The sequence below is a fragment of the Collinsella aerofaciens genome, from assembly GCF_015557435.1.
GTDB classification, from domain to species: domain Bacteria; phylum Actinomycetota; class Coriobacteriia; order Coriobacteriales; family Coriobacteriaceae; genus Collinsella; species Collinsella aerofaciens_Z.
Map to the genome: position 1 here is coordinate 57,672 of NZ_JADNOH010000070.1, position 43,945 is coordinate 101,616.

The 43,945-nt window shown below is 60.4% G+C and carries 36 protein-coding genes (1 of these 36 running past the window's edge); 19 read left to right on the forward strand and 17 right to left on the reverse strand.

All coding sequences use genetic code 11. The features are described 5' to 3' along the window. From I2G43_RS06630 to I2G43_RS06640, 3 genes are all read right to left on the reverse strand, one after another. On the reverse strand, positions 1 to 227 hold the beginning of the coding sequence (locus I2G43_RS06630; RefSeq protein ID WP_195535548.1) for a PIN domain-containing protein. 268 nt of this gene lie to the left of the window's left edge; only the first 227 of its 495 coding nucleotides appear in the window; the start codon lies at positions 225 to 227; its stop codon lies off the left edge, out of view. Continuing rightward, the gene (locus I2G43_RS06635; RefSeq protein WP_117584152.1) at positions 220 to 600 is read right to left on the reverse strand and encodes a translation repressor RelB; all 381 of its coding nucleotides are present in this window, start codon (positions 598 to 600) and stop codon (positions 220 to 222) included. Before I2G43_RS06635 ends, I2G43_RS06630 begins: the two co-directional genes overlap by 8 nt. Before the next feature lie 214 nt (positions 601 to 814). After that, the gene (locus tag I2G43_RS06640; RefSeq protein WP_195535549.1) at positions 815 to 2,200 is read right to left on the reverse strand and encodes a M18 family aminopeptidase; all 1,386 of its coding nucleotides are present in this window, start codon (positions 2,198 to 2,200) and stop codon (positions 815 to 817) included. A gap of 324 nt (positions 2,201 to 2,524) precedes the next feature. On the opposite strand from I2G43_RS06640, the gene I2G43_RS06645 reads away from it, so the two are divergent. From I2G43_RS06645 to I2G43_RS06705, 13 genes are all read left to right on the forward strand, one after another. Beyond that, on the forward strand, positions 2,525 to 6,364 hold the full coding sequence (locus I2G43_RS06645; RefSeq protein WP_229071651.1) for a penicillin-binding Tp47 domain C-containing protein: 3,840 nt from the start codon (positions 2,525 to 2,527) through the stop codon (positions 6,362 to 6,364). A 100-nt stretch (positions 6,365 to 6,464) separates the two neighbouring features. Next, the gene (locus I2G43_RS06650) at positions 6,465 to 7,958 is read left to right on the forward strand and encodes an FMN-binding protein (RefSeq protein ID WP_195535550.1); all 1,494 of its coding nucleotides are present in this window, start codon (positions 6,465 to 6,467) and stop codon (positions 7,956 to 7,958) included. Further along, positions 7,951 to 8,424 carry an FMN-binding protein gene (locus tag I2G43_RS06655; RefSeq protein WP_195535551.1) on the forward strand — a complete coding sequence of 158 codons (474 nt, stop codon included), beginning with the start codon at positions 7,951 to 7,953 and terminating at the stop codon, positions 8,422 to 8,424. Before I2G43_RS06650 ends, I2G43_RS06655 begins: the two co-directional genes overlap by 8 nt. Further along, the gene (locus tag I2G43_RS06660) at positions 8,424 to 9,461 is read left to right on the forward strand and encodes a 4Fe-4S binding protein (protein WP_195535552.1); all 1,038 of its coding nucleotides are present in this window, start codon (positions 8,424 to 8,426) and stop codon (positions 9,459 to 9,461) included. The genes I2G43_RS06655 and I2G43_RS06660 overlap by 1 nt, the downstream gene beginning before the upstream one ends. 89 nt (positions 9,462 to 9,550) lie before the next feature. Continuing rightward, on the forward strand, positions 9,551 to 10,624 hold the full coding sequence (locus I2G43_RS06665) for an FAD:protein FMN transferase (RefSeq protein ID WP_195535553.1): 1,074 nt from the start codon (positions 9,551 to 9,553) through the stop codon (positions 10,622 to 10,624). Between the two features lie 8 nt (positions 10,625 to 10,632). Beyond that, on the forward strand, positions 10,633 to 11,046 hold the full coding sequence (locus I2G43_RS06670; protein ID WP_195535554.1) for a NusG domain II-containing protein: 414 nt from the start codon (positions 10,633 to 10,635) through the stop codon (positions 11,044 to 11,046). 9 nt (positions 11,047 to 11,055) lie between these two features. Beyond that, complete coding sequence (locus tag I2G43_RS06675; protein ID WP_195535555.1) at positions 11,056 to 12,207, forward strand: Gx transporter family protein; 1,152 nt, start codon at positions 11,056 to 11,058, stop codon at positions 12,205 to 12,207. Further along, positions 12,180 to 13,736, forward strand: a complete 1,557-nt coding sequence (locus tag I2G43_RS06680; RefSeq protein ID WP_229071653.1) for a CbiQ family ECF transporter T component — start codon at positions 12,180 to 12,182, stop codon at positions 13,734 to 13,736. The genes I2G43_RS06675 and I2G43_RS06680 overlap by 28 nt, the downstream gene beginning before the upstream one ends. A gap of 93 nt (positions 13,737 to 13,829) precedes the next feature. After that, positions 13,830 to 14,915 (forward strand): carcinine hydrolase/isopenicillin-N N-acyltransferase family protein, encoded by a 1,086-nt coding sequence (locus I2G43_RS06685; RefSeq protein WP_195535557.1) that lies wholly within the window; start codon positions 13,830 to 13,832, stop codon positions 14,913 to 14,915. A gap of 140 nt (positions 14,916 to 15,055) precedes the next feature. Continuing rightward, positions 15,056 to 16,135: a 6-phosphofructokinase gene (locus I2G43_RS06690; protein ID WP_195535558.1), complete on the forward strand. Its 1,080-nt coding sequence runs from the start codon at positions 15,056 to 15,058 to the stop codon at positions 16,133 to 16,135. A 434-nt stretch (positions 16,136 to 16,569) separates the two neighbouring features. After that, the gene (locus I2G43_RS06695) at positions 16,570 to 17,472 is read left to right on the forward strand and encodes a helix-turn-helix domain-containing protein (RefSeq protein WP_195535559.1); all 903 of its coding nucleotides are present in this window, start codon (positions 16,570 to 16,572) and stop codon (positions 17,470 to 17,472) included. Between the two features lie 137 nt (positions 17,473 to 17,609). Then, positions 17,610 to 17,987, forward strand: a complete 378-nt coding sequence (locus I2G43_RS06700) for a MerR family transcriptional regulator (protein WP_195535560.1) — start codon at positions 17,610 to 17,612, stop codon at positions 17,985 to 17,987. Positions 17,988 to 18,155: 168 nt separating this feature from the next. Then, positions 18,156 to 18,407, forward strand: coding sequence for a hypothetical protein (locus tag I2G43_RS06705; RefSeq protein ID WP_229071654.1), 252 nt, complete (start codon positions 18,156 to 18,158; stop codon positions 18,405 to 18,407). Between the two features lie 122 nt (positions 18,408 to 18,529). Here I2G43_RS06705 and I2G43_RS06710 read toward each other — a convergent pair whose 3' ends face one another. Both I2G43_RS06710 and I2G43_RS06715 read right to left on the reverse strand, forming a co-directional pair. After that, on the reverse strand, positions 18,530 to 21,295 hold the full coding sequence (locus I2G43_RS06710) for an FtsX-like permease family protein (RefSeq protein ID WP_229071656.1): 2,766 nt from the start codon (positions 21,293 to 21,295) through the stop codon (positions 18,530 to 18,532). Between the two features lie 5 nt (positions 21,296 to 21,300). Continuing rightward, entirely contained in the window at positions 21,301 to 22,002 is a 702-nt protein-coding gene (locus I2G43_RS06715; protein ID WP_117746427.1) for an ABC transporter ATP-binding protein, read from the reverse strand. Positions 22,003 to 22,271: 269 nt separating this feature from the next. Here I2G43_RS06715 and I2G43_RS06720 point away from each other — a divergent pair, with 269 nt between their 5' ends. Then, positions 22,272 to 22,910 carry a GyrI-like domain-containing protein gene (locus I2G43_RS06720; RefSeq protein WP_195535562.1) on the forward strand — a complete coding sequence of 213 codons (639 nt, stop codon included), beginning with the start codon at positions 22,272 to 22,274 and terminating at the stop codon, positions 22,908 to 22,910. Positions 22,911 to 23,275: 365 nt separating this feature from the next. On the opposite strand, the gene I2G43_RS06725 is transcribed toward I2G43_RS06720, so the two are convergent. The 3 genes from I2G43_RS06725 to I2G43_RS06735 all read right to left on the reverse strand — a co-directional run bounded on the left by I2G43_RS06725 (position 23,276) and on the right by I2G43_RS06735 (position 26,898). Then, the gene (locus tag I2G43_RS06725) at positions 23,276 to 23,854 is read right to left on the reverse strand and encodes a methylated-DNA--[protein]-cysteine S-methyltransferase (protein WP_324249514.1); all 579 of its coding nucleotides are present in this window, start codon (positions 23,852 to 23,854) and stop codon (positions 23,276 to 23,278) included. Between the two features lie 455 nt (positions 23,855 to 24,309). Further along, entirely contained in the window at positions 24,310 to 25,335 is a 1,026-nt protein-coding gene (locus tag I2G43_RS06730; RefSeq protein WP_195535563.1) for an aspartate-semialdehyde dehydrogenase, read from the reverse strand. 174 nt (positions 25,336 to 25,509) lie between these two features. Beyond that, entirely contained in the window at positions 25,510 to 26,898 is a 1,389-nt protein-coding gene (locus tag I2G43_RS06735; RefSeq protein ID WP_195535564.1) for an aspartate kinase, read from the reverse strand. Between the two features lie 104 nt (positions 26,899 to 27,002). On the opposite strand from I2G43_RS06735, the gene thrC reads away from it, so the two are divergent. Further along, entirely contained in the window at positions 27,003 to 28,520 is a 1,518-nt protein-coding gene (gene thrC, locus I2G43_RS06740) for a threonine synthase (RefSeq protein WP_195535565.1), read from the forward strand. A gap of 201 nt (positions 28,521 to 28,721) precedes the next feature. After that, positions 28,722 to 29,603, forward strand: a complete 882-nt coding sequence (thrB, locus tag I2G43_RS06745; protein WP_055252598.1) for a homoserine kinase — start codon at positions 28,722 to 28,724, stop codon at positions 29,601 to 29,603. A 258-nt stretch (positions 29,604 to 29,861) separates the two neighbouring features. Here the strand turns inward: thrB and yihA are convergent, their stop codons facing one another. From yihA to I2G43_RS06785, 9 genes are all read right to left on the reverse strand, one after another. Next, positions 29,862 to 30,452, reverse strand: a complete 591-nt coding sequence (yihA, locus tag I2G43_RS06750) for a ribosome biogenesis GTP-binding protein YihA/YsxC (protein ID WP_055252447.1) — start codon at positions 30,450 to 30,452, stop codon at positions 29,862 to 29,864. Between the two features lie 38 nt (positions 30,453 to 30,490). Then, complete coding sequence (gene mtnN, locus I2G43_RS06755) at positions 30,491 to 31,231, reverse strand: 5'-methylthioadenosine/S-adenosylhomocysteine nucleosidase (protein WP_195535566.1); 741 nt, start codon at positions 31,229 to 31,231, stop codon at positions 30,491 to 30,493. A gap of 78 nt (positions 31,232 to 31,309) precedes the next feature. Next, positions 31,310 to 31,444, reverse strand: a complete 135-nt coding sequence (locus tag I2G43_RS10620; RefSeq protein WP_255413422.1) for a hypothetical protein — start codon at positions 31,442 to 31,444, stop codon at positions 31,310 to 31,312. 240 nt (positions 31,445 to 31,684) lie between these two features. Then, positions 31,685 to 32,503, reverse strand: a complete 819-nt coding sequence (pflA, locus tag I2G43_RS06760) for a pyruvate formate-lyase-activating protein (RefSeq protein ID WP_195535567.1) — start codon at positions 32,501 to 32,503, stop codon at positions 31,685 to 31,687. A 183-nt stretch (positions 32,504 to 32,686) separates the two neighbouring features. Then, positions 32,687 to 33,541, reverse strand: a complete 855-nt coding sequence (locus I2G43_RS06765) for a DegV family protein (RefSeq protein WP_195535568.1) — start codon at positions 33,539 to 33,541, stop codon at positions 32,687 to 32,689. A gap of 438 nt (positions 33,542 to 33,979) precedes the next feature. Continuing rightward, the gene (gene grcA3 / locus I2G43_RS06770) at positions 33,980 to 34,231 is read right to left on the reverse strand and encodes an autonomous glycyl radical cofactor GrcA3 (protein WP_055252439.1); all 252 of its coding nucleotides are present in this window, start codon (positions 34,229 to 34,231) and stop codon (positions 33,980 to 33,982) included. 85 nt (positions 34,232 to 34,316) lie between these two features. Then, positions 34,317 to 36,368, reverse strand: coding sequence for a formate C-acetyltransferase (pflB, locus tag I2G43_RS06775; protein ID WP_195535569.1), 2,052 nt, complete (start codon positions 36,366 to 36,368; stop codon positions 34,317 to 34,319). Between the two features lie 473 nt (positions 36,369 to 36,841). Further along, positions 36,842 to 37,864, reverse strand: a complete 1,023-nt coding sequence (locus tag I2G43_RS06780) for a 2-keto-3-deoxygluconate permease (protein WP_229071658.1) — start codon at positions 37,862 to 37,864, stop codon at positions 36,842 to 36,844. A 108-nt stretch (positions 37,865 to 37,972) separates the two neighbouring features. After that, positions 37,973 to 38,722, reverse strand: coding sequence for an SDR family NAD(P)-dependent oxidoreductase (locus I2G43_RS06785; RefSeq protein ID WP_006234857.1), 750 nt, complete (start codon positions 38,720 to 38,722; stop codon positions 37,973 to 37,975). Positions 38,723 to 38,974: 252 nt separating this feature from the next. Here I2G43_RS06785 and I2G43_RS06790 point away from each other — a divergent pair, with 252 nt between their 5' ends. Genes I2G43_RS06790 through I2G43_RS06800 form a run of 3 tightly spaced genes read left to right on the forward strand, consistent with a single transcriptional unit; the run spans position 38,975 to position 43,646 of the window. Beyond that, positions 38,975 to 39,424, forward strand: coding sequence for a MarR family winged helix-turn-helix transcriptional regulator (locus I2G43_RS06790; RefSeq protein WP_195535571.1), 450 nt, complete (start codon positions 38,975 to 38,977; stop codon positions 39,422 to 39,424). Then, on the forward strand, positions 39,421 to 41,790 hold the full coding sequence (locus I2G43_RS06795; RefSeq protein WP_195535572.1) for an ABC transporter ATP-binding protein: 2,370 nt from the start codon (positions 39,421 to 39,423) through the stop codon (positions 41,788 to 41,790). Before I2G43_RS06790 ends, I2G43_RS06795 begins: the two co-directional genes overlap by 4 nt. Further along, a complete protein-coding gene (locus tag I2G43_RS06800; RefSeq protein ID WP_195535573.1) occupies positions 41,790 to 43,646 on the forward strand; it encodes an ABC transporter ATP-binding protein in 1,857 nt (618 codons plus the stop codon). Before I2G43_RS06795 ends, I2G43_RS06800 begins: the two co-directional genes overlap by 1 nt. Positions 43,647 to 43,945 lie beyond the last annotated feature (299 nt).

Genomic DNA, 43,945 nt, shown 5'->3' on the forward strand with positions numbered 1-43,945 from the left:
GCATACTGGGAAAGCGAACCATGCTCGCGCCGATACCATGCCTTATGTTCGCTTGAAATCAAATAAAACAGGTCTTTGGACGATGTCGCCGCGTACAGCAAATCAACCTGCGCCGTGCATGCATCGCGTAAAAACTCAATCGCCACCGAACGACCACGTCGTGAGGGAATGAAGTAATCGAGCCACACGTTGGTGTCAACCAAGATGCGCTCTGGAGTCTCACTCATAGAGCCAGCTCATCTCCTCGCCATAGCGATCCGCATAGGCATTCCGTTTGAGCTCTTCGTCGTCCGATGGCTGAGCCTTGACCATATCGATTCCCGACTCACAGCAAGCGGCAGCGAACAGCTTCGACCCCTGATCCATGAGCTCGAGCTTACGTTTGGCGGCCTTTTCGCGCTCGCGCTGTTCCGCCCGGGCACGACTGGGCAGCAGGATATCCTCGAGCGCACCGGGGCGATCGGCCAGCGACGCTGCAAGCTGCCAGAGCGCTCGCACCGCTTGGCTCGGCGTCATACCGGCCTTGGAGAGAGCGGCGTCCCCACTCCTTTTAAGATCGGCATCGAGACGTACGTTGATCTGAGCGGCTGTTGTGGTCATAACCCCTCCTTAATACTTCAAAACTATCATAAAACTCTATGGTAGATACGTAAAGCATGTATAGCATTTATAAGCATTAGCCGTACTCTGTACACAAAAAGCCGCCGAGGCACACTGCACCTCGGCGGCTACGCATCACCAATCCAGTTCGGTTTCACCCTTTGCATTCGCCCAGATAAAACCTGCCAAAATTAACATCCCTTTTTGGCAGGTTTTAGAGCTCCACACTTTCGGCGCCGTTGATGGTTAGGTTGCGCTCGTAGAAGGCGGTGAGGGCGCGGATAGCGTACATCACGTCGCGCACGCCGCCGGTCTCGTAGCTCGAGTGCATGGCAAGCTGCGGCAGGCCCACGTCCACGGCATGCATGCTCGCCTGCATATTGGACAGATTGCCCAGGGTAGAACCGCCGGCCATATCGCTTTTGTTGGCAAAGGCCTGCGTGGGCACGTCGGCGTCATCGCAAATGGCCTGGAACACCGCGCGGCTAAAGGCGTCGGTGCAGTAGTGCTGGTTGGCGGCCTCCTTGATGACGATGCCGCCGTTGAGTACCACCTGATTGCGGGCATCGCACTTCTCGGCATGGTTGGGGTGCACGGCATGTGCATTGTCGCAGCTTACAAGCATCGAGGCGGCAAGTGCGCGGTGGTACGACTCGTCGTCAAAGCCCAACGATCCGTTGATGCGGCGCAGCGCGTCGGCCAAGAACGTCGACATGGCGCCCTGCTTGGTCTCGGAGCCAACCTCCTCATTATCAAAGCAGCAGAAGACCGAAACGTCGTGCGCGTTCTCGGCACCCAAAAATGCCTGCAGTGAGGTGTAGGCGCAGGCCAGGTCGTCGAGCTTGGGCGTCGAGATGAACTCGTCGGCCCAGCCCCAAATGCGCGCATCCTGACGATTGACCAGGAACAGATCGCGGCCCAGGATCTGCTCGGGCTCAACGTCCAGTTCGTCAGCGATCAGGGCGTCAAAATCTCCCTGCTTAAGGTCACCGGCGCTGATGAGCGGGCACAGATCAATGGCTCGGTTGGGAGCAAAGTCCTCGTTAACGCCGCGGTTCATGTGGATGGCAAGGCTCGGGATAATAGCGACCTCGCGCTCGGTGGCAAGCAGGCGGCTCTCAATACGGTCGCCCTCGCGCACCAGCACGCGTCCGGCCAGCGCGAGCGGACGATCAAACCAGGTGTAGTCGATCATACCGCCGTAAGCCTCGGTGTTCAGGCGCAGCGTTTCGCCCGCGCCGTCAAGCTCGGGCACGGCCTTGACCTTAAACGTCGGCGAATCGCTGTGCGACGCCGTGAGCTGAAAATGATAGTCACCGGCAACGCCGTCCTCGCCCCACGTCGCGGCCAGGTCCTCGCCCACCTTAAAGGCAACAACGCTCGAGGTGTTGCGCTGCGTGTAATAGCGCCCGCCCGGCTCGATATCCCACGCCGCATTCTCGGGCAGGTAGGTAAAGCCCGCCTCGTCGAGTTCGGCCATAATGGTCGCTGCCGTATGGAACATGCTGGGGCACGCCTCGATAAAGTCGATAAGGTCGTTGGCGGCCTCGATATCGTCGGCCGTCACATGCGCGCGCTCGGGCGTTTCCTGATCCGTCATGCTCTCCCCTTTCGCTGGGCTGATGGTCCCCTCCAGCATACCCCCAACTGACCGGCCTGTCCGACAAATCGAATGCCAAACAAAGCCAGACGCTCCAAACAGAAAAGTCGATGCTCTTGCGTTACAGGCAAACGACAATTGAATTGACAAGTTAACCAGTGGTAATTTCTGGTATTTTTGTTTACTGCCTTTAACTTTTTGCGGTAAGCAACATGAGTTCTATGGCAGTTACCTATCATGTGCGACGCACATGACCACTGTCCATCCGGGTGCAACAGGAAAGGAGAGCAGCACCCAACGACCGATCGATAGAAAAGAGGTTCTATGCACAACGATAACGCTGTGCTGCGCAAGCTCAACACTGTGGGCAGCAATGCCTGCCGAGGCGCACTCATCGCCGCGATGACCGTCTCGATGATGCCTACCAGCGCTTTTGCCGCAGCAGCAACAACGGAGACCGGCTCCGAAGCTACCAACAACGCGCCGATCTCCGCCACCAGTGAGGAAACGAAGTCCCTCAGCTCCGAGTATAGCCTGAGTGCCGTCTCTGACGACGCCGCATCCTCCTCGACCAGCTACGATTTGACTAAAATCGCAGATGGTACGTATGAGGGCACGGCCACGGCCGACTCGAAGGACCCGCTCAATAAAGCTGGCGACGAATGGAACGCAGCTGATGGAAAGTATGACGTCAACGTCAGCGTAACCGTCAAGTCTGGCAAAATTGCCAAGGTCGAAGTCGCCGACTACAGTAGTTTGGGCGACGATGACTGGGACCGCATGGACAAGGCCGTTAACGGTTTTAGCAAAAAAGGCACGTCCTATAAGGGCATCGTCGAGCAAATCGAGACTGCCGGCAACACTACCTCAATCGATGCTGTTTCGACCGCCACGATCTCGTCCAACGCCATCAAGGCTGCCGTCGATAATGCCCTGCAAGCTGCCTATGACGAGCAGAATCCGTCGACCCCTGCGACCGACGAGTACACCTACGGTTACGCTGGCCTGACGTGGGCCGAGTATTGGGCTGGTGAAAACGTGCAGGCGGCAGGGTCCTCCGCTTCGTCGAGCGAGCTCGATTCCCGCAACGAGGCCGACAAGGGCGCTTTTGACGTGGTGACCCGTGCAACCTTTAACCACGGCCTGCATCGCGGCAGCTATCAGTGCACCGACGTGATCAAAACTGCCGAGGGCGTAAAAATTTACCCTTCGTATTATCCCGACAGCAAGTCCTTTGTTGATGTCGATGGCAACGTCTTTTCTATTGACAGCAAGGCTAAGACCGTGACGGCGGCCGACGGCACGGTGTACACCATGACGGGTCACGAGGTCACGGGACTCAAGTACGTTCCCGTCAAAATCAAGACCAGCGACCTGGAGGCTTTTAAGGCGAGTCACAGCTTTGTCGCCAATGGCGAGACGCTCGCCGGCGGCTACGGCGAAAATAACCTCCAGGCCTACTCCGGCCTGGTTGCGTCCGTCGACGCCGACACCAACGGCCTTAAGACCGTGACCAACAACAACGGAACCTTCAGCTTCTCGGCCGCCGCCACCGGCACCGACTCGGGCATCAAGGGTCAGGAGCTCAAGACCGCCACGGGTATTGAACCCACGGTTAAGGACGCGAGCGGCTCCTACGGCGAGTTCCTGCGCGTAGACCTCAACGGCACCTATGGCGACCTGGGCGCCAATATGCAAAGCGTCACCTGGACCTATTACGGCGACGACGCGACCTGCACCAACGCCCTTGCCACCTACGGCACCAAGTTCGCGGCCGACAACTGGATGCACAAGTCCATGGGCATTCAGCTGGGCCTCACTAAATCCGAGCGCTGCCAGCTGCCCAAGGGCACCAACGGCACCGGCTACTGGAAGCTTACCGTCCATGCCTTGGGCTACAACGATTACACCTACACCTTCCAGGCGACCGATGACAACATCGTGGGCGCCAAGGAGCCGGTGACCGACGCCACCAAGGCCCAGCTGCAGGAGCTCTACGATAAGGCGACGTCCCTCGATAAGTCCAAGTACACCGAGGACTCCTGGACCGCCTCGTCCATCGAGGCCGAAACTGTCGAGACCAAGGACCTGCTCGCCAAGAAAAACCTGGGCGAAGCCGAGGCCGCCGAGCAGATCAAACACCTGCAGGGCGCGCTCGACGCGCTCGTGAGCCTGTATCCCCAGGCCGGCGACTACGTGCTCATGAACATCCCCTACAGCGATTTCTATGCCTCCGAGAGCAATAACAAGGGCACTGATGTCGTAACTTCGGCAACTAAGCAGAAGACGCGTTCGACGCTCGCCGCCGGCAGCTATCATGTCAACGCCGACGGATCCGATATTTCGGGCGTGACGTTTGCCGTCAAGGTAGGTGAAGGCGATATCGACTGGTCCAAGTTCACCCGCGTGACCGACGACAGCTTGGTAACCGTCACCACCTCGATCAAAGGCAAGGAGTCCACGACGACCTACACGGGCAAGGACGCCCTGTTTGAGTCTGCGAACTACTCTTACTACGTGCTGCCTGCCGGCGAGGTTCCGACCAATTACAAGGAGCTCACCGCCGATTCCAAGGGCAACCTAAGCTTTGGCGCTGTCAAGGGCAAGGAAGCCACCGAACTTGCAAACGTCACCGCCGACTTTAAGACCTCCAGCAAGTACGGCGACTACGAGATCGACTTTAAGAACCTGCGCGAGCAGATGGTCGACGCCGACGGCAACCAGGCGACCGTATACGGTGCCGTGGTCAATGCCGCCGATGCGGACGGCACCACCGAGGGCTATGGCATGCGCACCGTCGAGAACATCTGGAAGGGCAAGGAGATTGCCTGGAGCTGCGGCCTGGTCAACGAGTCTCACGGCAGCCCGTTGAGCTCGCGGCACTACAAGTCCATGATGGGCAAGACCATCAAGAGTGTGACGTTCTACACCTCTACGGGCACCTACACCGTTGCCATGAACCAGTACGTCCCCGTCAAGGCCTCCAAGTCCGAGATCGACGTCGAGGCGAACGCCAAGGCCGATGCCGAGACCGCCGAAGTCAAGGCGACGCTGCCGGCAGACTTCAAGGTCGAGTACAAGCTCGACGACGCCGATGTCACGGTCGACAACGGCACGTTCTCCATCAAGGACCTCAAGCCCGGCAAGCACACCCTCGTGGCGCGCGACGCCTCGGGCAAGTATGCCGATGTGACGAGCGAGTTCACCGTCACGACCGACAAGACCGTCGCCAAGTTTGACGAGGGCACCTCGAAGATCACCGCCGCCAACGAGGGCGACGATGTCGAGAACTTTATCGGCAACATCACCACGGTCAACGTCAACGGCACCGACTACGCCGCTTCCGGCCGCGGTTCCGTCAAAATCATCAACGCCGACGGCTCCATCAACCTCGACGCCGTCGCCGGCGGTCAGCAGAGCGCCAAGCCTAAGGCCACAGGCCAGCAGCAGGGCACCAAGGTGTTTGCCAACTACGGCACCTACACCATCAAGGTGACCTCCACCGGCTACAACACCCCGCTCGAGTTCACCTTTACCCACAAGGCCGACCGCACCGACCTCGATAAGGCCATCGATGCAGCCGAAAAGCTCGACAAGAGCGCCTTCACCGCCGTCTCCTGGAACGCCATGAGCGACGCCCTCAGCGCCGCCAAGACCGTCCAGGCCAACGATGCCGCCACCGATGACGCCATCGCCCAGGCCCTGAACGCGCTCAACAGCGCCGTGGCCAACCTCGCCGCCAAGGCGACTGATGAGGCCAAGTCCGCGCTCGCCGACCTGATCGAGAGCGCCGGCACCGTCAAGAACGACGGCTACACCGACGCCTCCTGGAACGACTTCCAGACAGCACTCGATGAGGCTAAGCAGGTTGCCGCCTCTGAGGACCCCTCCGCCAGCGAGGTGGCTTCTGCCGTTGACAAGCTGAAGGCCACCCAGGACGCACTTACCAAGAAGGGCACGGAGGGAAAGCCCGCCGGTGGCTCCACCTCTACGACGACCACGACGACGACCACCGATACCAAGAAGGCCAATGCATCCAAGAAGGACGCAAGCGGCCTCCCCGGCACCGGTGATACCCAGATCGCCACGGTCGGCATCTTCGCCGGTATCGGCGCCGCCATTGCGGCCGCCGGCGTCGCCATCCGCCGCCGCATGCAGCACTAGCGCCTAAAACGCGCGCCACGCGCTCGCAACGCAAGCGCCCGCAGCCCCAACCAGGGCTGCGGGCCTTTTCTCATACTCGACCACGGGAGACCACCCACAAATGGACAACTACCAACCCAAGCACTCAAAAGCCAAGGCGCTCGGCCACGGCCTCGCCACGGCAGGCTTCATCGTGCCCTCGATCGCCGTGGGCGCAACCGTGGCCCTCGTGGTGTCCCAGTACACCCCGCTCGTGGCCAAGACGGTCGCCGCCACGCCCGCGCAAGAGGCCGCAGGCGCCGACCTCAAGACCGTCGACACCTCCAACGTCCAGAAGGAGACGGCAACGCCGGCAACCGAATCGCTCGACCCCTCGGCCTATGGTATGGACGCCGCAAACCTCAAGGACGGCACCTATGAAGGCACAGGTACCGGCTTTAGGGGCAGTATCACCGTGCGCGTGACCATCGCGGGCGGCAAGATCGTGGCAATCGACATAGTGTCGTCTGCAGACGACCCAGCCTACTTTGGGCGTGCCCGGGCGATCACCCAGTCGGTGATTAGCGCTCAGTCGACGTCGGTCGACACTATCTCGGGTGCCACGTATTCATCAAAAGGCCTGCTCATGGCCATCAAAAACGCACTGGTCAAGGCATCGGGCGGGCTTGCCGAGGCTGTTGCCCCCGCCCCTGCGGCCGGCGGCTCCTCCAATAAGCCCCACCACACCATCGACCCCTTCACGCCCGCCGGCGGCTACGCAGACGGCGTCTACACCGACTCCGCCTGGGGATACAGCGAGGACACGCCCGTCAGCGTGCGCGTGACCATCGCGAACGGCAAGATCGCCAACATAGAACTCGTGAACACGGGCGACACGCCCGAGTATTGGAGCCGCGCCTGGAACGCACTCCCCGGGCTCGTCATGCAAAAGCAAAGCGTCAATGTCGACACTGTGACAGGAGCCACGTATTCGAGCGAGGGCATCCTGGGCGCCATCCAGGGCTGCCTTAAGCAGGCCGCAGCCGGCACAAAGGACCCCGAGCCCGCGCCCGGCCCCGACCCCGCGCCCAACCCGGACCCCTCGCCCGACACGCCAGACGAGGTCCACTACGCCGACGGCGACTTTACAGGCTACGCCCTCTGCAAAAACGAGGAGGACGACGAAGCCTTCAGCCCCTACTACGTCAAGCTCACCGTCACCGTTAAGGACGGCAAGGTTACCGGTATCCACGATATCGAGGGTGTAGGCGGCAAGCCTGACGAGAGCCTCTCCGACGCGCTTGATCCCTTTGACGAGGATAACGAGCCCTACCTCGATAACGCCATCGACGGCCGCACCTTCCGCGGTACCGTCTACACCGGCATCCCCGAGCAGCTGCTCGCGGGCACCGAGGCTGGCAAGATCGACGTGGTGGCGCGCGCCACCTACTCCAGCCGCGCCATCGCCAACGCCTACACCGACGCCCTCGCGCGCTCGGCCGCGGCTTATAAGAACGCGAACGACAGCAAAGGCGACAAGGCAGACGCTTCTGACAAGACAAACGCCCCCGATGAGCCTACGGCCAACCCGACCGCCGCAAACGGGGCCACCGAGGAGGCTGGCGCCCATGCGTAACCCGTTTGCCCTCCTTGGGCGCCACCTCTGGCGCAACCGCAATTTCTATCTCAAAGCCGTCAACGCCGCGGCCGTCGTCGCCATCGTAGCGGGCTACAGCAGCTGGGCCGCCCAGGCGGCAGAGGCCGACGCCCGCACCCAGGCGGAGGCTGTCCAGGCCGAGCGCTCGCAGACGCGCGGCGCCTACGACACCGACGGCACCTTCGAGGGCAGCGCCCAGGGCTACGGCGGCACTGTCACCTGCCGCGTGACCATCGAGAACGGATACATCGAAAGCGTCGAGGTCACGGACCACGCCGGCGAGACCCCCGCCTACTTTGCGCAGGCCGAGGGCCTCACGCAGACCATCTGCGATGCCCAGGGAACCAACGTCGACACCGTCTCGGGTGCCACGTTCTCGAGTGCCGGCATCCTAAACGCCGTCAACGCGGCGCTTGAGCAGAGCAACGCCGGAGGTACGCAGTAATGGCCAGGACTGCATCCACCAAGACCCGCGGCGCAAAGCGCCCCGCGGGAACCCTTGAAAGCCTGCGCAACGGCGCAAACGTCATCGCGCACCCCAAGAACAAGATGCAGGAGCGCCTGCGCCGACAGTACCTCCATCGCGGTGTGCGCTGGTGCGTACAGTTCGGCTTTCTCATCTGCTTCCCGGCCGCCTGGAACGCCGCCTTCAACGGCGTCAAGTACATCTTCACGCAGCTCGGGAGCCATGCACCCATCGAGCTCACCGGCTTTTTATCCCTGCTTTTGGCCCTCTTGGCCTTCACCTGCGTGTTCGGCCGTTTCTTCTGCGGCTTTGCCTGCGCCTTCGGTACGCTCGGCGATATCGTCTACGCGCTTGCAACCCCGCTGCGCCGGACACTCCGCCTTGAGGGCAAGGGCGCGCACCGGCTCCCCGCGGGCGTGCAGCACGCGCTCCAGCTCGTCAAGTACGCCGTCCTCGTGGGCATCTGCGCCCTCTGCGTGATGGGTATCTGGCCCCAGGTCTCGGGCGCGAGCCCCTGGGTCGCCTTCGCCGGCATCACTGCGCGCTCGCTCGAGGGCATCGCGCCCACGGCCTTTGCCGCGCTTGGCGCGGTCATGGTTGGGATGGCCTTTGTCGAGCGTTTCTTCTGCCAGTTCCTCTGCCCCTTCGGCGCCATATTCTCGCTGCTGCCGGTGTTGCCGATCTCGCTTTTCAACCGCCGCCGCGAAAGCTGTGCGCGCGGTTGCAACCGCTGCCAGGACAGCTGCCCGGTACGCATCCACCCCGAGCGCGCCGACCTGCAATCGGGCGAGTGCATCGCCTGCGGGCGCTGCGCCGATGGCTGCCCCATGGCCAACGTGACGCTCGCCCGGCTCGACGGCTTTAAGCGCGATCAAGCAACCGACGATGCCAGCGAGCTCGCGCAGAGCAACACCCGCAAGCGCCCGCCCGCAGGGCCCGCCATTCGCGGGACCGAGGTTGCGCTCACGCTCGTCAAGGCTGCCATCCTCGCCGCGCTCTGCTACCTGCTCATGTAGGGCACGCGCACCCGCGGCCCGGCACCCCGTCAACACCGAGTCGTGCAGGCGCAGGCTCATCCGTAACGCCACCGACCAGAAAGCTCACCATGATCCAGACCCCCCACACCATCGACCGCCGCACGTTTATCGCCCTCGCAGGCGGGGCCCTCGTCTCTTGCGCCGGTGCACTTACCGGCTGCTCGGGCACGCAGGGCGACTCGGGCTCTGTAACCGCGTCCAAAGCGGGCTCCGCGGGCTCCGACAGCTCGCCCAAGGTGCAGAGCACGACGCTCTTTGTCTTCGACACTGTCGTGAATATCAGCGCCCAATGCAGCAAAAAGGTCATGGACGAGGTCGCCGACCGCTGCACCTACTTTGAGAACAAGTTCTCGCGCACCGTGGAGGGCTCGGATATCTGGAACATCAACAATGCAGGCGGCAAGCCCGTGGAAGTCGCGCACGAGACCGCCGAGGTCATCGAAGCAGCCATCCGCTACGCCGAGGAGTCCGACGGGCTCTTTGACATCACCATCGGCGCCGTCTCGAGCCTCTGGGATTTTGACAACGAGGTCAAGCCCGCAGATGAGGACATCCAGGCGGCACTGCCCCATGTCGACTATCGCACCATCACGGTCGACGGTACCACCGTCACCCTCTCCGACCCCGAGGCCAAGCTCGACTTGGGTGGTATCGCCAAGGGCTACATCACCGACGACCTCGTGGCGCTCTTTAAGAAGAGCGGCGTCAGAGATGCTTCCATCAGCCTGGGCGGCAACGTCTACGTGATGGGCAAAAGCTTTGACGGCGACGCCTGGAACGTGGGCGTGCAAGACCCCAACGGCGCGCAGGACGACGTGCTCGCCACGGTCAAGACGCGCAACCGCTCCCTTGTGACGAGCGGCCTCTATGAGCGCGGCTTTGAGCAGGACGGCACGTTCTACTACCACATCCTCGACCCCAAAACGGGCTACCCCGCCGCCACCGACCTCAAGAGCGCCTCGATTATGACCAAGAAATCCGTGCTTGGGGACGCCTACTCTACCATCCTGTTTTTGCTCGGCCACGACCGCGCCATGGAGCTCATCGAAAGCGATGAGCGCTTTGAAGACGGCGTTTTAGTCGATATGGACGATCGCGCCACCAAGAGCGACGGCTCGACGTTCAAGATCTTGCAGGACTAGGAGCCATGATGGTCAAGCGCAAAGGTGCGCGCGATGGGCGCGACAACAAAAGACTCAACCTCATCCTGGTTTTGGCGATAGCGGCCATCGCCTGCGTCGGCTTGGTCGCCACGCGTCTGATGGGAGCAAACACGAACGCCGACACGGCCACAGTCGTTATCCGCGATGGAGAGCAAAACGTCTACGAGCTTCCTCTGAGCCAGAACACGACCAAGAGCGTTACGACCGACTTGGGAACCAACCTCATCGAAATCAAAGACGGCCGCGTGCACGTCGAGGAAGCAGACTGTCCCAACCAGGACTGCGTGCACCAGGGCTGGATTGACGCTGCCGGGGAGCAAATTGTCTGCCTTCCGCACAAGCTTACCGTCGATATCGTCGACGCGAGCGCCGAGACCACCTACGACGTAGTGGGGCGCTAATCCGTGGAGATGGTCGATATCGAACACACTCGCCGCCTGGCGCGCGTTTCGCTGTTGTGCGCTTGCGCATTGGTGCTGTCCTATCTGGAGACCATGATTCCGCTGCCCGTCGCGGTGCCCGGCATTAAACTGGGCCTTGCCAACGTGGCCGTAGTCGTCGCACTCTATACGCTCGATGCCAAAAGCGCCGGTGCCGTTGCGCTCGTTAAGGTCTTTGCATCGGGCTTTTTGTTTGGTTCGCCCATGATGCTCGTCTATAGCCTAGGCGGCACGGTCCTCGCCTTTATCGGCATGGTCGCCCTTGCTGCCGTGCCGGGTGTTGGCTTGGTGCCCGTGAGCATGCTTGCCGCCGTGCTGCACAATGTAGGCCAGCTGGGCGTTGCCGCCATGGCGCTGCAGACCCCGGCAGTCTTTATCAATCTGGGCGTTCTGGGCGTCGCCGCCTGCGTCACCGGCGGCATTACGGGCGCGGTGGCAGAAGGTGCGCTCGCCGGTATTGAGCAAGCCGATGACACACGTCCCTCCGTCGATTGCGCTGCACTTGCCGCCAATATCGTGGCAGGAGAGCGCATCGCCTTTGTCGGCACCAACGGCAGTGGCAAAAGCACCTGTGCACTCGAGCTTGCGGGGCTGCTCAAAGACGTGAACGGGCACGCTATGTGCGTGCAGGGCACCGTAGGCCTTGCTTTTCAGGATCCCGATAACCAGATCGTCGCTCCAGTCGTGCGAGACGACATCGCCTTTGGACTCGAAAACCGCGGTGTCCCCCGCGACGAAATGCGTTCAGAAGTCTTGCAGGCACTCAACGAGCTTGGCATTGTCGAGCTTGAGCAACGCGATGTCGCCACGCTCTCGGGCGGCCAAAAACAACGCGTGGCGGCGTCGGGATTGGTTGCGCTCACCCCTTCGCTCATGATTTTTGACGAGACGACCGCCATGCTCGACGAGACCGCCCGCGAGGCCGTCAATGATCTCATCGATCATCTTTGCCAGCGCGATGTTGCCGTGATCCAGATCACGCAGTTGCTCGACGAGGTCGCGCGCGCCGACCGAGTCGCCGTCTTCGAGGCGGGCGCCATCGCATACCTGGGTACCGTGCAAGATCTTGCCGACCAGCGCGATCTGCTCATTCGATGCGGCCTGGAGGAACTGTGTCGTTAACCTGCTCAAACATAACCGTCCGCTATCCCGAAGCAGACGCCTGTACCCTATCTCGTGTTTCGTTGGAAATTAGGCCCGGCAGCGTGATCGGTATCGCAGGCACCTCTGGCTCCGGCAAGTCAACGCTGCTGCGTGCCCTTGCCGGAGCGCTTGCCGTGCAGGCGGGGTCTGTCGTGGCGGACGGCACCGCGCTTGGCACACACCCCACGGCGGATGAACTTCGTACGTACCGCAAAACCGTGGCACTCGTGCAGCAACGCCCCGAGCAGCAGTTTTTTGCCGCCACGGTCTTTGACGAGGTGGCGTTTGGCCCCCGCAATCTTGGACTGGACGAAGCCGAGGTCAAGCGACGCGTTGGCACATCGCTCGCCAGCGTCGGGTTTGATCTCGCCGCTATCGGCGACACAAGCCCCTTTGCCCATTCTGGCGGAGAGCAGCGCCGTATCGCCGTTGCCGATATGCTTGCACTCGAGACACCGTATTTGCTGCTCGACGAGCCCAGCGCTGGACTCGATCCCCGCGCCCACCGGCTGCTGCTCGAGCGCTTGGCTCAACTCGCACGCCAAGGCCGCGGCATTGTAATCGCCACGCACGATTCGCGTGTGGCGAGCATCTGCGACAAGGCCTTTCGGCTGCAGGACGGCATGCTGCTGCCGCAAAGTTCCGAGGGCATCCAGGTGACATCCGTTGGCGTGACGGCCGCACGTCCCGTGGAAACCGGACATACTCCGCCAGCGTCCAAGGCGGTCTCGTTTGGCATCTTTCGTCCGGGGTCAAGCCTCGTTCACCTGCTGCACCCCGCCACCAAGCTTGTATTCTGCATGCTCTTTATGATTGCCGGCTTTATCGCCCAGCAGCCCGGCGCCCTTGCCGCCGTCGCGCTCACCGCATTCGCCTCGCTCGCCGCAAGCGGCAGCTCGATGCGTCAGGCACTTCGTGCCCCCAGGCCATTTCGCTGGCTTATGGGGTTTGTCCTGGTCTTCAACGCACTCTTTACGGCATCGGGGACTCTGCTGCTGCAGGCGGGACCCGTGCAGATCACCTCGGGAGGTCTGCTCTTTGGCGCGCTCTGCGTGCTGCGTTTTGCCCTCATTATGCTGGGAACGTCGACGCTCATGGCGACCACCTCCCCCACCGCACTCGCCGATGGCGCCGCGGCGCTTCTGAGGCCCCTCGCCCGTTTTGGCCTGCGCACCGACGATGCCACCGTCGCCATACAGCTCACGCTTCGTTTTGTCCCCGTGCTTATCGAAGAGTTCAATCGTATCAAGGCCGCTCAGGAAGCGCGCTTGGCGCGCTTTGACAGTCCCTCGCCCCTGCAGCGTGCACGTGCTTTTATTCCCGTCATCACGCCCTTGTTTAGCAACGCGCTGCGGCGCTCTGACACGCTCGCGCTCGCCATGGTCAACCGCGAATACGGAGCGCACCCGGCTGTCAGCAGAACCTGCCTGCGCAGCTATCGCTTTGACCGGGCAGACCTTGCTGTTCTGGCGCTCGGATGCTGCATCGTTGCGATTGCGCTGCTCTAGGGCTCGGTATGCCATGCCACTCGCCGGAATGCGGCATATGGTCTGTATGACATTTGCGATAATGCCTATAGCATCGCTTTGAGAGGAGTCCTCATGAAGCCACGTATCATTGCCATCACCTGCGGTGTTGCAGGAACCGCCGTCGGCCTTGCCGCTGCCGCCGGCATCGTTTACCGCAAGCAAATCAAGTCCGCCGCGTCGCTCAAACGCTTGACCGGCTACGCGGATGGCTATGACCTGTACGCAATCGACATTGCCTACGACTACGATCTTGATCGCATCATCGCCGCTGGCGTGCGCGACGACCAGGCCTACATCGATGCCGTGGTGGCGCAGGTGCTGCCCGGTGTGCCGGCACATGTCCAGGCGCCCCAGTTTGCCTGCAGCGCTTTTGTCGCCGTAGATGCCGAAGGCCGCGTGCGCACCGGTCGCAATTACGACTTTAAGGACGACACCTCGGCGCTGCTGGTGCGCAATCACCCGCGCGACGGCTATGCCTCCATCGGGTTTGCCGCCCTTAACAACCTGGGCGATAACACTCCGCTTGACTCCGTCGCCGGACGCGCCGCCGCACTCATGGGCCCGTTTGCCCAGCTCGATGGTGTTAACGAATGCGGCGTGTCCGTTGCCGTACTCACCCTGGATTCCAAGCCCTGTGACCAGGACACGCAACGCCCCGTCATCAATACCTCGCTCGCCATCCGTCTGGTGCTCGACCGCGCGGCCACCACGCAGGAGGCTGTCGACCTGCTTTCCGCCTACGACATGCACGCCATGGCAGGACGCGATTACCACTTCTTTATCAACGACGCCGCCGGTGACGCGCGGGTGGTGGAGTGGGATCCGCGCGATCCCGACCGTGCATGCAAGGCGACGCCCGTACGCCAGGTTACGAACTTCTACGCCTGCTATGGCGACGAAGTGCTGCCCAACCAAAAGAATGGCGAGCTGGGCCATGGTAAGGAGCGCGCCGTCGCAATCGCCGATGTCCTTGACGCCCATGTCGGTGCCCAAGACGAGGCAGTCGCTTGGAAGGCCCTACGCGCTGCGGCGCAAGAGCCCAATCCGGAAGACATCACCAGCAACACGCAGTGGTCGGTCGTCTTCGACAACACCGAGCCCGCTGCCGCCATCACGCTGCGCCGCCACTGGGGCGACATCGACGCCTTTGCGCTGTAAGGAGCCAGGCCCGTCGACCTTACGCTCGCCTGACGTTGTTTACATTTCTATACGCTTGAGCTAACACGTTTTACCCCCGTATCAACAGTGTACGGGGGTAAACTTATGCGCATGTTATAACTTGCCCGGAAGGATTCATCATGCTCAGGATCGGTCTTCTTACCAGTGGCGGCGACTGCCAGGCGCTCAACGCCACCATGCGCGGCATCGTCAAAACGCTCATGACCAATAGCGAAGAGCCTATCGAGATCTATGGTTTTGAGGACGGCTACCAGGGCCTTATCTACAGCAGGTTCCGCGTCATGACGCCCGCCGATTTTAGCGGCATCCTCACCCGCGGCGGCACTATCCTGGGCACGAGCCGCACGCCGTTCAAGCGCCTAGACATTCCCGAGGCCGACGGTGTCGAGAAAGTGCCCGCGATGGTCCACACCTATCACAAGCTACAGCTCGACTGCCTGTTTATGCTGGGCGGCAACGGCTCCACCAAGACCGCCAACCGTCTGCGCGAAGAGGGCCTCAACGTTATCGCCCTGCCCAAGACCATCGATAACGACACCTGGGGCACCGAGTTGACGTTTGGCTTTACGAGCGCCATCGACGTCGCCACCAAGTGCATCGACGACATCCACACCACTGCCTCGAGCCACGGGCGCGTGTTCGTCATCGAAATCATGGGACACAAGGTCGGATGGATTCCGCTGTACGCCGGCGTCGCGGGCGGCGCGGACGTCATCCTGATCCCCGAGATCCCCTACGACATGGATAACGTCATCAAGACCATCGAGCATCGCATGGAAACCGGCAGCCGCTTTACGATCGTAGCCGTCGCCGAGGGCGCCATCTCCAAGGATGACGCGGCACTGTCCAAGAAGGAGTACAAGAAGAAGCTCGCCGAACGCACGAGCCCGTCAATCGTGTACGACATCGCCAAGGAGATCGAGGCCAAGACCGGCCGCGAGACCCGCGTCGCCATCCCCGGTCACACGCAGCGCGGCGGTCAGCCCGATGCCCAGGACCGCATCTTTGCGACCCAGTGCGGTGTCGAGGCAGCGCTCGGCTGCCTACGCGGCGAGTTTGGCTACATGATTGCCCTGCGCGATGGCAAGATGTGCCACATGCCGCTCGAGGATGTCGCCGGCAAGCTCAAGTACGTCGATCCCCAAAGCGACCTGGTGCGCGAGGCCAAAGCGTTGGGCATCAGCTTCGGCGACGAATAGCCTCGGCTGGAATCCACCCCATCGGGCCCTCCGACCCCGCCCGACGTATTTCGATTTGGCTCCTCCCTTGACTCCGTCAAAGGTCGCCAATCGAAATCGTCGGGCGGGGTCGGAGGGCCCTGCGTTTACATACTCGCCGGGGCTATTCGTCTTCTTGCTGCGGGTGCCTGGTCTGAAATTCAGTTGCGGTGAAATAGTTCCTGCTTAGTCCGCAAATGGCTGAATCCAAAAACTATTCCACCGCAACTTACTGAGTGGGGGCTCTTGGCTGCTACTTGCACTAACATTTGTCCTGAAATGGCTGGTCGTTAGGGATTGCTACCGGTAGTTGCGGTAGGGTTGGGGCAGATTCTAACTAGAAATGGTGGTCGCTACCGGTTGTTCTCGACATACTCGAGCCATTCGATTACGGTCACCTCACGAAAGGAACTGCCATGGATCTTGCAATGGCGCAGCGGCTCGTCGATCGACGCAAAGCTGCCGGGCTTTCTCAGGAGGCGCTTGCCGCCCAACTGGGTGTGAGCCGCCAGGCTGTCAGCAAATGGGAACGCAGCGAATCCTCGCCCGATACCGATAACCTCATTGCGCTCGCCGCACTGTATGGCGTGTCGCTGGATGAGCTGTTGTACGGGGAGACAGTTGGAGACGGCGACGGCGGCACCGAGGCTTCGGATGAGACCGAAGAGACTGAGAACTCCGCTGACAATGCTCGCTGTGGTGACAAGCCACTCGTCGACATTTCCCTTGAGCACGGCATCCACGTTATCGATCCCGATAAGGGCGAAGAGGTTCACGTTGGCTGGAATGGCATCCACGTAACCAACGATCGCAAGGGCGAAGAAGTCCATGTGGGACCGGGCGGCGTGCACGTCGATACGCTCGAGGATGATGGGCATAGCGTGCATACCAATGCCGACGGCACCGTCACTATCGACGGCGATACGTTTTCAAGCTGGAAGGAGGCACACAACAAGCTCGACCATCATGGCAAGCACTTCCACACCAAGCTCGGTCGTGCGTGGAACAAGTTTCCCTTCCCCGCAGTGGTCGCCCTCGCCTATCTGGCGCTCGGCGTTGTCTGCGGCGTATGGGCCACGGGACTTTTCCTCGTCTTTTTGATTCCCGTCTACTACGCAATTGGCGACTTTATCGATCGACGCCGCCTGTCTAAGCTCGTCGGCAGCGTCTATCCGGCAGCTGCCATTGCCTGGTTCCTCTACATGTGGCTCTGCCTGGGACAGCCCCATCCCGCCTGGGTAATCCTCATCACCATCCCCGTCGTAGGAGCACTCATGCACTGGTGCCGAAAACAATGGAAGCACCGCAAGCAAGCCTAGTTTGCCCCGTCCCGCCGGCAAGCCCCAGCCGACGACCCTCCCCCTAAGTTGCGGTGATATAGTTCCTATTTAAGGCCCAAATGACCGAATCTAGGAACTATTCCACCGCAACTTAGCAAGACATCCAAGGAGCTGGCATGAGGATCGCCGAGGTTTCAAAGGAGTATGGCATTTCCGCCGATACGCTGCGCTATTACGAGCGCATCGGCTTGCTGCCTCGTGTGCATCGCAACGAGAATGGCATTCGCGACTACGATGAGCAGGACTGCGCACGTATCAAGTTCGTAAAGTGCATGCGCGGCGCCAACGTTTCAATCGAAGCACTCATCGAGTACATGCAGCTTCTAGAGCAAGGCGACGGCACCATGGCGGCACGCAAAGCCATTCTCGAAGAACAGCGCGACCAGGTCACCGAGCGTATTGCCGAAATGCAGGCCGGTCTCGATCGTCTCAACTACAAAATCGCCCACTACGACGACCTCATCCACGCCTGCGAGCAGAAGATAGCAAAGTAGCAAACGCCAGACCGCCCATAGGCTGCCCGGCGTTTGCCCAGATAAAACCTGCCAAAATAAACCTGTCCCTTTTTGACAGGTTTGACGAGCGGAGGAAATATGCGAGACGTAGCCGAAAGCGACTGGAAACTGTTTAAGAAGCTACTCCCTGAATGGCAAGAGCGCCATATGGAGGAGCTCATCGACCAGTACGTCGAGATACTGAACGGCAGCGGCGAAGCGTCCAGTAGATTTTGGGCACTAGAAGAACGTATCAATAGGGACAAGCTGTCCTCAGGCGTAATAGCAACCGACATTCGCCGCAGCACAATGCACCGCGAGATAGCCAACTTACTTATCGACAACGTGATCACTCTTGACGACCTTGACGGTTTTACCGAGGAAATTAAGAGCTATGCGCAGCACTGGATTGATCAGTAAAGGTGCCAAACAACACACGCGCCCATAGTCAAACAAAGTAACAAACGCCGGGCCACCTAATTGTTGCCCGGCGTTTGCCCAGATAAAACCTACCAAAAATGAACCTGTCCCTTTTTGGTAGGCTACTCGGCGCTTTTGAGGGCGCCGACCATGTCGATCTTGTTGAGCGTTCGATTGGTGGCGAGGTTGACGATGATTGTGAACGCAAAGGCCAGCACCACGGCAAGCACGTAGCTCAACGGTTCGACCTCAACGTCAAAGTAGAGCGACGGCATCTGCAGGATGTACGTAAAGCTCTCGGCCAGCAAGCCGCCCAGCGGAACGCCCAGCGCGGCACCGATTGCCGTCAAAATCAACGTCTCCTTGTTGACGTAATGGTGCACCTCGCCGCGGCGGAAGCCCAGCACCTTAATAGTCGCCAGCTCGCGCTCGCGCTCCGAGATGTTGGTGTTGGACAGCGTAAACACCACCACAAACGACAGGCACGCCGCCATAAAGGTCACGAGCACCACGACCGAGTTGATGATGGTGAAGTTGGCCTCGTAGTTTTCCCAATGCTCGGCCGTGCTCGAAAGCGTCAGCCATCCGTCGCTTTTAAGTTGCTTGCTAAACGCAATCTGATCGGCCGACGAACCCTTGAGCAGCGCAAAGATGCCGTTGAGACGGACGCTTCGACCAAACGCACGTTCATAGGTACTCTGCGTCATATAGAGCGTGTTGCCCAGGTAGTTGAGCGAAATACCGCTCACCTCGACATCGGCGACGTTGAGCGACGAATCCTGAACCTGCGCCGTATCGCCCGGCTGAATCCCCAGCACCAACTGTGAGCTCTTGCTCAGATACACGTCTCCGTCGCGCAAAGCGAGCGGCTCTTTGGACTCGTCCTCCAAACACACGTAGTCGTCCAAGTCGCTCGTACGGTCATCGGGCACCACGACCAGCTGCACGGTCTCGCTCTTGCCGCCAAACGTAAAGGTGACGTTGTCGGTCATGATCGGCAGCGTCGAGGTCACGGTCACGTCGGAGTCCTTGGCCGCGCTGCGCTCGTCCAGAGCTGCGCACGTCTGCGTAAAGTCATCGGGGTTGGCGACCGCCAGCAGGTCATAGCGCGTAATGTGCCCGTACTGCTTGGGCGAAAGCGCCACCGACGTGTCACGAATACCCATGCCGCAGATTACGAGCGCCGTGCAGCCCGCGATACCGAAGATAGTCATAAAGGCACGCTTTTTGTAGCGGAACAGATTGCGCGCGGCCACCTTGTTCAAAAAGCCCATGCGGCGCCAAATAAAGCCAATGCGCTCGAGGAAAATGCGCGAGCCGGCGCGCGGGGCCTTGGGGCGCATGAGCGAAGCCGGGGTCTCGGCCATCTCGTGGCGGCAGGCGATAATCGTGGCGCCTACCACGCCCACGGCAAACAGCGCCACCGAAACAATCGAGGACACGATGTCGTATGAAAGCAGCATCTGGGGCAGCGAGTACATGTCATCGAACACCGTAAACAGGAACAGCGGCAGGCCGACAAAACCGATGATGTTGCCGAGCACGCCACCGATCAAACAGGCCCACAGCGAGTAGTCCACATATTTGGACAGAATGCGCCCGCGCGAATAGCCGAGTGCCTTGTACAGGCCGATCAGCGTGCGTTCCTCCTCGACCATGCGCGTGGCGGTGGTGAGGCTGATGAGCACGGCGACGATAAAGAAGATGAACGGGAATACGGTGGCGATGGCCTCGATCGAGGAACTATCGCTCTCCACGCTCGAATAGCTTGCGATGTTGCCGCGATCCTGGATATACCAGGTGCATTCGCCCAGGTCAGAGAGCTCGGCGCGGGCATCGGCAAACTGCTGGTCGGCGGCGGCGCGGCGCTGGTCTAGGTCGGCTTGCGCCTGCGCGCGCTCCTCGCTGCCCTCGGCCATGCGATTGATGTTGTCCTGCTCGATTCCAAAGACCATATTCGCCTGACGCTCAGACGCGTCCAAGTTCGCCGGCGTGTCGACCGTCAGCTCCTTGGCACGCACCTTCTCGCGCTCTTCGCGAATCTTATCGATATTGGCTTTGACCTCGTCAATCTTTGCCGTATAGGCATCGGAATAGGAATTGAGGTCCTTTGCTCCCTCGACGACCACGTGAATCGCGGAATAGGATGACGACGTCGCGGCGTCCTCGCTCACGTAGAACTTGTAGTCCGCGGCCGAGGCAGCACGGAAAGCGTTGACCGTCGAGTCCGAGCTCACGTCGGTGGGATCGAGAACCTCAGCCGTGATGGTGTAATCTCCCGCAGCGAACTGATCCTTGGCGCTCTGGTTCGACGAGTTCGCGTCGTTGGCGGCAAAGCTCACCGTATCGCCGAGCTTTTTGCCCGATGCCTTCAAAAAGCGCGAAGTTACCGCCACTTCGCCCGACGTCTCGGGCAAGTCACCGCGCACCAACACCGGCTGATCAATATTCTCTTTAGAGAGGCTCTGCACGACGACACGCTCGCGCGCCGTGCCCACGGCGGTGTAGGCGGTCTCGGTATAGATGCCCTCGGCCGTCTTGACGCCGTCGACCTCTTGGATGGCGGCAAGGTCATCATCGGTCAGGCCATAGGTCGACTGCACGTTGATATCGTAGACATTCTGCTGGTCAAAGTAGGCGTCGACCGAATCGCACAGGTCCTCGCAACCCGCCTGGAGACCGCACATCACGCTCACGCCAAGCGCGGTAATGACCACAATGGACAGGAAGCGCTTAAGACTTCCGCGAATCGTGCGGTAAATGCCGCGGCGAAACACCGTCGGCACCATGTCGTTTGAGCTTTGGGCAGTGCGATAGGTCGTAAAATCCTGCTCACGCTCCGCATGCGCCTCGTTGCCGCCTTGGCTGTTTTGACGATCTTGGTCCATGGGCGCTACCACTCGATCGTCTCGATAGGCACGGGATTTTGCTGGACCGTCTCACTTTCCACGCGACCACTCTTAAAGCGGATCAGGCGATCGGCCATGGGCGCGAGCGCGGAGTTATGCGTGATGATAATGACCGTGATGCCCTGCTTTCGGCAGGTATCCTGCAGCAGCTGCAAAATCTGCTTGCCGGTTTTGTAGTCGAGCGCGCCCGTGGGCTCGTCGCACAGGAGCAGCTTGGGGTTCTTGGCCAGCGCGCGGGCAATGGACACGCGCTGCTGCTCGCCGCCCGAAAGCTGTGCCGGAAAGTTGCCCAGGCGCTCGCCCAGGCCAACCTGGCGAAGCGTTTGCTCGGCATCGAGCGAATCGGGGCAGATCTGCGCCGCGAGCTCGACGTTCTCGAGAGCCGTCAGGTTGGGAACCAGATTGTAGAACTGAAAGACAAAGCCCACGTCGGCGCGGCGGTACTCCACAAGCTGCGCCTCGTTGGCGGCACTCACGTCGCGCCCGTCCACCGTCACAGTGCCGGAGGTCGCCGTGTCCATGCCGCCCAAGATGTTGAGCGCCGTGGTTTTACCGGCGCCCGAAGCGCCCAGGATAATGGCAAGCTCGCCACGCTCAACGGTAAAACTCGCGCCGTCGAGCGCGTGAATGCGGGCATCACCCTCGCCATAGGCTTTAATGACGTCTCTGAATTCGATATAGGCCATCGATTGATTCCCATCTGGTCGGATAACTCTTTAGTATTACCCATTTCGCACCGACCAAAAAGGGACAGGTTTATTTTGGCAGGTTTTATATGGGGGAATGGCGGGTGTTGGTAGAGCGACAGGCGGCAGAAGGGTCATCAACGGAGTCAGGCCACCCGTCAAACGCAAAGGATTTATGTCAGCCGTCAGGCAAATCAGTCGAACGGGTGTTCGTTTCTATGATATGATGCTGACAGTTACACGGGTCCCTACGCAGAAAGGCGGCCGCCATGGCGTTCGACTTTAAAAAGGAAAGCAAAGAGCTCTATAGACCTGCCAGCAAGCCGAGCATCGTAACCGTCCCGCCCATGAGCTATGTCGCGGCGCGCGGAAAGGGCGATCCAAACGCCGAAAGCGGCGAGTATCAAAACGCCCTGCCATTGCTTTACGGTATCGCCTACACCATCAAGATGTCGAAGAAAGGCTCGAGGAGTATCGAAGGCTATTTCGACTTTGTGGTGCCGCCGCTCGAGGGCTTCTGGTGGCAAGACTCTCCCGGCAGCGACATCGATTATGTGCGCAAGGACGACTTCAACTTCATCTCGTGCATCCGCCTGCCCGATTTTGTCACCCAGGCCGACTTTGACTGGGCCGTCGCGGAAGCTACCGCCAAAAAGAAGCTGGACTTTTCCGCAGTCGAGCTGCTTAAGGTTGACGAGGGTTTGTGCGTGCAGTGCATGCATACCGGACCCTACGACAGCGAGCCGGCAACCGTAGACAACATGCATGGATTTGCGGCAGAGCAGGGCTATGCCCTCGACTTTTCCAATACCCGCCTGCATCACGAGATCTACCTCTCCGACCCACGCAAATGCGCACCGGAAAAGCTCAAGACCGTGATTCGTCATCCCATCAAGCGCACCGAATAGCGTGGGACACCACCCGGCGGATCAGATTGAGGCTAGTCGGTCGACAACCTCTAGGACATCCGGCGGCTTCCTTGACGCGATTCGTCGCATCCTATAAGTTTGTTTTGCTAAAGCTGGAAAGCCTCTCAACGATGCGCAACTCCAGCTCTTTTTTTCATTCTGCATAATCAAAATGGGACGCCGTTTCCGTAGACGATGCCATCCGGAAACTGCATCCCACTCTGAGGCGATATTCTGGGTCGCGGTTTCCGCTTGAAGCATCATCCGGAAAGTAATTGAGGCGTCTTATCGTCAGACAAGAGGTGCCGTGAAAGGACAGCGACTCGTCCTTTCGCGGCGCCTCATTCATGCAAAGCGCTCGAGCGTTATTCCTCGTACGCGCCCTCAAGCCGAAGCAGCCGCTCTTTGCGATCAAGCCCGCCGGCATATCCGTTGAGCGATCCATCGGCCGCGACCACGCGATGACAGGGCACGATGATCGAAATGGGATTGCGCGCAACCGCAGCCCCCACAGCACGGGGAGACACAACGGGGTCCTCGTTTCCCGGAACACGATGCTTGGCCGCGACACGCTGGGCGATCTCGCCATACGTAGCGACCTCGCCACGCGGGATAGAAAGCAGCTCGAACCAAACCTCACGCTGAAACGCCGTGCCGATCATATGCAACGGCGGCGTAAACCGAGGCTCCTGACCAGCAAAATAAGCATTCAACCAAGCCCAAGAACGCTCAAGCACCGCTGAGGCTGCGCCATTCGCCGGATTCACCGAAGACATCCCGCCTGCACCGGAAACCGCGTCGGCACCTTCGACGTGCTCGGCATTTTCTTTGAGGAGCGTAGAGCCAAAGTGCTCCTGTCCCTCAAACCAAAGCCCCGTCAAACCGCGGCCATCAGCGGCAAGCAGGATTTCGCCCAAAGGCGAAGCAAACGTCGTCGTGACCACCAGCGGCTCCTTTCAAAACTCCGCAACATAATACCGCGAATTGTGCAGACAACCCTACTCGGCCCCAAAGTCACCTCAGGCAGCAGGCGCGAAGCGCCGCCGCTGCCGCACGATCCCAAAGTCCCCGCAGGCAGCAGGCGCAACGCGCCGCAGCTGCCGGCCGCGCCCCACAGTCCCCCAAGGTGGCAGGCGCGAAGCGCCGTGGCCGCCGCCGGGACCAGGGCCCGCAACAGCCACGTGCCCCCACATCAGCCCAGCGGCCCCAACCAACAACGGCCCCATCGCAGGCCGCTCGCAGCAGCGTCACCGCAGGCGGGGGCCGGGCTTAGTTTTCAGAACACTCCGCAGACCAGTGTGGCGCCTTGTCCGCAGCTCCGAAGGAGCAGGACAAGGCGCCACACATGGTCGAGGACGTTCTGAAAACTAAGCCCGGCCCCCGCCGGACAGGTCCACCGCTACTCGCAGAGCAGCTTAGCAATCTGGACGGCGTTGGTTGCCGCGCCCTTACGGATTTGGTCGCCGCAGCACCAGAAGGTGATGCCGCGCGCGGCCTCGGGGTTCGAGATGTCGCGACGCACGCGGCCGACCCAAATCAGATCCTGGTCGGACGTGTCCATCGGCATGGGGAAGCGATCGTGCGCATCCTCGGCAGCCATATCGTCAACTAGCTTGACGCCAGGAGCGGCAGCCAGCGCAGCGCGGGCCTCCTCGACCGTAATATCGCGCTCAAACTCAAGCGTAATGCTCTCGGAGTGCGAACGCAGCACGGGCACGCGCACGCAGGTGCAGTTCACGCGCAGCTCGGGCAGGTGCATGATCTTGCGGCCCTCGTTCTGCAGCTTCATCTCCTCGGAGGTGAAGCCTTCCTCCTTGACGCCGCCGATCTGCGGAATCAGGTTGCTCGCCAGCTGGGCGGCAAAGGCGCGCGGCTCGGGAATCTCCTCGCCACGGCCCAGAGCGGCCAGCTGGGCCTCGAGTTCGGCCATGCCGGGAGCGCCTGCGCCCGAAGCCGCCTGATACGTCGAGACGATCATGCGCTTGACGCCGGCCAGCTGGTGCAGCGGCCAGGTGGGGACCAGGCCGATGATGGTCGCGCAGTTGGGGTTGGCAATGAGGCCGTGGTGCCACTTGATGTCGTCGGCGTTAATCTCGGGAACAACCAGCGGCACCTCGGGATCTAGGCGGAAGGCATGGCTGTTGTCGACCACGACGGCGCCACGCTTGACGGCCTCGGGCAGCAGCTCCTTGGCGATATCATCGCCAGCAGCACCGAGCACGATGTCGCAGCCCTCAAAGGCCTCGGGGCAAGCCTCCTCAATCACAACCTGCTCGCCGCGGAACTCGACGGTCTTGCCCGCCGAGCGTGCGCTCGCCAGCAGCTTGAGCTTACCGACCGGAAACTCCTGCTCGTTCAGGCACTCGAGCATCTGGGTGCCCACGGCTCCCGTCGCGCCCAAAATAGCAACCGTGTACTGTTTCATGCTTCCCCCTTTAAAGGTTCTGGCTTTTGCCCGCACGCTTAGCGGACTCAATAGTGTGCCCCAGTTTATACAAGAACGGGGCGGACACAAAACCCGCCCCGCCGAAACGAAACCGAAACGAAACGCCCCGCAGTAGATTTTCAGGCATGTCCCAGAAATCTACCGGAGTGGCCCCTACTTGTGCAGCGCGGCCAGGGCGGGCTCAAGCGGCTCGGAAGGCTCCAAATCGGAGACCTTGACGATGCCGTTCTCGTCCGAGAAGGCGCGGTAGATGGTCTGGATCGCCAGATCGAAGTCCTTCTCCTCCACGCCGATGATGATGTTGATCTCGTCACAGCTCTGCGAAATCATACGCACGCTCACACCGGCCTGGCCGAGCATGCCAAACAGGTGGCCGGAAATGCCGGCACGACCGCGCAGGTTGCGGCCGACGGTAGCGATAAGCGCCAGACCCTCGACGACCTCGATCTCGAGCGGCTCGACTTCCTTCTGAATGTCGCCCACGAGCGAGTACAGCGAATCGTGCACATCCTCTTCCTGCACCACGGCGCCAAAGCGGTCGACACCGGTGGGCATGTGCTCGACGGAGACGTCATAGCGCTCGAACACCGAAAGCGCGCGGCGCATAAAGCCGACGCGGGGCTTGGTACGGTCGCGGGCGACGTTAATGGCGACAAAGCCGCGCTTGCCGGTCACGCCGGTAATGATGGGCTCGGCCTCGCCCTCGTCGGCCGTCTCGCTAATGATGGTGCCGGGGTCCTGCGGCGCGTTGGTGTTCTTGATGACCAGCGGAATACCGGCCTCGCGCACGGGGAACACGGCCTCCTCGTGCAGGACGCTCGCGCCCATGTACGAAAGCTCGCGCAGTTCCTCGTAGGTAACGCGCGCAATGGGCTGAGCCTCGGGCACAATACGCGGGTCGGCAGAATAGAAGCCCGAAACGTCGGTCCAGTTCTCGTACAAGTCGGCGCCCAGGCACTTGGCCAGAATGGCACCGGAAATGTCGCCGCCGCCACGGTCGAGCAGTTTGATCTGGCCCTCGCGCGTCGCGCCGTAGAAGCCGGGCATGACAAAGCCGCCCTGCTGGCCGTACTCCTGAACCAGCTCGGAGGTGCGATTCATGCTGAGCGAACCGTCATGATGGAACGCCACGACCGTCGCGGCATCCAGGAACGGCAGGTCCAAGTACTCGGCCATGAGGCGGGCGGTGAAGTACTCGCCGCGGCTCACGAGCTCCTCGGTAGAGTAACCGCCCGAGCGGGCGCGCTCGGCAAAGGCCGCAAACTCCTCGCGGATGGGATAGGTGAGCCCAAGCTCGTCAGCGATATCAAAGTAGCGCTGACCGATGTCCTCGAGCAGCTCTTCGCACGACACGTGATACTTGACGTGCGCGTTGACCAAGTAGAGCAGATCGGTCACCTTGGTGTCGCCCTTAAAGCGGCGACCGCAGGCAGAAACCACCACAAAACGGCGGGCAGGGTCGGCGTCGACAATGGCCTTGATCTTCTTAAAGTGTTCGGCGTCGGCGACCGACGAGCCGCCGAACTTGGCAATCTTAATCATGGGCTTGAGGTTACCTTTCTAAAAAGCCTCTGCGAACCTACTTTGCGTGCTCTGATACCATGGTTTCACCGATTGGGACCAAGGCATCCGAGGAGCAGTGTTATATGGGAACTTATCATAGTACACGAGGACGCACTTTATCGTGCTCAAGTAAGGTGGCAATCCGTACCGGCATCGCTCCCGACGGGGGTTTGTTTGTATCGGACGAGCTGGGAACCCAGCAGCTCGATATCAGCTCCCTTGCAGATAAATCGTACTTTGAAATCGCTCAAGATGTGTTGGGAATGTTACTGAATGATTACACGGCCGAAGAAATTTCGGCGTGTGTCGACGAGGCATACCGCGGCACGTTTGCGAGCGAAGAGGTCACGCCACTCGTCAAGCTTGACGCGGCACCGGGCTCCGACGCCCCGCAGACCTATGTGATGGAGCTCTTTGGCGGCCCCACGAGCGCCTTTAAGGACGTCGCCCTGCAGATGCTCCCCCGCCTGATGGCCCGCACCTCCGCCAAGGACGGCGGCGCCGAGCGCATCATGATCGTCACCGCCACGTCGGGCGACACCGGCAAGGCAGCACTCGCCGGCTTTGCCGACGCCCCGGGCACGGGCATCACTGTCTTTTATCCCGAGGGCAAGGTCAGCCGCGTCCAGAACCTGCAGATGTCCACGCAGGAGGGCGACAACGTCGCTGTCTGCGGCATCCGCGGCAACTTTGACGACGCCCAGAGCGCCGTCAAGCGCATCTTTGCCAATAAGGAGCTTGCCGAGCGCCTGGAGGCCGCTGGCACCGTGCTTTCGAGTGCCAACTCCATCAATGTCGGCCGCCTGGTGCCGCAGGTCGTCTACTACTTTGCCGCCTATGCGCAGCTGCTGCGCGCCGGCGCCATCGAGGCTGGCGACGCCGTAGAGTTCTGCGTGCCCACCGGCAACTTTGGCGATATCTTGGCCGGCTACTATGCCAAGCGCATGGGTCTGCCCGTCGCCAAGCTCGTCGTGGCGAGCGACAAGAACAATGTACTCACCGACTTTTTGACCACCGGCGTCTACGACCGCAACCGTCCGTTCTTCACGACCATCTCGCCGTCGATGGACATCCTCATTAGCTCCAACCTCGAGCGCATGCTGTACTTCCTGTCCGACGGCGACTGCGAGCTCGTTGCCGGCCTTATGGAGCAGCTCGCCCAGACCGGTCGCTACGAGGTGCCCGCCGAGCTGCTGGCCAAGATTCAGAGCGTGTTTGGCTGCGGCTGGGCCAGCGAGGACGAGGTCCGCGCCGCCATCAAGAGCTGCTGGGACGCCAACAACTACGTGATCGATCCGCACACCGCCTGTGGCTATCACGTCTTTGAGCAGGTAGCTCCTGCCGAGGGCGCCAAGGCCCGCGTGCTGCTTTCGACCGCCAGCCCCTACAAGTTCCCGCGTGCCTGCTGCGACGCCCTGGGCCTCGACGTTCCCGAGGATGACTTTGAGGCCATGCGCGTGCTCGAGCAGGCAACCAACACGGTCGCCCCGACCCAGCTCGCCGAACTCGAGTCCAAACCCGTCCGCTTCGAAGACGTCTGCGACGTCGATGAGATGGCAAGCTACGTCGAGTCTGCAGCAAAACGAATGAGCACCAACTAAACCCCTTATTAAGCGCCGGCGAAAGCCGGCGCACCTTCTTTTATCAGAAACCCACCGGGATGATGACGAACTGACATGCGGGTCTGCCTGTTTAGTTCGTCGCGAGTTCCGCACGAGCCGGAAAGCACTTAATGTGCTTTCCGAGCGAGCCAGGACTGCCCGAGCAGCGAACTAAACAGGCAGACCGCCCAGGAGATTCCCATGATCAAGATCACCGTCCCCGCCACCAGCGCCAACCTAGGCATTGGCTACGACACCCTCGGCATGGCCGTCAGCCTCTACTCGCACTTCACCTTCGAGCGCGCCGACAAGCTCACCATCACGGGCTGCCCCGAGGAGTTCCAAAACGAGAACAACCTGGTCTACGTGAGCTTTGTCGATGCCTTGGCCGCCTGGGGCGAGCCGGCCTTCCCTGTCGCCATCGACATTCAGACTGACGTGCCCGTCGCCCGCGGCCTGGGCTCCAGCTCCACCTGTGTCGTCGCTGGCATCATGGCAGCCGCCGCGCTGACGGGCCACACCGTCGACCGCGCCGAGCTCGTTCGCATCGCCACCGAGGTTGAGGGCCATCCCGATAACGTCGCCCCCGCCATCCTGGGCGGCGCCGTCTGCTCCTTTACGCCGACGGACTCGCTTCCCCAGTGCCTTCGCTACGAAGTGAGCGACAAACTGCGTTTTATTACCGTAATCCCGCCCTACGAGGTGCATACGAGTGAGGCGCGCAAGGTCGTGCCGCAGGAGATTCCACTCTCCACCGCCGTATGGCAAATGGGCCGCATCGCCGGCATGACGCGCGGCCTGGAGACCGGCGACCTTGACCTGATTGCCGCCGCCAACGACGACCGCATCCAGGAGCCCTATCGCCGCCGCCTGATTCCCGATTACAACGCCGTGCGCGACACCTGCCTTAATGGCGGCGCCAAGACCATCTGGATCAGTGGCTCCGGCTCGACCCTTATGGCTGTAACCGATGACACTATCGTAGCCAAGTTCCTGCAGGTCAAGCTGCGTGAGCAGTTCCCCAAATGTGACACGCATATTCTGACGTGCGACACGGAAGGCGCTCAAATCGAGTACCTGTAGACATCCTCCTCATATACCTGTCCGGGACGGTCGGGATGTTCCCTCAAAATCGTCCTCGCGCATGAAGGCCCCTTGTCCTGCTCCTACGGAGCGACGGACAAGGGGCCTTCGCGCTGCGGAATGATTTTGAGGGAACATCCCGACCGTCCCTGCGCCTACCTTGCTGAGGATGTCTACAGGGACCCACGCTTTGAAGGGGCGCCGGGCTGATGGTTTGGCTTTTTATTGGTGGGGGCCCTTACTGGGATGGGACCCTTACTAGAGGCAGGCCTCGGCGATGCGGCGCTTGAGTTCATCGATACCGGTGCCAGTCTGGGAGCTTGTGATGATTACGTTTTCGGCCGGGACGTTGAGCTGCTTTTTGATGGCTGCTGCCTGGCGGGCCTGCTGGGTGCGGCTGAGCTTGTCGGCTTTGGTGAGGCAGACGATAAAGTTGAACTCGTTGCCCTGCAGGTAGTCGATCATGTCATGATCGAGCTTGCTGGGGTCGTGACGAATGTCAACCAGCGATACGACCAGGTTAAAGCTGCGCTCGGAGTCAAAGAAGTCGCCAATAAGCTCGGCCCAGCGGTCGCGCTCGGCCTTGGAGCGACGGGCGAAACCGTAACCCGGCAGGTCCACGAAATGCACGTCGTCGGCCTCAAAGAAGTTGATGTTGCTCGTCTTGCCCGGCGTACTGGAAACCTTGACCAGGTTCTTGCGGCCAAAGAGCTTGTTCATAATCGACGACTTGCCCACGTTGGAGCGGCCGACAAAGCTCACCTCGGGGCAGGTGGACTCGGGAATCTGCGAAACCTTGCCGTAGCTGGCGACGAACTTGGCAAGCTGGTAGTTAATGGAATCGGCCATGGACACTCCTTGGTCGTAGGTTCTTACAAAAGAGCGCGCTATTGCGCAGCAGCAATGCGGCGGACGATATCGAGCGTGATGTCACTTGCGACACGCGCGTACTCGAACAGATCGAACTCTCGGTCGCAAATTGCATCGTACGCCTCGTCACAATTATCGCTGATAGCGCGCAACACCAGGCAATCGACACCATTTTTGGTTGCGACATGGGCAATTGCCGCGCCCTCCATGCCGACACAATCGGCATGCGTCGCCTCGATAGCGTCGTTGCGCATGGCGGCGCCCGTCACAAAGCGGTTACCCGTGGCAATCGTGCCGACCAGGAATTGTTTGGCTCCCTCGTTCGAAGCGGCTGCATTTGTCGAAGCATCAACAAACCCACGCTCAGCAAGCACGTCGACGGCAATATCGACCAGCGCGGGTGTCGAGCCAAACTCCTCGAGCCCCGGTGCGGACTCGGCGATAAGCGCGGTATCGGTATCCAGATAGCGTAGGCGTTTGCCAATGACCACGTCGTCGATATGGAGTCTGGGGTTCAAACCGCCCGCAATGCCCGAAAACACAACAGCCTGCGGAGCATACTTGCTAATGAGGTGCTGTGTTGCAGCGGCGGCGTTCACCGTGCCCATGCCCGCCGTTGTGGCGACAACTGTCAGGCCGTCGAGCTCGCCGCTCACAACGGTCAAGCCTGCCTCCCGCGCCTCGCAAACGTCGCTCAGCTCTTCCTTAATCTGCATGATCTCTTTTTCGAGCGCACCGATAATCGCGATGGTAGCCATACCATTCCCCAAACCTATACGAAATTCTCAACCACGGTATGGTACCAGCATTTTGTTTGACCTCGCCAAACGAACACGCTAAGCCAGTGCAGCTCGCGTATCAAACAGCGCCTTTGCAATCGCGGCCGTAACCTCGCTCGAGCGGTCGCTCCACGGCATCGATGTCATGACGCTCATGACATAGGTACAGCCATCGATGTCGATAGCAGGCATTTCTTTCCAAAGATATTCAGTCGCGTTTAAGGTGTCTCTAAACAATAAACAGGCGTTTCTATGCAAAAACACCGATTCCGTTGCGCATCTTTGCCCAAAACGCAGTTGCGGTGAAATAGTTCCTGTTTGGGCGGCATAAGCCGAAAAACAAGAACTATTCCACCGCAACTTGACGGGGCTCTTTAGCAATCAACTAGGTGCCCGGGAGCACTCATTTAAGTCTGTCCCCAATGAGTGCCGCTAGCCGATGGCGTTTTTGAGTTCGGCGCGGCGCTTTTTCATGCCAGTCATGACGGCGTTGCGCAGCTCGGGCATGCGCGCGGTATCCATCTGCGGCACGCCCTCGAGCTTATAGGGAATCCCCAGCTGCTCATACTTGACAACACCCATCGTGTGATACGGCAGCATCTCCAGGCCCACCACGTTGTGCCACGGCGCGATGAGGCGGCCAAGCTTCTCGCACTCCTCCACCGTATCGGTAATGCCCGGCACCACCACGTGGCGGATAACGACCTTAATCTTGCGGCGCGCTAACTCATCACCAAAGGCCAGAATGCGCGCAGGATCGCACCCGGTCAGCTTTTTATGCTCGACCGGATCGGCATGCTTAATGTCGAGCAGTACCATATCGGTCTCGTTGAGCACGGCATCGAACTTCTCGGAATGCTGCGGGTCAAACGCGTAACCGCAGCTGTCCAGGCAGGTATGCACGCGCCCATCGGGGTTGTTGTGCATAGTGTGGAACAGGTCAGCCAAAAACGCGGGCTGCAGAAGCGGCTCGCCACCGGACACCGTAATACCGCCGCTGCGGTAAAACTCATGGTTGCTCTGGAACTCGTCCATCAGATGCTCGACGGTCACCATGGTGCCACCGTTGACTGACCAGGTATCGGGATTATGGCAATACGCGCAGCGCATGGGACAGCCCTGGACGAACACCACGAAACGAATGCCAGGCCCGTCGACCGTGCCCATCGTCTCGATCGAATGCACGCGACCCAAGGCAAATGCAGAGTCCTCGGGACGAGCATCCACACCCTCGAGCGTCATCTCAGCCATATCCGCTACCTTGCCTTCCCTACTTCTAGCTAAATTAATGCCAGAGCCATTCTAGCCCATGCGTTTAGTGCTGAAGCGTTTTAGCGGCAATTGGGCAGCGTCATTTTGATGTCAAACGACAACGGCGGGCAGGTTGTCGCTACCCTGCCCGCCGAAGCAGTAGATATTGATTGTCGCTACCGTCTACGCCTTGAGCGTGAGCACCGCACCGAACGCCGTCGGACCGCAGTGGCTCGAAATGACGCCGCCAACCTGAGTCCAGGTAACGTCCTTAAAGCCAAGCTCGTGCGCATACGTCTCCATGTCATCGCGCAGCTCTTCGGAAAGGCCCACCGAATACGCCAGGCCAATGTGCGCGTAGTCGATATCGCCCTTGGCAATCATATGGTCGATAAAGGCGCGAGCGCATTTGAGCATGGAACCGCGGAACTTTTTGGTTGCCACAAACTTGCCGCCCGTCACCTCGATGCACGGTTTGATCTTGAGCAGATGGGCACCAAGGAACGCCACGTTGGACAGACGCCCGCCGGCCTTGAGAAAGGCGAGGTCGGTAGGGACAAAGCCCAGCAGAACGCGATCCATGACGGAGTTGGTAAAGGCGAAAATCTCGTCAACGGTGGCGTCCGGATGAGCCTCGATATACTTAGCGGTCTCAACGGCGACAAGCGACTGGCCCACCGACACAAAGCGCGTATCCATGGAGAAGACGTAATCGCGGCCCTTTGCCGCAATCTTCGACGACTGATGCGAGCAGGTCGTAACCTCGGAATACGCAAGATGCAAAATGGTCGCATCGGGCCGCTCGGCGTGGATGCGGTCGTACACATGCGCAAAATCCGCCGGCGAGCAACCGCTGGTCTTGGGCATCACACCAAACTCGTTGCAGCGCGAGTAAATCTCAAGCGGGTCGATCGATCCGTCTTCGACGGTCTCGTCACCAATCGTGACATGCATGGGCACGCGCACGATGCCATAGCGCTCGCAGAGCTCCGGCGTCACATCCGAACCAGACTCAACCACGATTACGTACTTGCCCATTATCATCACAACCCATCTCGACGTTGGCTTTTGAATATGTGACGCACGTCCGCCGTCCTGCTGCAGAACGGCCTCCAAGCGCCAAAGAGACGCCGCCCCTTGCACACAACAAAGGACAGCGTCTCCCTGGAAAACTCCGTGCTTATCTGAGATTCTACACGGTTTATTAAGGAGTGTTACTTATTCCGCAAACGGTAGCTATACGCGATAAACGGTAGCAAGCAAGAATCCAGAACGCTCAACCCATTAGGAGAGTTCCGCCTAAAGGGTAACTACACAGGACCCCGCCGGGGCTGTTTGGGCTACCTCCCAAAATATTCCGCAGGACGCAAGAAGCCCTCGCCGCACGAAGTGCGCAGCGAGGGCTTCTTGCATGTCCGAGGACGTTTTGGGAGGTAGCCCAAACAGCCCCGGCGATCCTGCGGGAGTTAAACCCCTTTAGAACTTGTTGTGGAAGGTACGCGAAATGACCTCGTCCTGCTGCTCCTTGGTGAGCGTGTGGAAGTTCACGGCGTAGCCGGAAACGCGAATGGTCAGCTGCGGGTACTTCTCGGGGTGAGCCTGAGCGTCGAGCAGCGTCTCACGGTTGAAGACGTTGATGTTCAGGTGGTGGCCACCCTTCTCGGCGTAAGCGTCGAGCATGTGGACCAGGTTATCGGCCTGAGTCTCGGAAACTTCAGAAACCTTCATAATGTGTCTCCTTCGATCGATAGGCGCCGGCCGAAACCGGCGCACTAATCAGTAATCGTTATTGTTAGTATAGCACTAACAATAGTTACTCGCCCAGCTGATCAAGGTCGATATCGCCAAAGAACACCTGGTCCTCCTTGCCGAGCGCACCCGGGATGATGGAGAAGGTGTTGGAGATGCCGTCCTGAGCATCGCGGAACGGGAGCTTGGAAACCGAAGACAGCGAAGCGATGGCGCCGTGGCTATCGCGCTTGTGCATGGGGTTAGCACCCGGGGCGAAGGGCTGGCCAGCCTTGCGGCCATCAGGCGTAGAACCGGTCTTCTTGCCGTACACGACGTTGGAGGTGATGGTCAGAACCGAGGTCGTGGGCACGGAGTTGCGGTACGTGTCGTTCATGCGGATGTACTCCATGAACTGGTGCACGACGTCGTGAGCGATCTGGTCGACGCGGTCGTCGTCGTTGCCGTACTTGGGGAACTCGCCCTCGGTCTCGAAGTCGACGATGATGCCGTTCTCGTCACGGACGGGGTGAACCTTGGCGTACTTAATGGCGGACAGGGAGTCGGCCACGACGGAAAGGCCAGCGATGCCGGTAGCGAACCAACGGTGCACGTGCTTGTCGTGCAGAGCCATCTGGATGCGCTCGTAGCAGTACTTGTCGTGCATGTAGTGAATGATGTTAAGGGAGTTGACGTAGACGCCAGCGAGCCACTTCATCATGTCGTTGTACTTGGCAACGACATCGTCGTAATCGAGCGTATCGCCCTCGACGGCGCGGTACTTGGGGCCGACCTGCTTCTTGGAGACCTCGTCAACGCCGCCGTTGAGTGCATACAGCAGGCACTTGGCCAGGTTGGCGCGAGCACCAAAGAACTGCATCTCCTTGCCGATGCGCATGGAAGAAACGCAGCAGGCAATACCGTAGTCGTCGCCGTGGTAAACGCGCATAAGGTCGTCGTTCTCGTACTGGATCGAGGAGCTGGCGACAGAAGTCTTGGCGCAGAACTTCTTGAAGTTCTCGGGCAGACGGGTCGACCACAGAACGGTCATGTTGGGCTCGGGGCTGGTGCCCATGTTCTCGAGCGTGTGCAGGTAGCGGTAGCTCATCTTGGTAACGAGCGTACGGCCGTCGACACCCATGCCGCCGATGGACTCGGTGACCCACTGCGGGTCGCCGGTAAACAGGGCCTGGTACTCGGGGGTACGGGCAAACTTGACCATGCGGAGCTTCATGATGAAGTGATCCACGAACTCCTGGATCTGCTCCTCGGTGAAGGTGCCGTTGGCAAGGTCGCGCTCAGCGTAGATGTCGATGAACGTGGAGGTACGGCCGATGGACATAGCGGCGCCGTTCTGCTCCTTGACAGCAGCGAGATAGGCGAAGTACATCCACTGGATGGCCTCCTGCGTGTTGGTAGCGGGGTTGGAAATGTCGAAACCATAGGTCTCGGCCATCATCTTGAGCTCGCCGAGGGCGCGGATCTGCTCCTGCAGCTCCTCGCGGTCGCGGATGTTGTCGGCGGTCATGACCGTCGGGGTGGAAGCCTTCTGGGCCTCCTTGTCCTTGATCAGGTAGTCGACACCGTACAGGGCGACACGACGGTAGTCGCCGATGATGCGGCCACGGCCATAGCCATCGGGCAGACCGGTGATGATGTGAGCCGAACGGCAAGCGCGCATCTCGGGGGTGTAAACGTCGAAGACACCAGCGTTGTGGGTCTTGCGCTCGAAGGTGTAGCGCTCGACGACGTTCTCGTCGATCTTGTAGCCGTGCTGGCTGGCAGCCTGGCAAGCGATGCGGATACCGCCGTTGACGTGCAGGGCACGCTTGAGCGGCTTGTCGGTCTGGAGGCCGACGATGGTCTCCATCTCGCGATGGGCGTTATCGATGTAGCCAGCGGGGTGGCTCACGATACCCGTGACGGTCTTGGTGTCCATATCGAGGACGCCGCCCTGCTCGCGCTCCTTGAGCAGCAGGTTGAGAACCTCGCCCCACAGCTCCTTGGTACGCTCGGTCGGGCCGGCGAGGAACGACTCGTCGCCCTCGTAGGGGGTGTAGTTCTTCTGGATGAAGTCTCGGACGTCAACCTCTCCCGTCCAGATGCCTTCCTTGAAGCCTTCCCATGCCTCCTGCATTGTGTAACCACGCTCCTAGTTACGTGTAATGCGGCGCTCTCTCACACCGCTGCTTATTGAATTCTTGAATGTTCGGCTTGCACGACCGGCTTCTTCCGTTTTCCGCCACGTGTTGACGCAGGAAAAACGTTTGTCCACCTTGGCGCTGCAACCCTAAACCCAAGATTTCACCCGTTTGAGAAGGATAACATAGCGACCCTCTCCATCTGGGCTGTTATATGTTTCTTTTTTTATATCATAAGAGCGTTTTTGACAAATCCGCAGGAAATGCGTGCGCGGGCAGATACCGTTCACCGAATTGTCTGATATTTCCCCTTGCCTTTATACGCCTGTCGCTCTAGCTGTTATGCCAGCTTTAGCTGGGTAAAGCGACTCAGAGACCCTAGCGACAACAGGGCGGCCACGAAGGAATATCCCCCGTGGCCGCCCTAAAGCATTGGCTTGTTGTGAGCGTTGATTTGTTGCGCGTGGCGTTACGCGGCGGCGGCAGCCTTGTCGGTCGCGGCCTTCTTGCTGTCGCCGTGATCCTGGCCCTCAAAGTGCTTGTAGCACCAGCTGGTGACCAGCGGGGTGAGGATGGCCGTCACGATAGCGCAGGCTGCGACCTGAGCCGTAGCCGTCGCGAGCACCGCGCCGCCGTACATGGCTTCGTTGACGCTTGCCATGGCGGCAGGCGTTGCCACGTTGGCACCGGCGCAGCTGGAGATTGCCGCGCCCGCGACACCCGTACCACCGGTGAGCTTATCAACCGCGATAACGGGAATGGCGAAGACCACCGAGCAGATAACGCCAAGCAGAATGCCGGGGAGGCCGCCGTTGATAAGCTGGCCAAAAGTCATGGTCGAGCCCATGGCAAAGAAGACGAGCACGATGATGGCGGAAAGTGCCGGTGCCATCATCTTCTTAAAGCTGGGGAAGAGGTTGCCCAGAATAATGCCGACGACGATCGGCAGGATGGCGCCCACGAGCGACCAGCCGATCGGAGCCTGGCCGGCAGCGCCGAGCACGATCATCGTGACCGGAGGGCCGACAACCAGCGTGGTGATGGCAACGGCGCCACGCTCGGCCTCGTTGCCCATGGTGCCCATCAGTCCAGCGTACATAGCGTTGTTGGCACCCGTGCAAGCGGCCAGCATCACCATGGCCGAGATGCCAAACAGGTTGTCGTTGAACACATAAAGGATGAGCAGCGACACGGCAACGACCACGATCTGCTTGACGGCGATGATGATGGCGCCGCGGGCAGCGGCGGCAGGAGCACTCTTAAACGAAATCGTCGTACCGACGATGAGCAAAAATGCGCCCACGAGCGGGCCTGCACCCTGCTGGGTCATGCCAAGCGTAAAGCTGCCGAGCGTTTTGAACAGGTCAGGGAACAGCGTGTTGAGCAGGCAGCCCAGCAAAAGCGGCACCAAAATATTGGCACCCGGGATGGAGGACATCTTAAAGAACGGCTCCTTTGCCGCCGGCGCCTCCACCGCAGTCGATTCACTCATATATATCTCCTTTGGATGCATGCGAATCGTAGCCGCACGCGCCTATGTCAGAAAGAAGGCGACGGTCCCGAGTCGCAGGGGCCGTCGCCGAATAATCGTCGTGGGGTATTACCCGTCCAGGACGATGCCGCCGTCGCAGTCACCGATCTCGCCGTTCACGAAGCTGGCGAGGTCGGAAGCGAAGAACAGCACCATCTGCGCAGGCTCGCTGGCCTGGGCGGCGCGGCCCAGAGGAATACCGTTGATGATGCGCTGAGAGTTCTCGTCAGAGAGAATCGAGGTCATATCGGTCAACGTGAGCGACGGGCATACAGCGTTGCAGCGGACGCCGAACTTGCCGCCCTCCTTGGCGACTGCCTTGGTTAGACCGTTAACACCGGCCTTGGAGCTGGCGTAGGCAGCGGTGCCGAGCAGGCCACCACCGATCTTACCGGCAACAGAGCTCACGTTGACGATAGTGCCGGCATGGGCCGCCTTAAAGTGCGGGTACACGGCGTTCATCATGGTAAAGGTACCGTTGAGGTTGATGTCAATGGTGCGACGCCACTCGGTGTCATCGATCTCGTCGAACTTCTTGGTGCTGATGACGCCAGCGCAGTTAATCAGGATGTTGGTCTGCGGCAGATCGGTGAAAATCTGCTCGACGGTCTCGCGCGCCTTGGGTGCATCGGCGACATCGAGCTGATAGAACTTGTTGCCCTCGCCAAGCTCGGCCACAGCGGCCTCGCCCTTAGCAGCGTTCCTTGCGATGAGCGCGACGTGTCCGCCGCCCGCAACGATACCCTTGGCAATCTCGAGGCCAATGCCCTGAGTGCCACCGGTAACGATCGCGGTCTTGCCCGTGAAGTCAAATGCCATGACTCCATCCCCCTTTATGTAAGGTGTCTCCTTGCGGGAAGTTGGAGCATCGCACGTGGCGATTATATGAGTCCCAGTCGTCATGGTGGTGACAACCCCTCGCCTAACCGCGTGCATGATAGTTCTTTAAAACGCTTCAGCAATTGAATGATTTTAAGTCTTTATGCGCTCTTTATATTGCCCACTGTATGAGGTCCACGTATGGGGGTATCATCTTCCACCGAAAATAGTTTCTAGTGTTAGGGGTTTTCGGTGGAAGATACTGATTTCCGTGAGCTTGGGCGTCAGCTCCTTACCGAGTTCGGCAGTATGTATCAGCGCATTTCACGCTTTGCGGACAAAGCCCTCGGCGGCGAGATGGCCGTCATGCGCGCCCTCATACTCGCCGGTGGTTCGCTCACACCGAGCGAACTCGCTGATCGTGCCTGGGTCTCGAGCGCCCGCATCGCCAATATCCTACGCGCTCTCGAGGCCAAGGGCTGGGTCGAGCGCGAGCACTCAAAGACCGACCGTCGTCGCGTACACGTCACGGTGACCGACAAAGGATTCCAGGATCTCGAAATCAAACGTCGGGAATTCGAGAAGCGCACCGCGGCTTTCCTCGAGCAGCTCGGCGAAACAGATACCCAAGAGATGGTGCGCCTTCTGAGACGCGCCAACGAAATTATCGACCGCAATCAAGAAAGGAGAGATGCCGAGTGAGGATTCTCAAGCTCTTTAAAAAGCATATCCTGGCACTGTTCGCAGCTATCGTACTTATCGTAATCAGCTGCAACGCTGATCTGGCACTGCCTACCTACATGAGCGACATCGTCGACGTGGGCGTGCAGCAGGGAGGCATCGCCTCGCCCGTGCCTGACACCATTCGCGCCGAATCGCTCGACGACCTTGAACTCTTTATGAGCGCCGAGGATGCCAAAGTTGTGGAGGCCGTCTTTAGCAAGGCGGACAAAAACGGTATTCGAACGTACAAGGGCACCGAGGAGGAGCGCGCCGACGGCGGCAAGATTGCCGACATCATGAGCCTGCCCGAGACCGTCGTGCTCGCCTTCAACCAGGGCATCGACGCCGACTCCATGGGCGACATGACCGGCGCATCCACCGAGGCAAGCGATGGCGGCGCCGCCCAGGCCATGCCCACCCCCGAGCAGATGGCGGCAATGACGCCCGAGCAGCTCGCCGAGATGCAGCAGAAGGCCGCAGCGGCGCAGAATATGCAAAAGCAGATTGATGCCGACGGCGGTAAGATCACCATGAAGAGCCTGCGTCTAGGCGTTGAAGGCGGCCTAATCGACCAGGGCAAGCTCGTCGAGGGCGCCAACGATATGGCGGACAAAATGGGCTCCATGTCGGGCTCCATCGTGACCCAACGCGCCGTGAGCTATGTGCAAGACGAGTACAAGGCGCAAGGCATCGACCCCGCCGACGTGCAGAACGCCTACCTGGGCCGCATGGCGACCACGATGTTTGGTCTGTGCCTTGTGTCGCTCGTCGCCACCATCCTGACCGGTGCCGTGGCTTCGCGCACCGCCTGCTCCATCGCCCGCGACCTGCGCCGCGAGACCTTCAACAAGGTAATGCACTTCTCGCCGGCCGAGGTGGGCAAGTTTAGCCAGGCCTCGCTCATCACCCGCTGCACCAACGACATTCAGCAGATCCAGATGGCCGCAACCCTGTTTATCCGCATGTGCCTGATGGCCCCCGTCATGGGCATCGTCGCCGTCATGCGCGTCCTGGCCAACCACACCGGCCTGGAGTGGACCATCGCCGTGGCCATCATCGCGGTCTCGGCCGTTGTCGGCGTGCTCATGGGCCTCACCATGCCCAAGTTCAAAAAGATGCAGAGCTTTGTGGACCGCGTGAACCTTACCGCCCGCGAGCTGCTCGACGGCCTTATGCCCATCCGCTCGTTCAACCGTGAGGAGCATGAGCTCGAGCGTTTTGACAAGGCTTCGCTCGACCTGATGACCACGCAGCTCTACACCAACCGCGCCATGAGCTTTATGATGCCGCTCATGATGCTCGTCATGAACTGCATCACCGTGCTTATCGTCTGGTTTGGCGCGCAGGGCGTGTCCGACGGCGTGATGCAGGTCGGCAACATGATGGCGTTCATCTCTTACACTATGCAGATCGTCATGGCGTTTATGATCCTCACCATGGTTTCGGTCATCCTGCCCCGCGCCGAGGTCGCAGCCGAGCGCGTGGAAGAGGTCATCACCTGCCCCACGAGCATCAACGACCCCGCCTCGCCCAAACTGCCCGCTGCCAGCGCGCCGCGCGGCGAGCTCACCTTCCGTGACGTGAGCTTCCAGTATCCCGATGCCCGCGCCGACGTCATTAGCGGCGTAAACTTCACCACGCACGCCGGCCAGATGCTCGGCATCATTGGCTCCACGGGCTCGGGCAAGTCCACGCTCGTGCAGCTGATTCCGCGCCTGTACGACGTCACGGGCGGCAGCATTTCGCTCGACGGCGTCGATGTGCGCGACATGACCCTTTCCGAGCTGCGCCGCCGCATTGGTTACATCCCGCAGCAGGGTCGCCTGTTCTCGGGCACTGTCGAGAGCAACCTCAAGTTTGCCAGCGACATGGTGAGCGATGATGACATGCGCCGGGCCGCGCGCATCGCCCAGGCCGAGGACTTTATCGCCGAACGCGAGGGAGGCTACGACTCCCCCATCAGCCAGGGCGGCTCCAATGTTTCGGGTGGTCAGCGCCAGCGCCTGGCCATCGCCCGCGCGTTGGCCAAAAAGCCCGAGGTCGTGGTTTTCGATGATTCGTTTAGCGCCCTCGACTACAAGACCGACGCTCGCCTGCGCGAAGAGCTTGCCAAAAACGTTACCGACGCCGCGCTCGTGGTCGTGGCCCAGCGCATCGCAACCATCATGCACGCCGACCAGATCATCGTGCTCGACGACGGCCACGTGGTGGGCACCGGTACGCACGAGGAGCTGCTGCGCAGCTGCCCGGCGTACCTGGAGATCGCACAGTCGCAGCTTTCCGCCGAGGAGCTGGGGCTTACCCAAGAAGAAATTGCAGCCGTCATGGAAGGAGGCGAGCGCTAATGGCAGACGAGACCAAGACCCAAATTCCCAAGCCCACCCGTCAGCGTGGACCCATGGGCCGCATGGGCGGCATGCGTCGCGGCGAAAAGGCCAAGGACTTTAAGGGCACCATGAGGCAGCTGCTCGGCTATATCGGCCAGCACAAGATTGCCGTGTTTGCCGCCGTCGCCTTTGCCGTGTGCTCGGTCATCTTTAATATTGTGGGACCCAAGGTGCTCGGTCAGGTTACGACCAAGCTGTTCGAGGGCCTGGTTGCCAAGGTCAACGGCACCGGCGATGTCGACTTTAACTGGATCGCCAAGACGCTCGGCTTTTTGCTCTGCCTGTATCTGGCAAGCTCTGTCTGCAGCCTGGTCCAGGGCTGGCTCATGACCGGCGTCACGCAAAAGATCTGCTACCGCATGCGCAAGGAAATCGCCGCCAAGATTGCCGTCGTGCCGATGAGTTACTTCAACGGCCACAGCAAGGGAGACGTACTCAGCCGCATCACCAACGACGTCGATACGCTGGGTCAGTCGCTCAACCAGAGCGTGACGCAGCTCATCACGTCGGTGACGCAGATTATCGGCGTGCTCGTCATGATGCTTTCGATCAGCCTGCCGCTTACCGGCGTCACCGTGCTCACGCTGCCGGCAGCCGCGATTATCCTGACCGTGATGATTCACTTCTCGCAACCGTACTTCCGCGAGCAACAGCAAGTCCTGGGCACCGTCAACGGCATTATCGAGGAGGACTTTGCCGGCCAGAACGTCATTCAGGTGTTCGACCGCGCCGAGGCCTCGATTGAGGAGTTCGACCGTCAAAACGACCGCCTCTTTATTAGCGGCTGGCGCTCGCAGTTCCTGTCGGGCCTGATGATGCCGCTTATGAGCTTGGTGGGCAACATGGGCTACGTGGGCGTCGTCGTGGTGGGCGCGCAGCTCGCGCTGACCGGCAATGCCACGCCCGGCGACATCCAGAGCTTTATCCAGTACGTGCGCAACTTTACGCAACCCGTGCAGCAGCTGGGCAACGTGAGCAACACGATGCAGTCGATGGCTGCCGCCACCGAGCGCGTCTTTGAGTTCCTGGCCGCGCCCGAGGAGGAGCAGAAGGCCGACGCGCAGATTCCCGAGAAGCGCCCCGGCCACGTGGTGTTTGACCATGTCAAGTTTGGCTACACGCCCGACAAGATCATCATCCACGACTTTAGCTGCGAGGCGCAGCCCGGCCAGACCATCGCCATCGTCGGCCCCACCGGCGCCGGCAAGACCACGCTCATCAAGCTGCTGCAGCGCTTTTACGACGTGGACGGCGGTTCGCTGCGCGTCGAGGGCGTCGACGTGCGCGACTGGGACCGCGCGGCGCTGCGCGGCGAGTTTGCCATGGTACTGCAGGATACCTGGTTGTTTAACGGTACCATCCGCGAGAACATCCGTTACGGACGCCCCGATGCAAGCGATGCCGAGGTCGAAGCCGCTGCACGTGCCGCACGCTGCGACCACTTTATCCATACGCTCGCCGGCGGCTACGACTTTATGATCAACGAGGAGGGCACTAACCTGTCGCAGGGTCAGCGCCAGCTCGTGACCATCGCCCGTGCCATTTTGGCCGACCGCCCGGCGCTGATTCTGGACGAGGCGACCTCCAACGTGGACACCCGCACCGAGGAGCTTATTCAGCGCGCCATGGACGCGCTGATGCAGGGTCGCACGAGCTTTGTCATCGCGCACCGCCTGTCCACGATCCGCAACGCCGACGTGATCTTGGTGATTCGCGACGGCGACATCGTCGAGAAGGGCACGCACGACGAGCTGCTCGCTCAGGGCGGCTTCTACGCCGACCTGTACAACTCGCAGTTCGACGAAGCGGCGTAGGGCTGGCGCCGATCTGCTTTATATGCTCGTAAACGGGGGCGCAGGATGACCTGTGCCCCCGTTTTTGCGTTTCGTGACGCTCGAAATGTCTCCTCGGGGTCTTTGCTGACGGACCTTTTTAGACCCCATGGTCAAAAAAGAGCAAATATGAGTACTGTTACCTTTTTAGTAGCAGCGAAAACCGCCCCAAATGGGCCCCTTGGAGCTTTTATACGCCTGCAAATCGTTCGAAACGCCCGATACCGGGGTAGCGCGCAGAGATGTGGTGTAAGAGGCGGGGCATGCCCCGCCTCTTCTCT

Excerpts from the sequence above, each read along its gene's own strand:
- I2G43_RS06665 (WP_195535553.1), top strand. The coding sequence starts at position 9,551 with ATGATCCAGACCCCCCACACCATCGACCGCCGCACGTTTATCGCCCTC.
- I2G43_RS06645 (WP_229071651.1), top strand. The coding sequence starts at position 2,525 with ATGCACAACGATAACGCTGTGCTGCGCAAGCTCAACACTGTGGGCAGC.
- I2G43_RS06800 (WP_195535573.1), top strand. The coding sequence starts at position 41,790 with ATGGCAGACGAGACCAAGACCCAAATTCCCAAGCCCACCCGTCAGCGT.
- I2G43_RS06730 (WP_195535563.1), bottom strand. The coding sequence starts at position 25,335 with ATGAAACAGTACACGGTTGCTATTTTGGGCGCGACGGGAGCCGTGGGC.
- thrC (WP_195535565.1), top strand. The coding sequence starts at position 27,003 with ATGGGAACTTATCATAGTACACGAGGACGCACTTTATCGTGCTCAAGT.
- I2G43_RS10620 (WP_255413422.1), bottom strand. The coding sequence starts at position 31,444 with ATGCCTGCTATCGACATCGATGGCTGTACCTATGTCATGAGCGTCATG.
- I2G43_RS06655 (WP_195535551.1), top strand. The coding sequence starts at position 7,951 with ATGCGTAACCCGTTTGCCCTCCTTGGGCGCCACCTCTGGCGCAACCGC.
- I2G43_RS06650 (WP_195535550.1), top strand. The coding sequence starts at position 6,465 with ATGGACAACTACCAACCCAAGCACTCAAAAGCCAAGGCGCTCGGCCAC.
- I2G43_RS06640 (WP_195535549.1), bottom strand. The coding sequence starts at position 2,200 with ATGACGGATCAGGAAACGCCCGAGCGCGCGCATGTGACGGCCGACGAT.
- I2G43_RS06700 (WP_195535560.1), top strand. The coding sequence starts at position 17,610 with ATGAGGATCGCCGAGGTTTCAAAGGAGTATGGCATTTCCGCCGATACG.
- I2G43_RS06765 (WP_195535568.1), bottom strand. The coding sequence starts at position 33,541 with ATGGGCAAGTACGTAATCGTGGTTGAGTCTGGTTCGGATGTGACGCCG.
- I2G43_RS06675 (WP_195535555.1), top strand. The coding sequence starts at position 11,056 with ATGGTCGATATCGAACACACTCGCCGCCTGGCGCGCGTTTCGCTGTTG.
- pflB (WP_195535569.1), bottom strand. The coding sequence starts at position 36,368 with ATGCAGGAGGCATGGGAAGGCTTCAAGGAAGGCATCTGGACGGGAGAG.
- I2G43_RS06710 (WP_229071656.1), bottom strand. The coding sequence starts at position 21,295 with ATGGACCAAGATCGTCAAAACAGCCAAGGCGGCAACGAGGCGCATGCG.
- I2G43_RS06705 (WP_229071654.1), top strand. The coding sequence starts at position 18,156 with ATGGAGGAGCTCATCGACCAGTACGTCGAGATACTGAACGGCAGCGGC.
- I2G43_RS06785 (WP_006234857.1), bottom strand. The coding sequence starts at position 38,722 with ATGGCATTTGACTTCACGGGCAAGACCGCGATCGTTACCGGTGGCACT.
- thrB (WP_055252598.1), top strand. The coding sequence starts at position 28,722 with ATGATCAAGATCACCGTCCCCGCCACCAGCGCCAACCTAGGCATTGGC.
- pflA (WP_195535567.1), bottom strand. The coding sequence starts at position 32,503 with ATGGCTGAGATGACGCTCGAGGGTGTGGATGCTCGTCCCGAGGACTCT.
- I2G43_RS06695 (WP_195535559.1), top strand. The coding sequence starts at position 16,570 with ATGGATCTTGCAATGGCGCAGCGGCTCGTCGATCGACGCAAAGCTGCC.
- grcA3 (WP_055252439.1), bottom strand. The coding sequence starts at position 34,231 with ATGAAGGTTTCTGAAGTTTCCGAGACTCAGGCCGATAACCTGGTCCAC.
- I2G43_RS06780 (WP_229071658.1), bottom strand. The coding sequence starts at position 37,864 with ATGAGTGAATCGACTGCGGTGGAGGCGCCGGCGGCAAAGGAGCCGTTC.
- mtnN (WP_195535566.1), bottom strand. The coding sequence starts at position 31,231 with ATGGCTACCATCGCGATTATCGGTGCGCTCGAAAAAGAGATCATGCAG.
- I2G43_RS06670 (WP_195535554.1), top strand. The coding sequence starts at position 10,633 with ATGGTCAAGCGCAAAGGTGCGCGCGATGGGCGCGACAACAAAAGACTC.
- I2G43_RS06635 (WP_117584152.1), bottom strand. The coding sequence starts at position 600 with ATGACCACAACAGCCGCTCAGATCAACGTACGTCTCGATGCCGATCTT.
- I2G43_RS06690 (WP_195535558.1), top strand. The coding sequence starts at position 15,056 with ATGCTCAGGATCGGTCTTCTTACCAGTGGCGGCGACTGCCAGGCGCTC.
- I2G43_RS06735 (WP_195535564.1), bottom strand. The coding sequence starts at position 26,898 with ATGATTAAGATTGCCAAGTTCGGCGGCTCGTCGGTCGCCGACGCCGAA.
- yihA (WP_055252447.1), bottom strand. The coding sequence starts at position 30,452 with ATGGCCGATTCCATTAACTACCAGCTTGCCAAGTTCGTCGCCAGCTAC.
- I2G43_RS06685 (WP_195535557.1), top strand. The coding sequence starts at position 13,830 with ATGAAGCCACGTATCATTGCCATCACCTGCGGTGTTGCAGGAACCGCC.
- I2G43_RS06720 (WP_195535562.1), top strand. The coding sequence starts at position 22,272 with ATGGCGTTCGACTTTAAAAAGGAAAGCAAAGAGCTCTATAGACCTGCC.
- I2G43_RS06680 (WP_229071653.1), top strand. The coding sequence starts at position 12,180 with ATGCGGCCTGGAGGAACTGTGTCGTTAACCTGCTCAAACATAACCGTC.
- I2G43_RS06715 (WP_117746427.1), bottom strand. The coding sequence starts at position 22,002 with ATGGCCTATATCGAATTCAGAGACGTCATTAAAGCCTATGGCGAGGGT.
- I2G43_RS06660 (WP_195535552.1), top strand. The coding sequence starts at position 8,424 with ATGGCCAGGACTGCATCCACCAAGACCCGCGGCGCAAAGCGCCCCGCG.